Here is a 47448-nt window from a genome sequence, read left to right on the forward strand (position 1 = left end):
GCCAGGACCGATGCTCAGGAACCAGCTCCCAGAAAGCTCTCTCGACGCTCCGCCGTACCCGCGGCCGGCCTCCGACACCCATACACCCCTCCAGGGCTAGGTGTTGCGACCACCGCATGAACCCAAGGGCCGAAACAGGTGCATTTCGTCGCGCACTATCGGCCACGCCAGGTCAGGACGACGGCGGGGCGGTGGTCTCGCGGACGATCAGCTCCGTGGAGACGGTGACGTGCTCGGGCACGTGCTCGTCGTCCGGCTCCGAGGAGAGCAGGTGCAGAGCCTGGCGAGCGGCGATCTGGCCCTGCTGGACGACCGGCTGCCGCAGCGTCGTCAGCCCCATGAACCGCGACATCTCGTGGTCGTCGATGCCGATCACCGAGAGGTCCTCGGGCACGCGGACGCCGCGCTCCTTGGCGGCGTGCAGCACCCCGATGGCCATCTCGTCGGACGCCGCGAAGACCGCGGTCGGCCGGTCCGGCCGGCTGAGCAGGGCGTGCCCGGACTCGATGCCGCCGTCGCTGGTGAAGCCGCCGTCGACCTCGAGCGTCGGGTCGTGCGGGAGGCCCGCGGCGGCCAGCGCCTGCCTGTAGCCACGCAGCCGGAGCCGGGGCGTGGTGAAGTCCAGCCCCTCGTCCTTGAGCCCGCCGACGTAGGCGATGCGTCGGTGCCCGAGGGCGACGAGGTGCGCCACCGCCTTCTCGGCCACCTCGACGTCGTCGATGCTGACGCTGGGCCAGTGCGGCACCCGCAGGCCGACGGTCACGACGGTGCGGCCGGGGCGGGCGAGCCGACGCTGCTCGGTGGCGGTGGGCTCGATGCCGACGATCACGATCGCGTCGACCCGCTTGGTCAGCAGCTCGGTGCCGAGCACCCGGTCGCGCGCCTCGGGGTCGCCGCCGAGGTTGTAGAGCGCCAGGTCGTGGTCGCGGCGCCGCAGCTCGCGCTCGGCCCCGAGCAGGATGGTGGAGAAGTACCAGCGGGTGACGAACGGGACGACGACGGCCACGGTGCGCGTGCGACCGCCGCTGGCGAGGCCGACGGCGTGCGGCGAGGGCGTGTAGCCGAGGCGGACGGCCGCCTCGAGCACCCGGGCGCGGGTGTCCTCGGAGACCCGCGGGAGCCCGCGCAGGGCCCGGGAGACCGTGGCGGTGGAGACGCCGCACTCGCGGGCGACGTCGTCGATGCTCGTCACCGGGCACCCCCCTCGCGGTCGTGGTCACGGCCGCCGTGGTGGGCCTGGCGGCCGCGCCCCTCGGGGGTCCCCCCGGACCGCGGGCACCATGCTCCCGGCCCTGGCACGTGACAGGCATGTCGCACCCGCGCGGCGGGCCCTAGGTTGTGACCATGCGCACGTCTGCCTACACCGGTCCGCTCCCCGTCCGCCTGCCCGACGGCAGCCGCCTGGAGCTGGGCACCGCCACCGCCTCCTACCAGATCGAGGGCGCCGTCGCCGAGGACGGACGCGGCCCGTCGATCTGGGACACCTTCACCGAGCGCCCCGGCGCCGTCCGCGACGCATCCTCGGGCGAGACCGCCTGCGACAGCTACCACCGCTGGCGCGAGGACGCCGACCTCGTCGCCGGCCTCGGCGTGGAGTGGTACCGCTTCTCCATCGCCTGGCCGCGCGTCGTGCCGGCCGGCACCGGCGCCGTGGAGCCGCGCGGGCTGGACTACTACGACCGCCTCGTCGACGGCCTCCTGGAGAGGGGCGTGAAGCCCACGGCCACGCTGTACCACTGGGACCTCCCCCAGCCCCTCGAGGACGCCGGCGGCTGGCTGGTCCGCGAGACCGCCGAGGCGTTCGCCGACTACGCCGCGGTGGTGGCCGAGCGGCTCGGCGACCGCGTGGGCGCCTGGGCCACCCTGAACGAGCCGTGGTGCGCCGCGTACCTCGGCTACGCCGCCGGCGTCCACGCGCCCGGGCGTCGCGAGGGCGGTGCCGCCCACCGGGCCGCGCACCACCTGATGCTGGGCCACGCGCTGGCCGCCGAGCGCCTGCGGGCCGCGGGCCCGTGCGACGTCGGCGTCGTGCTCAACCTGGCCCCGATCTGGCCGGAGACCACCGGCGAGGCGGGCGCCGACGCGGTCACCGACGCCATCGACGCGCTGCGCAACCGCGTCTGGCTCGACCCGCTGGTCGACGGGGCCTACGACGAGGGCCTGCTCGCGGTCGCCCCGGAGCTGGGCGACACCGACCTCGTGCACCCCGGGGACCTGGAGGCCGTCCAGGGCTCGGCCGACTGGGTCGGCCTGAACTACTACACGCCCGTGCGCCCCACGCCGGCCGCCGGCGGTGCGGCGCACCCCGAGGGCGGCGCCTACCCCGGCGCCCCCGCCTTCGACCTCGTCGTGCGCGAGCCGATCACCGACATCGGCTGGGAGATCGACGCGAGCGGCCTCGAGGAGCTCGTGCGCACCACGGCGGAGCGCACCGGGCTGCCGGTGCTGGTGATGGAGAACGGCGCGGCCATGGCCGACGCCAAGGTCGCCGACAACGTGGTCGACGGCGTCGTCGACGACCAGGACCGGGTCGCCTACCTGAGCGACCACCTCGCTGCCACGCGAGCGGCGCGGGACGCCGGCGCGGACGTCCGCGCGTACGTGGTGTGGACCCTGCTCGACAACTTCGAGTGGGCCGAGGGGTACACCAAGACCTTCGGGCTCGTGCACATCGACTCCTCGGACCAGGCGCGGACCCCGAAGGCCTCGTACCACTGGGTGGCCGAGGTCGCGCGGGAGGCGCGTGGCTGATGGGGGGACGACCCCGTGGGAAGGGGTCGGTGAGGACGCCGGCGGCGCGGTCCGCACGCCGGCGTCCTGCACTCCTGGGCGTCAGCCCTTGACGCTGCCCGCGAGCAGACCGCGGACGAAGTAGCGCTGGAGGCTGAAGAAGACGACCAGCGGGATCACCAGGGAGATGAACGCGCCGGAGGCCAGGAGGTACCAGTCCTCGCCGCGCTGGCCGACCAGCAGCTGCAGGGCGACCGTGAGCGGTTGCACCTGTGGCGAGCTGAAGACCTTGGCGACGAGCAGGTCGTTCCAGACCCACAGGAACTGGAAGATGCCGAACGCGGCGATGGCCGGGGCCATCAGCGGCAGCATCATGCGGGTGAAGATCTGCACGTGACCGGCGCCGTCCACGCGGGCGGACTCGATCAGCTCACCGGGGATCTCCCGCATGAAGTTGTGCAGCAGGAAGATCGCCAGCGGCATCGCGAAGATCGTGTGCGAGAGCCACAGGGCGTAGAGGCCGCCGGCGGGCGCCCCGTTGCCGGAGAGCGGGACGAGGCCGAACGGCATGTCCCGGTAGAGCTGGAGCAGCGGCACCAGCGTGACCTGGATGGGCACGATCTGGAGCGCGAAGACCGCCACGAACAGGGTGTCGCGGCCCTTGAAGTCCATCCACGCGAACGCGTAGGCGGCCAGCGTGGCGAGGCTGATCGGGATCAGCACCGCCGGGACCGTGATGACGACCGAGTTGATCAGGTTGTCCATCAGGGTGCCGGCGCCCGCGCTGGAGTCCAGCGCCGTGCGGTAGTTGTCCAGCGTGAACTGGGGGTCCTGGAAGAAGTTCCACCAGCCGTTGGACTTCACCTCGGCCTCGGGGCGGAAGGACGAGACCAGCAGGCCGAACGTCGGCACCGTCCAGACGAGCGCGACGATGAGCGCGATCGCGGACCCGACGCGGCCGCCGGCGGACTCCTTGAAGGCCGACGCCGCGGACTTGGGCCGGCCACCCTTGGACCCGTTGCCGCCCTCGGGCGGGGTCGGCTCGGTGCCGACGGGGTTCTCCACTGCGGCGGTCATCGTGCCTCCAGCTTGCGCATCGAGCGGACGTTGTAGATGACGATCGGGACCACGAGCACGAAGATCACGACCGCGATCGCCGTGGCCAGGCCCTGGTTACCGGAGACGAAGTTCTGCGTGTAGAACTCGTAGGCCATCACCGACGTGCCGAAGTTGCCGCCGGTCGCGGTCTGCACGATGTCGAAGACCTTCAGCGTGGCGATGGTGATCGTCGTCAGCACCACGATGAGGCTCGGGCGGATGCTCGGGATCGTGATGTGTCGGAACATCTTCCAGCCGCCCACGCCGTCCAGCCGGGCGGCCTCGACGATGTCGTCGGGGATCGCCTTGATGGAGGCGGACAGGATCGTCATCGCGAAACCGGCCTGGATCCAGACCAGGATGACGATGAGGAAGAACGTGTTCCAGGGCTGGTCGAGGATGAAGTTGTACGGGTCGAGCCCGATCATCGTGAGCAGCTGGTTGGCGAGACCGATCTGGTCGACGCCCCCGGCCGCCTGGGCGGAGGAGAGACCCTCCGCGCTGCGGTAGGCGTAGACGAACTTCCAGATGATCGAGGCACCGACCATCGAGATCGCCATGGGCAGGAACAGCAGCGCCTTGGCTGCCTTCTCGAAGCGGGAGCGGTCCACGAGGATCGCGTAGACCAGGCCGATGCCGGTGGAGAGCAGCGGCGTGAGGATGACCCAGAAGAGCGTGTTGCGCAGCACCTGGAGCTGCGTGGGGTCGGTGAAGAGTCGCGTGTAGTTGTCCAGCCCGACGAACGGGGCCTCGAAGGGGCCGGCGCCGTAGAACGAGCGGATGAGGGTGCGGACCGCGGGGTAGAGCAGTCCGACGAGGATGAGCAGCAGGGCGGGCAGCACGAAGGCCGCCGCCTGGACGCGCTCGCCGTTGCGCGAGCGGAGTCGCTGCGTGAGCAGCAGGATCACGGCCATCACGCCGAAGAACAGCGCGACGGCGATGACCATCTGGATGAGCTTGTCTGACGTGGTCACGGTCCTACCCGTCTCTCGAGAGCGGTCCCCCGCCGGTGTCGCCCGGCAGGGCGTGCTTCAGCGGGCCCGGGCCGCGCGGGCCGGGGCGGGTGGGTGTGCCAACCCGCCCCGGCGACGCGACTCAGGCCGTGGCGCTCGTCAGGAGGCCGGCCAGCTGTTCTCGATGTTGTCCAGCGCGGTCTGGGTGTCCTCACCCGTGATCCACGCCGTCATCTGCTTCCAGAAGGAACCGGCACCCACGGCGCTCGGCATCTGGTCGGAGCCGTCGAAGCGGAAGACGGCCTCGGGGTCCTGCAGCGTCTCGGCGGAGAGCTGGTCGATCGGGCCGACCAGGTTCGCCACGTCGAGACCGGTGTTCGCGGAGACCCAGCCACCGGTGGTGGTGGCCTTCGCCTTCTCGTTGGCCCACACGTCGGTCGACAGGTAGGTCTGGAAGGCCTGGACCTCCGGGCGGTCGGAGAACGCCGCCACGAACTCGCCGCCGCCGAGGACGGGCTTGCCGTTGTCCTCGTTGGTGGTCGGCAGGTAGAAGGCGAACACGTCGCCGTCCTCGGCCACGGTCACGCCGTCGCCCCACTGGGTGCCGTAGAAGGACGCCTGGCGGTGCATGGCGCAGTTGTCGTCGAGGATGGGCAGGCCGCCCTCCTGGAAGGACGTGGTGGCGACGGAGTCGACGCCGCCGAAGCCGCCGTTGACGTAGTCGGAGTTCTTGAGGATGTCGCCGACCCGGTCGAGCGACTCGGCCACGCCGGCGTCGTTGAACGGCACCTCGTGGTTGACCCACTGGTCGTAGTAGTCGGCGCCCTGGTCGCGGAGGATCGCGTCCTCCAGCCAGTCGGTGGCCGGCCAGCCGGTGGCCTCGCCGGACTCGATGCCCGCGCACCACGGCTTCATGCCCGAGGCCGCGATCTCGTCGGAGAGAGCGAGCATGTCGTCCCAGGTCTCCGGGATCTCCCAGCCGTTCTTCTCGAACGTGCTCGGGGAGTACCAGACGAACGACTTCACGTTGGCGCCCAGCGGGGCGGCGTAGAAGGTGCCGTCGACGGTGCCGTAGCCCTTCCAGTCCTCGCCGAACCACTCGTCGACGTTGTCGGACACGGTCTGCGGGGCCGCCACGGCCAGGCCCGAGCCGACGACGGTCTGCAGGAGACCGGGCTGCGGGATGTAGGCGATGTCGGGGGCGTTGCCGGCCTGGAGGCGCACGACCAGCTGGGTCTCGAACTGGTCCGAGCCCTCGTAGCTGACCTCGGCGCCGGTGCACTCGGTGAAGAGCTCGTAGGAGGCCTCGTGCTGCTCCTGCTCCGGGGAGAGGATCGAGGTGTAGACACCGACCGTCGTGCCGGTCAGGTCACCGAAGTCCGCGAGCTGCTCGAGGCCCTCGCAGTTGCTGTTGCCGTCGCCGGGCCAGGTGCCGCCGGCCGACTGGGTCTCGCTGGTGTCACCGTCGTCGCTCGCGCAACCGGCCAGGACCAGGCCGGCCACGGCCAGCGCAGCGACAGAAGCCTGCCGCACCTTCTTCGAACGCATGCTGGGTCCCTCTCTCGTCAGCGGCGAGAGCGACCTTGCCCCCGCCTGATGGACTCTGCGTAAGAGGCATGACAGCGCTTGCACTCAGGTAACGTCAAGGTTTCTCAGCAACAATTGTGTAACGGGGCTCACAGAGAGCTGAACACTTCTCTCAGGACGGCCGGGTCGGCGGTCGGACGCTGGCAGACGAATCCCCTGCACAGGTAGGCCGCCTCTGTCGCACCGGGCACCGGGGTCCTCCCCTCCAGCAGGGCCAGGCCCCCGTCCAGCGCTGCGGACCAGACCGGTGAGGCCGGGTCGGCGACCGCCACCACGGCCCCCGGCAGGCGGCGGGCCTCCCGCTCCAGGGCGTCGCGCCGCTCCCCCGGCGCCCCGACGACGGCCACCTCGGGCACGCCCGGGGCCGCGACGGCGGCGGCCGCCAACGACCACCCGGCGAAGCGGGGCGAGCGGACGGCCAGCGCCGCCACCGTCCCGAGGGCCTCGTGCGCGGCGTCCAGGTAGCGCTGGGTCCCGGTCAGCGCGTGCGCTGCGAGCAGCGCGTGCACGGTGGCCGAGAGCCCCGAGGGGCTCGCGTTGTCGCCGGGGTCGCGGGGGCGGGTGAGCAGGTCGGACGCGTCGGCGGGAGTGTCGAGGAACCCGCCGTCCTCGGCACGGAACCGGGTGAGGGCGTCCTCGAGCAGGGCGAGCGCCCGGTGCAGCCACACCGGGTCGGCGGTGGCACCGGCCAGGGCGAGGAAGCCACCCGCCACGCAGCCGAGGTCCTCCAGCACGGCCGCGTGGCGGCCGGCGACTCCGTCACGGCTGACCCGCAGCAGCCGCATGCGGCCGCCCTCCTCCACGAGGTGGACCTCCGCGAGCAGCCGCCCCGCGTCCAGCGCCGCGTCGAGCAGGTCCGGGCGGCGCAGCAGGCTGCCGGCGTCCACGAGGGAGGAGATGGCCAGGCCGTTCCAGGCGGCCACCACCTTGTCGTCGCGCGCGGGGCGGGTGCGGGTCTCGCGGGCGGCACGGAGCACGGTGCGGACGTCGGCCAGCCGCTGCTCCCCCGGCCCCTCCGGGTCCGCCCGGCGCTGTAGCACCGAGGAGCCGTGCTCGAAGGTGCCGCGCTCGGTGACGCCGAAGACCTGCGCCGCCCAGGCCGCGTCGTCCGCCCCGAGGACCTCGGCCAGCTGCGCCGGCGTCCAGACGTAATAGCGGCCCTCCTCGCCCTCGGTGTCGGCGTCGAGCGCGGAGGCGAAGCCGCCCTCGGGGGTGCGGAGCTCGGCGAGCATCCAGTCGGCGGTCTCGGCCGCGACCCGGTCGCCGAGCGGCGTGCCGAGCCGGGCGTAGAGGCCGAGCAGCTGCGCGTTGTCGTAGAGCATCTTCTCGAAGTGCGGCACGACCCAGCGGTCGTCGACGGAGTAGCGGGCGAACCCGCCCGCGAGCTGGTCGTACATACCGCCGCGGGCCATCGCCTTGACCGTCGCGGTGAGCATCTGCCGCGCCCGCGGCGACTCGTCGGTGCCTTGGAGCGAGACTCGCCGCAGCAGCTCCGCCACCATCGACGGCGGGAACTTCGGGGCACCCCCGAACCCACCCCGGACGTCGTCGTGCTGCCCGTCCAGGGCGCGCACCGCCGCCGCGACCTCGGCCGCACCCAGCGGCGCGGGCGGCACCGAGCCGTCGCTGGCCAGGTGCTCGCGCAGGTTCGCCGCGACCCGGCCGACCTCGTCGCGCCGGTTCTCCCACGCGTCCGCCAGGCCCTCGAGCACCTGCCGGAAGGACGGCATGCCGTGCTTGGGCTCGTCGGGGAAGTAGGTGCCGGCGAAGAACGGGCTGCCCTCGTGGTCGAGGACGCAGGTCATCGGCCAGCCGCCCTGGCCGGTCATCGCCGTGGTCGCGTTCATGTAGACGGTGTCGACGTCCGGCCGCTCCTCGCGGTCGACCTTCACGCAGACGTAGTGGGCGTTGAGGTAGGCCGCCGTGGCGTCGTCCTCGAACGACTCGTGCGCCATGACGTGGCACCAGTGGCAGGCCGCGTACCCGACGCTGAGCAGCACCGGGACGTCGCGTCGGCGGGCCTCGGCGAAAGCCTCCGGCCCCCACTCCCACCAGTCGACGGGGTTGTGCTGGTGCTGCAGGAGGTACGGCGACGTGGCCGCCGACAATCGGTTGGGCATCTGCCCCTCACTCCATCACTGGTCGACGCGGTGCCAGGACGCCACCGCAGGTTTGGCGCCCTCGTTCCCCGCTCACGAAGGCGGTCCGGACAGCCTCACACGGTCCTCAGCCACGGACCATGCCGACCTGGTGAGGGCACCCTCCTGGGCCAAGGTCCGAGGGTCGTCGTCGACTAGTTGTCCCAGTAGAACTGGTAGGGGTACACCGCGACGAAGCGTCCCCCGTCGCTGGTGGCGTAGTGGACGTTGATGGCGTTGTTCTTGCTCTCCTCCTCCCCGTCGACCTCGTCGGCGGGGGTGGGCCCGATCCGGAACGCGAGGACGGCGCCGGCCGGGTCGGAGCTCGGAGCGTCGTCGGTGCCCGTGCCCCCGTCAGTTCCCGGCAGGCAGTAGTCGGCGGCGTCGGGCCACCTGTCGAACCGCGGCGTGGGGCGGGTCATCGACTTGCGGATGCCGGCCGGGGCCAGACGGATGCCGTCCACGGTCAGCGGTGAGGCCCCCTTCTCGGTGACGAACTCGACGGAGAGGATCGCGACCGGCTCTGCACCCCGGTTGGTCACCGGGATGATCGCGACCTGCTCCAGGGGAGCGCCCGGCTGGCGCCGCATACCGATGCCGAGGACGCGGGTGTGCGCGTCCTGGAGCGGCCCTCCCTGCTGCTCGTCACCGGCCGGCTCGGTGAACGGCGCGCAGCTGGTCGCGTCGAACCTCTGCTCCCACGCGGTCGGAGCCCGGCTCGTCCCGGTCGCGTCGGGGGCCGGACTCCCGGCGTCGCAGCCGGTGCCGGTGACGACGACGGCCACGGCGAGGAGAGCCGCAGCGCCCCGCGCTGCGACCCGGTGCATGTGGGTGCGCTGCATGTGGGTCCCTCCCGAGAAGTCCTCGTCACCCTTTCCGTCAGGCCCGGCTTGAAACCTGGACCTGTAAAGGCCGTCGGCCAAGCCGCCGCCATGCTCCCGAGGCACCCTGCTCGCCGTACGATCACGTCCGTGTCCGCCACCCTCGTCGCCAAGGACCTCGCCGGTGGCCACGACCACCGCACGCTCTTCGAGGGGCTCGACCTGACCCTCGCCCCGGGCGACGTGGTGGGCGTCGTGGGCGCGAACGGGGCGGGCAAGTCGACGCTGCTGCGGCTGCTGGCGGGCGTCGACCGGCCCCTGGCCGGCACGGTGAGCACGGCGCCGTCCGACGCCTTCGTCGGCTGGCTGCCGCAGGAGCACGAGCGGGTGCCCGGCGAGACCGTGGCCGGCTACGTCGTCCGCCGCACCGGCGCGGCCGCCGCCACGGTCGCGATGGAGGAGACCGCCAACGCGCTGGGCAGCGGGGACGACGGCGCGGAGGACGCCTACGCGGTCGCGTTCGACCACTGGATGGCCACGGGCGCGGCCGACCTCGACGACCGGATCGGCCCGGTGCTGGCCGACCTCGGGCTGGACGTCGGCGCCGATGCGCTGATGACGTCGCTCTCCGGCGGCCAGGCCGCCCGGGCTGCGCTCGCCGCCCTGCTGCTGAGCCGGTTCGACGTCGTCCTGCTCGACGAGCCGACCAACGACCTCGACCTCGGCGGGCTGGAGCGGCTGGAGTCCTTCGTGCAGGGCCTGCGCACCGGCATCGTCCTCGTCTCCCACGACCGCGAGTTCCTGGCCCGCGTCGTGACCCGGGTCGTGGAGCTGGACCTGCCGCAGCACGAGGTGCGGGTCTACGACGGCGGGTACGACTCGTTCCTCGAGGAGCGCGCCGTCATCAAGCGCCACGCGCGCGAGGCCTACGAGGAGTTCGCCGAGAAGAAGGCCGACCTCGTCTCCCGCTCGCGCACCATGCGCGAGTGGAGCAGCCAGGGCGTGCGCAACGCGATGAAGAAGTCGCCCGACAACGACAAGATCCGCCGCCGCGCGCAGGTGGACTCGAGCGAGAAGCAGGCCCAGAAGGTCCGGCAGATGGAGTCCCGCATCGCGCGCCTGGACGAGGTCGCCGAGCCGCGCAAGGAGTGGCAGCTGCAGTTCTCCATCGCCGCCGCGCCCCGCTCGTCCTCGGTCGTCGCCACGCTCAACGAGGCGGTCGTGCGGCACGGGGACTTCGCCCTCGGGCCGGTGTCGCTCCAGGTGGACGCCGGCGAGCGGGTCGGCATCACCGGGCCCAACGGTGCCGGCAAGACCACCCTCCTGCGGCTCCTGCTGGGCCGCGAGGAGCCGGCGTCCGGCACCGCCTCGCTCGGTGCCTCCGTGGCGATCGGCGAGGTCGACCAGGCCCGCACCGGCCTGCCCGACGACGAGACGCTCGGCCGCGCCGTCGAGCTCGCGCTGCCCGACCTCTCCCCCGCCGAGTGCCGGACGCTCCTGGCCAAGTTCGGCCTCAAGGCCGACCACGTCGCCAGCCTGGTGGGGCGGCTGTCCCCCGGCGAGCGCACCCGCGCCGCGCTCGCGCTGCTCCAGGCCCGCGGCGTGAACCTGCTGGTGCTCGACGAGCCGACCAACCACCTCGACCTCCCGGCGATCGAGCAGCTGGAGGAGGCGCTGGCCTCCTACGAGGGCGCTTTGCTCCTCGTCTCCCACGACCGCCGGCTCCTCGACGCCGTGCGTCTCGACCGACGTCTGCACGTCGAGGACGGGCGGGTCCGCGAGGTCTGAGGGGCCTCGCGGCAATACCCCGGATGGGGCTGTCGGGCCCGGCGGGGCGTCCGCGAGGGTCGGAGGGTGGCGGACTGTCCGCACCACCCGGCTGATCGGTCCGCGCCCACGTGGCTCTGGGCCCTCGGACTGCTGCTCGTGATCGGCCTGCTGTCGCTGGCGATCAACGGACCCGGCGACACCGCGGGCTCGGCCTCGGCCTCCAGCGGGGTCGGCTGTGGCACCTTCGCGCTCCCCGGGGACGGCGGCGTCGCGACCGTCAGCGAGCGCACCGGCGGCGTCAGCTGCGAGGCGGCGCTGCGGCGTGCGGCGGCCTACTACGCGGACGCGCCGACGCAGGGCCGCGGCAGCGGAGGCTACGTCCGGCACGGCGCGTGGGTGTGCGGCAGTGCCACCCGCGCCGTGACGGACGAGACCGGCCGGCTCGGCACCTGCCAGACGCTCTCGGGTCGGAGGGCGTTCCGGATGCGATTGGTGGACGTGCCCGAGGAGCCCACGGCTGCGGGGTGACGCCGGCTCCTGCAGGGCTCGCTCAGGACTTGTTGTCCCGGGACGCCAGGTCGTCCAGCGCCGCGCGGGCCCCACGCTCCCCGGCCCGCTCCTGGTCGTTCGTGCGCGAGCGGCGGCGTGCCCGCAGCACCAGGTAGGGCAGGAACAGGGTGGCCACCGCGGTCGCGGCCCACACGATCACCATCGCGGCCAGCCAGGTGCCGATGCCCCCGTCGATGGTCAGCCCGCTGGTGAGCAGGGACGTGACGATCAGGGCGAGCAGCGTCGAGATCAGCCCGGCCCCGCCGAGCAGCACCTCCGCGTTGCGCTCGGCCACCCGGCTCACGAACGGGCTGAGCAGGGCCTGCGCGACCGAGAACACGGCCACGGCCAGCAGGAAGCCCTGCACGTCCAGGGTCATGTCGTCGAGCACCATCGTCGCGACGACGAGGCCGATCGCGGAGGACCCCACGAACACGGCCAGGCGGATGAGCAGTCGGATCATGGTGCGGCCTCCTCGCGCCTCGTCCGCGGACCGACCGCGGCACCTCGACGCTAGGCCCGCGGCGCGCCCCGCGGCAGGGTCGCGGCCCGATCTCACCCGCCCCGGGTGAGCGGGCGCAGGATCATCGCGGAGCGCGGGACGTACCTGGTGCGTCCCGCGCTCCGCGATGACGAGCGGAGCTCAGGCGCGCGGGGCCTTGGTGGTCACGGGGTGCCAGGGGTCGGCCACCTTGGCGGCGGCGGCCGGGCCCCAGGTGCCGCGGCGGTAGAGCTCGGGCTCCTTGCCCGCGGCGAGCAGGCCGTCCACGATCCGCCACTCCTCGGCGATCGTGTCGGGGCGGGCGAAGCGGTGCTTGCGGCCGTCCATGGCGTCGTCGAGCAGACGCTCGTAGGCCTCCTGGCGGTGTCCCAGGGCCCGGTCGAAGTCGACGCCGAGAGCCACGGGCTGGCTGACGGCCTTCGCTCCGGGTGCCTTGGCCTGCAGGGTCACGGAGACGCCGTCGTCGTGGCCGAGGCGGAAGTGCAGGCGGTTGGCCTCGGGCCGCTCCGCGGACTTGGACGCGAACAGCAGCCGCGGCGGGCGGCGCAGCTCGACCACGGCCTCGGTGGCGGCCCCGGCCAGGGCCTTGCCGGCGCGCACGTGGAACGGCACCCCGGCCCAGCGGAAGGAGTCGATCCACAGCGTGGTGGCCATGAAGGTCTCGGTGATGGAGCCGGGAGCGACACCGTCCTCCTCGCCGTAGCCCTCGTACTGCCCCATCACCGTGTCGTCGGGGTCGATCGGGCGGACCTGCCGCAGCAGCCGCACCTCCTCGTCCCGGTAGGCGTCGGCGTCGTCCGCGATGGGCGGCTCCATGCCCAGCAGCGCCACGATCTGCAGCAGGTGGTTCTGCACGACGTCGCGCACGGCACCGACGCCGTCGTAGAAGCCGGCCCGGCCCTCGGTGTCGAGCGACTCGGCCAGCGTCACCTGCACCGACTTCACGTAGTGCCGGTTCCACAGCGGCTCGAAGAGGGTGTTGGCGAAGCGGAAGACCAGCAGCCCCTCGACCGACTCCTTGCCCAGGTAGTGGTCGATGCGGAAGATGTTCTGCTCGTCCACGTAGCGGGTCAGCGCGGTGTTCAGCTCCGCGGCCGAGGCGGCGTCGCGGCCGAACGGCTTCTCGACGACCACGCGGCCGCGGTCGGCCAGGCCGACGGCGTTCAGCCCGGCGACCACGCTCTCGAAGACCACGGGCGGGACGGCGAGGTGGAACAGCGGCCGCGCGGTGTCGGCGAGCATCGCGGCCAGCGCCTCGTACGTCGCGGTCTCGGTGTACTCGCCCGCCAGCATCCGCAGCCGGCCGAGCAGCCGCGCCAGCGCCGCCTCGTCCACCTGCGTGGCGGCGTCACGCACGGCGCCCTCGGCCCGTGCCCGCAGGCGCTCGTCGTCCCACGCCGAGCGCGCCAGCCCGATGACCGGGCCGTCGAGCCGCTCGGCCCGCTCGAGGTTGTAGAGCGCGGGGAGCAGCTTCTTGTAGGCGAGGTCGCCAGAGACGCCGAAGAGGACGACGGCGTCGGACCGGGAGTCGGGGGAGGTGCTGTCTGCGGTCAGGCTGGTCACGGCTCCATCCTCTCCGACGCGGGGAGGCGGCCCGTCCCGGGTCCGGCCGTCGGGCAGCTCAGGAGACCTGGACCACCGCCTTCATGCACTGCGGGTCGGAGTCGGCGTCGAGGGCCGCCTCGACCTCCTCCAGCGGGTACCGGTGGGTCACCAGCGCGTCCAGCTCGACCATCCCGGCCTGCGCGAGCGCGATGCCCCGCGGCCAGGTGTCGACGTAGCGGAAGACGCCGGTGAGGCTGATCTCCATGGCGGCCAGGTAGGCCGTGGGCAGGGTCGCCTCGTCCGCACCCATGCCCACCAGCACCACGGTGCCGCCGGGGCGCACCGCGCGCAGGCCCTGGAGCAGCGCGGGCGTCGCGCCCGAGCACTCGACGAACGAGTCGGCCTCCAGCGCGGCGACGGCGTCGGCGTCCTCGACGGGGTGCAGGGCCCGGGTCGCGCCCAGGGAGGTGATGCGCTCGCGACGGGACGCGACCAGGTCGGTGACCACCACGTCGGCCGCACCGGCGGCGCGGGCGGCCTGGGCGACCATCGCGCCGATCGGCCCGGCGCCGGCGACCAGCACCTGGTCACCGGGACCGATGGCGGCCTTGTGGATCGACCAGAGGCCGACCGAGAGCGGCTCGAGCAGCGCCGCGGCCTCGTCGGTCATCGTCCCCGGCACCGGGTGGGCGAAGTCGGCGGGCGCGGTGACGTAGTCGGCGAACGCGCCGTTCACCGGCGGGGTGGCGTAGAAGCGCATCTCGCGGCACAGGTTGAAGCGGCCGCTCAGGCAGTGGCGGCAGCGGCGGCACGGCACCTGGGGGTCGATGGCCACCCGCTCCCCCACCCGCGTCTCCGGCACGCCGGGACCCACGTCGACCACCGTGCCGCTGACCTCGTGGCCGAGCACCAGCGGTGCGTCCACGACGGCGTCACCGATGCGTCCGTGCCGGTAGTAGTGCACGTCGGAGCCGCACACCCCGACCGAGGCCACCCGCACCAGCACCTCGCCCGGGCCGGCGACGGGCACCGGCCGCTCCTGCATCTCGATCACGCCCTGCTCCAGCAGGACGCTGGCACGCATGGTGGCGGGCACGGAGGGGTCGGGCATGACGGACTCCTGGAGGGCAGGGCGTGGGTGGCGGACGCCCCTGATTCTGCACCGCAGGAGCGACAGGTGTCGCCGGACCTGCCCGGCCACGACGGGGACCAACGTCCCGACCGACGGTCTCCGCGCCTCCGGCTCCCCCGTCCTGCTCAGCCTGGGCCCCGCCGGGCCGAAGAAGACCTCGGCAGCCCGTCGGCAGCCACCTCCTGCTCACCGTCCCACCGTCCGCCCGCGCTGCCGCGCTCGTCACCCGAGGTGCTCATGGCCACCTGGTCCGTCTCCCCCACCACCCTCGACGCCCCCGCCACCGTCGCGGACCGTCCGCGCACGGGGCTCCGCCTCGCCGACCTGGGGCTGCGCACCAAGCTGCTCAGCGCCGTCGGCGCCCTGGCGGTCGTCGCCGTCGCCGTCGGCGTGCTCGGCATCGTGAACCTCGGCGCCGCCGCGGCCACCACCCAGGTGATGTACGAGGAGAACGTCCAGGCCGGCATCTACACCGCCAAGGCGATCACCGACGTCGAGGAGATCGCGATCGCGCTGCGCGACTCCGCCCTCCAGCCCGACCGTGAGCGCACCCAGGCGTCCCTGGACGAGATCGACACCCGCTACGCCGCCTTCGGCGAGGCCGCCGCCTCCCTGCAGGCCCTCGGGCTGGGCAGCCAGGTCGACGACCAGCTGAGCGCCGCCGCCGACTCCCTCGCCCTGGGCATGGAGTACAACGAGGAGGTGCTGGCCCCGCTGGCGCTGGACAACCAGTACGACGCCTGGGTCGCCGCGGCCGACACGTCCAAGAACCCGCACTTCGCCGAGGCCCGCAACCTGCTCCAGGAGCTGACCTCGATCGTCGCGGTCGACGCGGAGACCGCCGCGGACGAGGCCGCCGCCACCGCGGCCAGGATGCGCTGGGTCACCATCATCTCGCTGGTCGCCGGCGTCGCGATCGCGCTCGCCCTCACCGTCGTGGTGCTGCGGCGCGTGCTCGCCGACGTCGCCGCCGTCCGCACCGTGGCCGACGCGCTGGCCGCCGGCGACCTCACCACCACCTCGGACCTGAGCAGCCGCGACGAGATCGGCTCCATGTCCGCCGCGCTGGACGACGCCAGCCGCCGCCTGCGGGGCCTCATGCAGACCGTCTCGGAGTCGTCGGGGGCCCTGGCCGTCTCCTCCGAGGAGCTCTCCGCCTCGTCCACCCAGATCGCGGCGGGCGCCGAGGAGACCTCGGTGCAGGCCAACGTGGTGAGCCAGGCCGCCGACGACATCTCCCGCAACGTCTCCACCGTCTCGGCCGGCGCCGAGGAGATGGGCGCCTCCATCAAGGAGATCGCCTCCTCGGCCACCGACGCCGCCCGGGTCGCCGCCCGGGCCGTCGAGATGGTCGAGAGCACCAACGCCACCATCGCCAAGCTCGGCGTCTCCAGCCAGGAGATCGGCGAGGTCATCAAGACCATCTCCTCCATCGCCGAGCAGACCAACCTGCTCGCGCTCAACGCCACCATCGAGGCCGCGCGCGCCGGCGCCGCCGGCAAGGGCTTCGCCGTGGTCGCCAGCGAGGTCAAGGAGCTGGCCCAGGAGACCGCACGGGCCACCGAGGACATCGTCGGCCGCGTCCAGGCCATCCAGGGCGACACCGACGGCGCCGTCTCCGCGATCGGCGAGATCTCCCAGATCATCGGCTCGATCAACGAGTACCAGATGACGATCGCCTCGGCCGTCGAGCAGCAGTCGGCCACCACCAACGAGATGATGCGCAACGTCTCCGAGGCCTCGGTCGGCTCGAGCCAGATCGCCGACAACATCCAGGGCGTCTCGGCCGCCGCCGGCTCCACCACGGAGGCGCTGAGCCAGAGCCAGGCCGCCGTCAACGAGGTCGCGCGGATGGCCACCGACCTGCGCAGCGCCGTCAGCAGCTTCCGCGTCTGACGCTCGCTCCCGCACGCACACGACCGCCGGGTCGGCCCGAGGTTCGGGTCGACCCGGCGGTCGTGGTGGGTGCGGCCCTGCCGCGGCCCCGGCCCGGGGTAGGGATCGGGTCAGGGCCGGCGGATGCCCTCCAGCTCGTGCGCGAGCGTGTCGAGCTCGGCACCGCCGGCCATGGCCGCGACCAGCTCGTCGAGGGTGACCTGCTCCCGCGTCCAGTCCTGGGTCATCCGCCCGCGGTTGAGCAGGAAGAAGTGGTCCCCGACCAGGAACGCGTGGTGCGGGTTGTGGGTGATCAGCACGACCGCGATGCCCCGCTCGCGGGCCTGCGCGACGTACTTCAGCACCACGCCGGACTGCTTCACGCCGAGCGCCGAGGTCGGCTCGTCGAGGATGAGCACCTTGGCGCCGAAGTAGACCGCGCGCGCGATGGCGACGGCCTGCCGCTCGCCGCCCGAGAGGGTGCCCACGGGCTGGTCGACGTCGCGCACGTCGATGCCCATCGCGGCCAGCTCGGTGCGGGCGACCTCCTTGGCCCGGGCCACGTCGATGCGGCGCCACGGGCCCCAGCCCTTGCGCGGCTCGGAGCCGAGGAAGAAGTTGCGCCACACCGACATCAGCGGCACGGTCGCCAGGTCCTGGTAGACCGTCGCGATGCCGGCGGCCAGCGCGTCGCGCGGCGAGGAGAAGTCGACCGCCTCCCCCGCCACCCGGTACGTGCCGGAGGTGGGCTGGTGGACGCCGGCCAGCGTCTTGATCAGCGTCGACTTGCCGGCCCCGTTGTCGCCGAGGACGCAGGTGACCTCGCCGGCGCGCACGCGCAGCGAGACGTCGCGCAGGGCGATCACGTTGCCGAACGTGCGGCCGACCCCGTCCAGCTCGACGGCGGCGGGCTCGGGCGTGGTGGGCTCGGGCGCGCCGGACTCGGTGGCGCTCACTTCGTCCCCCCTGCCACCCGGCGGGAGATGAGGGTGTTGACCATGACGGCGAGGAACAGGATGAGGCCGAGGAACAGGAAGCTCCAGTCGGTGTTCCAGCCGGCGTAGGCGATGCCGATGAAGGCCATCCCGATGATCGAGGCGCCGATCGAGGCGCCGACCGCCGACCCGAAGCCGCCGGTCAGCAGGCAGCCGCCGACCACCGCGGCGATGATGAAGGTGAACTCCTCGCCGACGCCCTGGCCGGCCTGCACGGACTCCAGCCGCAGCGCCGTGGTGACGCCCACGAAGGCCGCGGCCATCGAGGTGCCCATGAAGAGGGTGATCTTGGTGGAGGTGACGGGCACGCCGACGTTGCGGGCGGCCACCTGGTCACCGCCCACGGCCTGCACCCACGACCCGAACCGGACCCGGGTGAGGACCCACGTGGCGAGCACCGTGAACAGCAGCCACCAGACCAGCGACATGCGGAACTGGTAGCCGCCGCCGAACGTGCCGGCGAAGACGGCCGAGGCCGAGTCGAACCCGGTCGCCTGTCCCAGGCCGGAGACGCGCACGGTGCCGGTCACGAGCTTGGTGAGGCCCAGGTTGATGCCCTGGAGGGAGAAGAACATCGCCAGCGTGACGATGAACGAGGGCAGCCGCGTGGTGACCACGAGCCACCCGTTGAGCGCCCCGACGCCCGCCGCGAACACGAACGTCAGGACGATGGCCGGCCAGATCGAGAGGTTGACCTGGGTGACGAGCATGCCCATCACCAGGCCGGTGGAGCCGACCATGACGCCCGCGGAGAGGTCGAACTCGCCGCCGATCATGAGCAGCGCGACGAACACCGCGACGATGCCGATGCTGGCGGCCGAGTCAGTCCAGCGGGCCACGCCGGACAGCGACAGGAACGACCCGGTCGTGTCGACCGCCGTGAACAGCACGAGGACGGCCAGGGCGCCCAGCAGCGCCCCGAGCTCGGGGCGACGGGCGAGGCGGTCGAGCACGCCGCGCGAGGCGACGCGTTCGTCGACGGCGGGCTCCGGTGCCGTCGGCGCGCCAGGGGCGGCGCTCATCAGCGCGTGCCCTCGTCGGCCAGGTCGGCGACCTCGGCGGCGTTGTCCTGCGTCACGAAGCCGGGGCCGGTGAGGATCGGCTGGCCGCCGCCGATGGTGTTGAGGTTGCGGTCGTAGAGGGCCAGCGCGACGACCGGCAGGTAGCCCTGCAGGTACTGCTGCTGGTCGACGGCGAACAGGATGTCGCCGTCCTCGATCGCGGTGACCACGTCGGAGGAGAGGTCGAAGGTGGCCAGCAGCGCGTCCGAGCCGGCGGTGTCACGGGCCTCGAGGGCGGCGACCGCGATGTCGGGGTCGAGCGCGAGGACGGCGTCCACGTCACCGTCCGCCTGGAGCTTGGCGGCGATCTGCGCGGAGGTCTGCGTGGGGTCGGACTTGCCGGCGACCTGGAAGTCCTCGACCTCGCCGGTGAAGCCCTCGGCGGCGCCGTCGCAGCGGTCCTGCAGGCCGGTGTTGCTCTGCTCGTGGATCACGCACAGCACCTTGGTGGCGCCGGCCTCGGCGAGCTGCTCGCCGGCGCCCTCGCCGGCGATCTTCTCGTCCTGGCCGACGTGGGTGATCGCGCCCAGCTCGTCGAAGGCGCCCGAGCCGGAGTTGAGGGTGATGACCGGGATGCCGGCGTCCACCGCGTCGGCGACCGCCGAGCGGATCGCGTCCGGGTTCGGGGCGGAGACGGCGATGCCGTCGACCCCGGCCGTCACGGCCGCCTCGATGAGCTGCGCCTGCTGCTCCGGGTCGTCGTCGGACTCCTGGTAGTTCAGGGTCACGCCCTCGGCCGAGGCCGCGGCCTCCGCGCCGGTCTTCACGACCGACCAGAACGACCCGCCGTCCCCGTGGGTGATGACGGCGATCGTCAGGTCGTCGTCGGCGGTGGCCGAGCCGACGGGCTGGCTGTTGCAGGCTGCGAGCGCGGGGACCAGGGCCAGGGTGGCCAGGGCCGCGGCTGCCCTCGTGCGAACGTTCATCGGTGCTGCTCCTCGTCCGGTGCCCGCGCGCGTCGGCACGGGCCGTGTGCCTGTCGCGACCACGCGCCGGAGGCCTGGCCCGCGTGGTCGCGGACGTCGGCAGAGGGGGGTCGCCGGGCCTCATCTTCCACGGCCGGACGCCGGCGGGCGACTCGGGTCGCCCCGCCGGCGTCCTCGCAGGTGAGACGTGTCGCACGGAAGCACGTGCCACGCGTGCGGGCGCCCATGACACGTGTCGCTCGGACGTGCCCGTCCTGAAAGGTGCTGCCGACTCACCGCCGAGTCGGCAGCAGGTTGCTGCCGACTCGGCGGTGAGGGGTCAGCGCGAGGCCGGGGCCGGCAGCGCGGCGAGGATGTCGGAGACCCGCTCCTTGGCGTCGCCGAAGAGCATGTCGGCGTTCTCCCGGAAGAACAGCGGGTTCTGGACGCCGGCGTAGCCGACGGCCATCGACCGCTTGAAGACGATCACCCGGCCGGCCTCCCAGACCCGCAGGACGGGCATGCCGGCGATGGGCGAGCCCGGGTCCTCCGCGGCGGCGGGGTTGACGGTGTCGTTCGCGCCGATGACCAGCACCACGTCGGTGGAGGCGAGGTCGTCGTTGACCTCGTCCATCTCGAGCACGACGTCGTAGGGCACCTTGGCCTCGGCGAGCAGCACGTTCATGTGCCCCGGCAGCCGCCCCGCGACCGGGTGGATGCCGAAGCGGACGTCGACGCCGCGCTCGCGCAGCGCCCGGGTCAGCTCGGCCACCGGGTACTGGGCCTGTGCCACGGCCATGCCGTAGCCCGGCGTGATGACCACGCTGGAGGCCTCGCTGAGCATCTCGGCCACGTCCGAGGCCGAGACCTCGGTGTGCTCCCCCTCGACCGCGGCGCTGGTGGAGGCCACGGCCCCGAAGCCACCGAGGATGACCGAGACGAACGAGCGGTTCATCGCGGTGCACATCAGGTAGGACAGGTAGGCACCCGAGGAGCCGACCAGCGCGCCGGTGACGATGAGCAGGTCGTTCTCCAGCAGGAAGCCGGAGGCGGCCGCGGCCCAGCCGGAGTAGCTGTTCAGCATCGAGACGACCACCGGCATGTCGCCGCCGCCGATGGAGGCGACCAGGTGCCAGCCGAGCGCGAGCGCCACGACGGTGGCGATCACCAGCGGCGCCAGCGCGGGCGCGACGGTGAACCAGACCGTGCAGGCGACGAGCACGGCCAGCGCGGTCGCGTTGAGCACGTGCTTGCCGGGCAGCACCAGCGGGGAGGACTTGATCCGCGCCGAGAGCTTGAGGAACGCCACGATCGAGCCGGTGAAGGTGACCGCGCCGATGAAGACGCCGATCACCACCTCGGCGTGGTGGATGCCGAGCAGGCCCTCGGCCTCGAGCAGGCGCGCCTCGGCGCCCTCGGGGTCGGCCTCGACCAGCAGGTAGCCGTTCCAGCCGACGGCGACGGCGGCCAGACCCACGAAGGAGTGCAGCAGCGCGATGAGCTCCGGCATGCCGGTCATCTCCACGACGCGGGCGCGCCAGACGCCGATGGCGCCGCCGACGGCCACGGCCACGAGGACGCCGACCAGCCAGCCGGGTCGCGTGGCCAGGCCGTCGCTCTCGGGGTTGATCGCGAGGGCGAGGGTGGCCACGAGCGCCAGCGCCATGCCGGCCATGCCGAAGCCGTTGCCGCGACGCGCGGTCTCGTGCTTGGACAGGCCCGAGAGCGCCAGCACGAAGAGCAGGGCGGCCACCACGTAGGCGGCCAGGGCGAGCGAGGTGAGCGTCATCGGTGGCTCCCCTTCTGCGAGGCGAGAGCGTCCGAGCGGGTGAACATGGCGAGCATGCGCCGGGTCACCGCGAAGCCGCCGAACACGTTGATCGAGGCGAGCAGGACGGCGACGAGAGCGACCGCGCCCACCAGGCCCGGGGTGCTGTCGCCGGGGTGCCCCACCTGGAGCAGCGCGCCCACGACGATGATCCCGCTGATCGCGTTGGTGACGCTCATGAGCGGGGTGTGCAGCGCGTGGTGCACGTGCCCGATCACGTAGAAGCCCACGACCACCGCCAGCGCGAAGACCGTGAGGTGCGGCAGCAGGGCCGCCGGCGCGGCGGCCAGCACGAGCAGCAGCGCGAGCCCGGCGAGGCCGATGCCGGCGACCCGACGTCGCGGGTCTGCCGGCTTCTTCTCCGGGGCGGGCTCGACCGGTGCCGGGGCGGCCGGCGCGGCCGCGGGTGCCGCCGAGACCTGCACGGGCGGCGGCGGCCAGGTGACCGCACCGTCCTGGGTGACGGTGACCGCGCGCTGCACCACGTCCTCGTGGTCGAGCGCCAGCACCCCGTCCTTGCCGGGCGTGAGCAGCGTCAGCAGGTTCACCAGGTTGGTGGCGTAGAGCCGGCTGGCCTGCTGCGGCAGTCGCGCCGGCAGGTCGGTGTAGCCGAGCAGCACGACGCCGTTCTCGGTCACGACCCGCTCGCCGGGGCGCGAGCCCTCGACGTTGCCGCCGCCGTCGGTCGCGGTGCCGGCGGCCATGTCGACGACGACCGACCCAGGGGCCATCGTCGCGAGCATCTCGGCCGTGATCAGCCGGGGCGCGGGGCGCCCGGGGATCAGCGCGGTGGTGACGACGACGTCGACGCCGGGCAACGTGTCGGCGTACAGCGCGGCGGCGCGGGCGTTGTAGTCGTCCGACATCTCCTTGGCGTAGCCGTCGGAGGAGACCTGCGCCGCCTCGTCGGGCACGGCCAGGTACTCCCCACCCAGGGAGGCGACCTGGTCGGCCACCTCGGGGCGGGGATCGGTGGCACGGACGACGGCGCCGAGCGAGCCGGCGGCGCCGATCGCGGCGAGGCCGGCGACACCGGCGCCCGCGACGAGCACCTGGGCCGGCGGCACCTTGCCCGCGGCGGTGACCTGGCCGGTGAAGAACCGGCCGAACTCGTGCGCGGCCTCGATCACGGCCCGGTAGCCGGCGATGTTGGCCATCGAGGAGAGGACGTCCATCGACTGCGCGCGCGAGATGCGCGGCACCGCGTCCATCGACAGGGCCGTGACCCCGCGGCCCGCGAGGTCCGTCAGCAGGTCGGGCGAGAGGGCGGGGGCGAGCAGCCCGATCCAGGTCTGCCCCCCACGCAGCCCGTCGGCACGGACGGCCTCCGGGGCACCGAGGGAGAGCACCACGTCGGCGGCCAGGGGGTCACCGACCTCGGCGCCGGCCTCGCGGTACGCGGCGTCGGCGAACCCGGCACGCGTGCCGGCGGCCGCCTCGACCACGACGCGGTAGCCGAGCCTGACCAGCGCCCGCACCGAGTCGGGGGTGGCTGCCACGCGCGGCTCGCCCTCCCGCTCGCGCACCACACCGATGAGCCGGCCCACGGCCACCTCCTCGGTGCTCCCACCGGCCTGCGGCGTTCCTGGCTCCAGCACGTCCTGCTCCGTCACGGCTCGACCTCCCCTGCTCGTGCCTGCCTCGGGGAGTCCTCCCCGTGGAGGCGCATCCTGACAGGGTTGTGACTCGCGTCGCTCGCGGACGCCCGCCTTTCGGACAACGAGGTCCGCCTGGAGCGGTCGAGAATCGTGCCCGAGCGGGCAACGGTGCCCGCTCGGTCGACCGTCAGGACCGGACCGGCTCGACCCACGCGCCCTTGTCGGCCGAGGTGACCATGGCGTCGAGCACCTCCGCGGCGGCCAGCGCGTCGTCCAGCCCGGGGCCCTGCTGCTCCCCACCCTCGAGGATCATCTGCGCCAGCCCCGCGCACTCCAGCACCTTGGTGTCGTCGTAGCCGGTCGCCATGCCCGAGACCGGCTGGATGCGGGCGAAGCCACCCGCGAACGGCCCGGCGACGAGCTGGGCGGAGGGCTGGTCGACGAACGCGTCGCCGGTCGAGAGCCGCAGCTCGCCGGGGCGGCGGAAGTCCCACGCCACCAGCCCCTGGGTGCCGTGCACCTCGATGGCGTACCGGTTCTGCTCCCCCACCGCGACGCGGCTGGCCTCGAGCGTCACGCGCACGTCGCCGACCCTCATCAGGGCGGTGAGCACGTCCTCGTTCTCGACCGGGCCCTTGGCGGCGTCCGGGGAGCCCAGGCCGTGGCCGTAGGTGGCGGCACCCGGGTCGAGCACCGGCCGCTGGTCGATCACGATCGAGGTCTCGGCCACGACGCGGTCGACGTCGCCGAGCGCGAAGCGGACGAGGTCGACGCCGTGCGAGGCCAGGTCTCCGAGCACGCCGTGGCCGCCGGCGTCCAGCGCGTAGCGCCAGGTGAGGGTGCCGAGCGGATGGGCGGCGTAGTCGCTGAGCATCTGCACGTGCGCGTGCGTGGGCCGCCCGATGGCGCCCGAGCGGACGAGGTCGGCCAGGTGCGCCATCGCCGGCACCGCCCGGTAGTTGAACCCGACGGTGGCGCGGACGCCGGCGGCGACGACCGCGTCGCGCACCGCCCGGGCGTCGTCGGCGCCGAGCCCGACCGGCTTCTCGATCCACAGGTGCTTGCCGGCCTCGGCGACCGCCACCCCGAGCTCGCGGTGCAGCATGTTCGGCGCGGTCACCGAGACGACGTCGACGGCCGGGTCGGCGACCAGGTCGCGCCAGTCGGCGTAGGAGTGCGCGAAGCCGTGCTTGCGCACCGCGGTCGCGCGGGCCGCGTCGTTGCTGTCGGCCACGGCGACGAACCGCGGCTCGACGGGCACCTCGGGGAAGTGGTGCCGCAGCCTCGCCCAGGCGCGGGCGTGCACGTCGCCCAGCCAGCCGGCGCCGATGACGCCGATCCCGAGCACGCGGTCGTCGGTCTCGCTCATGAGGTCCCTCCCCGTCACTGGTGTTACTGGCAGGCACCAGCCCGGGGTCCCACCGATGGAGCGGGGCGCGACCGACGCTGGCACGTGCCACGTGACGCTAGCCCGCGGCGTCCACCCTCACCAGACCTGCGCCCGTCAGCGATCCCTTCAAATACCCCTCAGCCCACCGACCCCTGGGCTCCCCGCCACTAGTGCGCGACGAAACGGCTGCCCCGAGGCCTCGAGGCGGTGCTTTTCGTCGCGCACTATCGGCTTGGCACCGCTAGACGAGGACGCCGACGGCGCGGCCGGCCGGGGAGGTCGACCAGGTCTGCCAGCCACCGTCGAGGTTGCGCACGCGGCGGCCGTGCTGGCGCAGCAGGCGGGCGGCGACGTGGGCGCGCTGCCCGACCCCGCAGTAGACGACGAGGTCGCCGGCCGGCAGGGCGGCCAGACGCGAGCGCAGGTCGTCCAGCGGCACGTGCAGCGCGCCGGGCAGGTGACCGGCCTCGTGCTCCTCGCTCGTGCGGACGTCGAGCACGCTGGCACCGCCCCCCACGGCAGCGGCGACCTCGTGCCACTGCAGGGCGTCGTCCAGGCCGCTCCGTCGGTTCTCCGCGACGTAGCCGACCACGTTGACCGGGTCCTTGGCGGAGCCGAACGGCGGGGCGTAGGCGAGCTCGAGGTCGGCGAGGGCCTCGACCGCCATGCCCGCGCGCATCGCGGTCGCGATGACGTCGACCCGCTTGTCGACGCCCTCGTGGCCGATCGCCTGGACGCCGAGGAGGCGGCCGTCGGACTCGCGGTAGACGACCTTGAGGGCCATCGCCTGCGCACCCGGGTAGTAGCCGGCGTGCGAGGCCGCGTGGGTGTGGACCACGCCGACCGGCACCCCCGCCGCTCGCGCCCGCTTCTCGCTCCAGCCGCTCATCGCCGCGGTCAGGCCGAAGACCTTCACGATGGCGGTGGACTGGGTGACCCCCGACCGGGCCGGCCGGCCGGCGATGACGTCCGCGACCCGACGCCCGTGCCGGTTGGCGAGGTTGGCCAGCGGGACCAGCGCGGCGCCGCCGTCGACGGCGTCGGTCTTCTCCGCGACGTCCCCGAGGGCGAAGATCCGGGGGTCGGACGTGCGCTGCTGCTCGTCGACGGCGATGCCGCCACGCGGACCGATCGCGAGACCGGTGCCCCGCGCGAGCGTGGTGTCGGGGCGGACGCCGACGGCGAACAGCACGAGGTCGGCGTCCACCTGGCGACCGTCGGCGAGGGTGACGGCGTGCTCGCCCACCGCGCTCAGGCTGGTGCCGAGCTCCAGGGCGACCCCGTGCGCGGTCAGCTCGTCGGCGACCCGCAGCGCCATCTCGGCGTCCAGGGGCGCCATGACCTGGTCGGCGAGCTCGACGACGGTGACGTCGAGGCCGCGCTCGCGCAGGTTCTCGGCCGCCTCGAGGCCGATGAAGCCGGCGCCGACGACGACCGCCGACCGCACCGGGCCGCCCGGAGTCCCGTCCAGGGCGGCGACCAGGCCGTCGAGGTCCTCGATGTTGCGCAGGGTGTGGCCGCGCTCCTTGCCCGGCACGTCCGGGACGAACGGCGCGGCGCCGGGCGAGAGGACGAGGTGGTCCCAGGTCTCGACCGACTCCCGGCCGGTCGCCAGGTCGACGATCGTCACTGTGCGGGCCTCGCGGTCGATCGCGGTGACCTCGTGCCGGACGCGGACGTCGAGGTCGAACCGGGCCCGGAGGCCCTCCGGGGTCTGCAGGAGCAGGTCGTCACGGTCGGCGATGGTGCCGGAGAGGTGGTAGGGCAGGCCGCAGTTGGCGAAGGAGACGTGGCCGCTGCGCTCGAGGACGACGATCTCCGCCGCCTCGTCCAGCCGACGCAACCGGGCCGCGGTGGACATGCCTCCGGCGACTCCCCCGACGATGACGATCTTCACGAGTGCTCTCCTTCGACGAGCCCGACTTCGACGAGCCCGACTTCGACAGGCGTGGTGCGAGCCCTCGGCTCGCTCGCTGCTGCGGGTCGTGCGGCCCGCCACCAGCATGGAGACATCCCCCACCCCGGTTCTTCCCGCGCCGGCACAGTCAGGCCTTCCGTCGCGCGAGTGGCACCCTTCGCCCGCCACGTGCGGGACGTTGGGCCCGCCCGGCCGCGCCGCTCGACCGAAGAAATGGGAGCAACACCCATATTTCCGGCACACTCGTGCTCAGACGACGCCTCGTCCGGCCGATCCGTGACCACAGGGGGCGAGACGTCCCCTCCTGCTCGGCACCGGCGCCGGTCGGCCCGAGCGCACCCCGACGACCGCTCACCCCCGACCCGACAGACCCCGCGAGCACGCGACCCGCAGCAGCCAGCCCGGCCACGAGCAAGGTTCCACGAACCTGTGGCGAGAACCGGGGGCAGCGCGGCGTCCGTCGTGATTGACTGGGCGTCCGCCGGGGGGGCGACGAGGAAGGACCGCCGTGACCCGCAGCGACCAGCCCACGAGACACCTGGTCTCGTTCCTGGGCATGGCCGCCTTCTACGCGGTCATGGTGCTCGCCGGCATCTACAGCGTCCCCGCGAACGGCACGCTCGCGGCCACCTCGCCGGCAGCCGGCGCCGCCCTGCTGTGGGTGCTCACCTGTCGCAACCGCACCTGCGCCCGTGTCGCGGTGGTGGCCAGCGGCCTCCTGACCGTGGCCGTCGTGACCCTCGCGGGGCTCGGGCTCGCTGCCGCCCTGCTCATCGCGGTCGCCGGCATCGTGCAGGTCGCCGTCGTCGCCGTGGTCGTCCTGCGCCCCGACTTCGAGCTCCCCTACCGCCGGACGAACCTCCCACGCGTCGTGGTGGCCATCGTGGCGGGCTCCCTGGCCGGCACGGCCGTCGCCGCGGCCGGACTGCCGCTGTCGGGCATCGACCTCTCCCCGCTGGAGCTGCTCGCGTGGTGGGGCCGCCAGGCCGTCGGCCTGGGCACCGTGGGCTTCGTGGGCGTCTTCCTGTGGTCCGAGCACCGGGCGGGACGCTCGGTCGCGCGCGAGGTGCTGGCTCTGCACCGCTCCCCCGTGACCGGGCGCCTGCAGCTGATCGGCGCCGCGTTCGTCAGCTACGGAGCGCTGGCGATCAACGAGGACGCCTTCGTCTTCCTCGCCCTGCCGCCGGCGATCTGGATCGCCTCGCGCTACTCGCCCGTGATCAGCGCGCTCCACGTGCTCGGCGTCTCCGGCCTGGCGATCGGGCTCACCGCCACCGGCCACTCGGCCCTGGCGGAGAAGACGAACACGCCGGCCGCCACGGTGCTGAGCCTCCAGGTCTTCCTCCTGACGCTCCTGCTCACCGTGCTCACCACCGCCGTGCTCAGCGCCCAGCGCGCCCGGCTGCTCCACGAGCTGCGCGAGCGCGACCAGGAGCGCGCCGAGCGACTGGAGCTGTTCGGGCGCACCACGGCCGCGATGAGCGACGGCCTGGCCGTCTACGACGAGGACGGCACCCTCGTCCTCGCCAACGAGGTCGCCACGCTCACCCTCGCCACCACCGACCTGGGCACCTGCCCGGCCGAGGCGGGCGAGGTCCCGTGGCCCACCGACGGCCGCCGCTGCCTGCCCACGCGGATGCCGCTGGCCGAGGCCCTCGAGCTCGGCCGGGTCTCCGCCGACGTCACGGCCCACACCCGGGGTGAGCACCGCCAGGACGTCGTCTTCGCGGTGACCGCCGCCAGCCTGCGCGCCTCGGAGTCGTGGAGCGGACGACGCCGCGTGCTGGTCGTGTTCCGCGACGTCACCGACGAGCGTGCCCACCGCGAGGCGCTCACCGACTTCGCCGCCCGCGCCGCCCACGACCTCCGCAGCCCGGTGGCCGCGGCGCGCAGCTGGATCGGCTTCACCCAGCACCAGGTGCTCGCCGGCGACGAGCTGGACCGCGACGACATCGCCGAGTCCCTCCAGGGCACCGGCCAGGCGCTCGACCGCATGCTCGAGCTGGTCAGCGGGCTCCTCGACCAGGCGACCGCCACCGAGGGCCGCCTGCGCCGCACCGACACCGACCTCGCCGAGCCCGACGGGCCCCTGCACCGCGCCCGCGCCCTGCAGGCTCCCGACGCCGTCCTCACCCTCGGCGACCTGCCGCACGTGGAGGCCGACCCCGAGCTGCTGGTCCAGCTCTTCGGCAACCTCCTCGGCAACGCGGTGAAGTACGCGCAGCCCGGTCACGTGCCGCGAGTGCACGTGGAGGGCGGGCACGACGGCGAGCGGGCGCAGCTGCGGGTCACCGACAACGGCCTCGGGGTGCCCGAGGACCAGCGGGACGTGGTGTTCGACCGCCTCTCGCGCGCCCACCGCGACCTCGGGGTGGCCGGCTCGGGGCTCGGCCTGTCCATCTGCCGCACCATCGTGGAACGGCACGGCGGCACGATCCGCTGCGAGGCGGCCGACCCCACCGCCGGCCTCACGGGCACCGGAGGCCCGGGCACCACGTTCGTGCTCGACCTGCCGGCGTCCGCCGACCGGGCGGTCTCCCCCGCCCCCGCGCCGCGCCGCGAGCCCGCCGCGGACACCACCCGGGTACGAGGGACCCTGGGATCAGGCCCGAGCACGACCTAGCGTCGACGTCATGACGATGATCTTCGTCCCGCTCATGGCGGGCCTGGGGGCGTGGGGCGCGCTGCTCCTCGTCGGGGTCGTCTTCGCGGAGACGGGGATCGCGCCGGCGTTCTTCCTGCCCGGCGGGGCGATGCTGTTCGCCGGCGGTCTCTACGTGGCCAGCGGGGTCGTGCCGGTGCCGTTCGTGCCGCTGCTCGTGGTCACCGTGCTGGCCGCGGTCGCGGGAGACCAGGTCGGCTTCGCCCTCGGCCGCCGGGCCGGGCCCCACGTCTTCCGGCCTCGCGGGCGCATCTGGACGACGGCGCACGTCGAGCGAGCCCGCCTGCTGCTGGAGCGGCACGGCCACCACGCCGTGCTGCTCGCCCGCTTCGTGCCGGTCGCCCGGACCTTCGTGCCCATCGTGGCCGGGTCCCTGGGCATGCGACCGCGGCGGTTCGTGGCCTGGAACGTGGCCGGTGCCGTCGTCTGGGCCGGCGGCATCATGCTCGTCGGCTACTTCCTCGGCGGGGTGCCGTGGATCGCGGAGAACACCGCTCTGCTCACGGTGGCGCTCGTGGCGGTCTCGTTCGTCGTCGTGGCCGCGCACCTGCTCATCCGTCGGCTGCGCACGGGCCACTGGCGCGCGCCGGTCACCCTCGAGCCGGTGCCGGCCCGGAGCCACGGCCACGCGACCCTCGGGTGACCCGGCGCCCGCCGTCGCACATGACGATGGGCACGTGAGCAACCCCGCGACACCCCTGCCCGCCGAGACCGACGTCGTGGTGGTGGGCGCCGGCCTCTCCGGCCTGCGTGCCGCCCTCGAGCTGGAGGCCGCCGGCCGCGACGTCGTCGTGCTCGAGGGGGCGGACGCGGTGGGCGGCCGCGTCCGCACCACGCGGGTGGACGCGTTCCTCCTCGACCGCGGCTTCCAGCTGCTCAACCCCGCCTACCCCGCGGTGCGCCGCTGGGTCGACCTCGGGGCCCTGGCGCTCCAGCCGTTCGGCGCCGGCGTGGTCGCCGCGACCCCCGCCGGCCGGCAGCGGCTCGGCCACCCCTGGCACGCCCCCGGCCTGCTGCCCACCACGGCACGAGCCGCGCTCGCTGGCCTCGTGCCCGGCCGCGCGGGCGCGCTGGGCGCACCTCCCCTCGCCGCGCTCGCACGCTGGTGGGCGCCGGCCCTGCCCCGCACCCTCACCGAGGCTCGCGAGCCGCTGCGCGCACGGCTCGACGAGCGACCGGACGCCGCGCTGGCCGCGAGCCTGGACGCCGCCGGCGTCACCGGGCCGTGGCGGCGCGTGCTGGAGCAGTTCCTCGCCGGCGTCCTGCTCGACCCGGACGGGGAGACCTCCGCCCACCTGGTGCGCCTGCTGGTCTCCTCCTTCCTGGCCGGCACGCCCGGCCTGCCCCGCGACGGCATGCAGGCCCTGCCCGAGCAGCTGGCCGCCGGGCTGCGCCGGCCCGTCGCGCTCGGCACCCCGGCCGAGCGGGTGGAGGAGCAGGCCGCGGACGGCACCCGCACGGTGCGGACGCCGGCGGGGCCGGTGCGCGCGCGGCACGTGGTCGTCGCCGGGGGACCCACTGCCGCCGCCGCTCTGGTCGGCCGGCCTGCGCCACCGGTGCGGGGCGTGGTCACGGCCTGGTGGGCCCTGCCCGAGCCCGACGTCCCCGCCACCCGCGCCGACCTGCTGCACGTCGACGCCCGGGAGCGACCGGAGGGTCCGCTGGTCAACGCGGCCCTCGTCTCGGGCGCGGCGCCCTCCTACGCCCCGGCGGGCAGCGGCCTGGTGGCCGGCTCCTCGCTGGACCTGGACGCCCCGGAGGCCGACCTGCGCCGCCACGCCGGCCGCCTGCTCGACGTCGACCCCGCCCGCCTGGTGCTGGTCGGGCGGGACCGGGTGCCCGAGGCCCTGCCGGCGCACCGCCCGCCCCTGGCGGCGGCCCGGGCGGTCGACGTCGCCCCCGGGCTGTGGTGGTGCGGCGACCACCGTGACACCCCCTCGCTCCAGGGCGCGCTGGTCAGCGGGCACCGGGCCGCGAGCGCGGTGCTGGCAGCCGAGGTCTAGGGATTTCCTCAGGTGCTTCTCAACCGGGACGGGAAGCATCGTTGACATGAGCAACCACCCTTCTCGCCCCACCACGACGGGCACCGTCCGCAACCTCCTCGAGACCGACGACGAGACTGCCGCCCGCCCCTCCGGCGCCGCCCTCGCCCTGGCGCTCGGCGCACTGTCCCGCGGGGGCCGCTGACCGGCTCTTCGCACCTCTCCAGCCGGCTCACACGCGGTTGCCAGGCAACGGCGGGAACGTCGGTCCATGAGCATCGGAACCGCCGCCCGCCCCGCCCGTCCCGCCGCCTTCCAGCCGCACGAGGCCCCCGCCGGGCTCGTCGACCTCGACCTCCTGGCCGCCGTCGCCGAGGACCTGGACGACGCCCACCCGGAGCGTCACGCCGGGGCGAGCCTGTGGGTGGTCCCCGACCTCGGGGCCGGCCTCGACCCGGCATCCGTGGCGCCCGCGCCCGCGCTCGCTGCCTGAGCCCGGCCACACGGCGCGCCGGGGACCGGGGATAGTGGACCCGTGAGCAGCACGCAGGAGACCCGCACGCCCTGGGACGCGGCCTCGGTGGCCGAGGAGCTGCTGGCGCGTGAGCGCGAGCGGCGCGAGGGAGGCCGCCTCACCGACGAGCGGCCCGGCCTCGACCTGGACCTCGCCTACGCGGCCCAGGACGTCTACCTGGCCCGCCGGGTCGGCGCCGGCGAGCGGCTGGTCGGGGTGAAGCTGGGGCTGACCTCGGTGGCCAAGCAGCAGCGGATGGGCATCACGGCGCCACTGACCGCGTGGCTGACCGACGCCATGGAGCTGGAGCCGGAGCAGCCCGTCGAGGTGTCCTCGCTGCTGCACCCGCGCGTCGAGCCCGAGATCGTCTTCGTCATGGGCGAGCGCCTCGCCGGCCCCGGCGTGACCACCCGGCAGGCCCTGGCCGCGGTGGAGCGCGTGCACGCCGGGCTGGAGGTCATCGACAGCCGGTACCGGGACTTCTCCTTCGCCCTGCCCGACGTCGTGGCCGACAACGCCTCCAGCTCCCGCTTCGTCGTCTCCCCGTTCTCCGTGGCCCCCGACGAGCTCGACCTCGTCCTCGAGGGCTGCACCCTGTCGGTCGACGGCGCCGTGGCCGCGACCGCCACCGGGGCCGCCGTCCAGGGCCACCCCGCCGCCGCCCTCGCGCTGGCCGCCAACGCGCTGGCCGAGCGCGGCCTCGCGATCGAGGCCGGGCAGGTCGTGCTCACCGGCGGCCTCACCGACGCGGAGCACCTGCGCCCCGGGTCGGTGGTCACGGCCGAGTTCGCGACCCTGGGCCGGGTCGACCTGGCCGGGGCCTGAGCATCCCTCCCCCGCTCGTCAGTCGACGAACCGGGCCGTCACCGAGCCCAGCGGCCCGCCGAACTCGGCGGTGACCGTGTCCCCGGCGCGGACGGGGATCGCGGCCGTCACCGAGCCGGGCAGGATCACGTGGCCGGCCTCGAGCACCGTGCCCCACCGGCCGACCGTGTTGGCCAGCCAGACCAGGGAGGACAGGGACGAGCCGAGCACGGCCGCCCCCGTGCCGGTCTGCTGCACCTGCCCCTGCCGGCGCAGCACGCACCCGACGAGGCGCAGGTCGACGTCCGTCAGCCGGGTCGGACGGGAGCCGAGCACCACGCCGGCGGAGGAGGCGTTGTCGGCGACGGTGTCGAGCAGCCCGATCCGCCAGTCCTCCACGCGGCTGTCCACGACCTCCAGGGCCGGGAGGACGACGTCCACCGCCGCGACGGCGTCGGCGACGGTCACCCCGGGGCCGGCCAGGGGCCGCGCCAGCACGAACGCGATCTCGGGCTCCACGCGGGGCGCGATCCACGAGGACGCCGGCACCGGCGCGTGCTCGAGGTGGAACATGCCGTCCCACAGGTGGCCGAAGTCGGGCTCGTCCACCCCCAGCATCCGCTGCATCGGCAGCGAGGTCAGGCCCACCTTGTGCCCACGCACCCGCTCGCCGCGCTCACGCCGCAGGCGCACCTGGGCCAGCTGGATCGCGTAGGCGTCGTCGAGGTCGAGACCGGGGTGGGTCTCGGTCAGCGGCGGCACCGGACGCCGCGAGGCCTCGGCCTCGAGCAGGGCGCGGGCCACCTCGTCGGTCTGCCGGTCTTCCATCACGTCCTGGAGCCTGCCAGACCGCGGGAGCAGCCCCGGCAGCGCAGGGCGCCCTTTACTTTCCCTGGGTGCAGGTCGATCATGGTCGGCCTGCACACACCCTCGACACCCGGAAGCCCCCCCCACCGTGAGTCGTGCCGCCCAGCCTGCCCCCGCCGACCGAGCACCCGCCCTCGGAGCACCCGCCGACCTGCCACCCTCGGCGCCCGCCCCCGCACGCGTCCTGGTCGTCGAGGACGACCACGACCTGCGAGCGCTGGTCTGCCTGTTCCTCCAGCACGGCGGCCTCGCGCCGCTGGAGGCCGCCGACTGCCTCCAGGCCCAGGCCGTCCTCGAGACCACCGACGTCGAGGTGGTGCTGCTCGACCACCTGCTGCCGGGGCACACCGGGGGCGAGCTGCTCGCCTCGTGCGCGCGGCTGCACGGACCACGGCGACCGGGGGTCGCGGTGCTCACGGGCAACCCCGACCGCGACCTGGCCGCCACCCTGCTGAGCGCCGGCGCGGACGCGGTGCTGCTCAAGCCGTTCGACCCTCCGCACCTGCTCAGGGTGGTGGGCCGGCTCGCCGGGGAGGCGACGCAGCGGCGGCTCGCGGGTCAGTCGCGCCGGTAGCGGCGCGCGGTCACGACCTGGCCGAGGGCGTCCTTGCGCACGTCCAGCTCGTGCTCGTGCGCGCGGTGCAGCTCGCGGGCGTGGAGCCAGGCGTCGTGGTCCTCGCTCGCGCGCAGCGCCTGGCTCGACGAGCGGACGACGCCGAACATGAGCAGGCCGGCGATGACGGCGGCGCTGAGCACCAGCCAGCTGTCCCAGAGAGCGACGTGCACGGTGATCTCCTGATCTCCTCGAGGGTCTTTTTCGCTACGCTACGCGTTGCGTTTCGACTTCCGGAGGCCACGTGACGGACCCCACCGACGACCTGACCCCGTTGCAGCGCGCCCGCCGCGCGCGCGTGGACGAGGCGGCGCTGGCGCTCCTGCGCGGCGGTGGCCCGTCCGCGGTGACGATGGAGGCGGTGGCCGCGACCTCCGGCGTCGCCAAGACCACGCTCTACCGCCGCTACCGCGACCGCGGCGACCTCCTGGCCGCCACCCTCGGGCGGGCCGTCCGGGTCTGGGAGCCCACCCCCACCGGCGACGTCCGCGCCGGCCTGCTCGCCGTCCTGGCCGAGACCCGCCGGCAGATGCACGACGTGCTCGGCCCCGGTGGGCTGGCGGCGCTCGTCGCCGACGAGGACCCGGCCTTCACCGCCGCCGTCCGCGCCGTGCTGGTGCCGTGGGCGCAGGCGCTGAGCGACCTCGTGGCGGCCCACGCCCGTGCCGGCACGGTGCGGCCGGACGTCGACCCCGACGCGGTGGTGACGCTGCTCCTGGGCGCCTACGTCGGGCACCTGCTGTGGCACCGGGACGTGCCGGAGGGAGCGCTGGACCCGGCGGCCGACCTCATGTGGGCGGCCCTGACCGGTCGCCCGGCGACGCAGCCGCTCGGCTGATCCAGCGGGCCGCCGTCGTCCGCACCGAGGCGAGCGCGACCCGCGCGCCGTGGTGGGCCCGCTCGGCCGCGAGCAGCACCGGCACCGGCAGCTCCAGCGCGGTGGCCAGCGCCGCCACGGCGACGGCGTGCTCGACCCGCAGCACCGTCCGGTGGACTGCCGTCCGCACCCCCTCGGCCAGGGAACCCCGGCCGCGACGGGAGCGGAGGGCGCGCGCCCGCGTCCCGGCCTGCCGCGGCTCCGCGACGGTGCGCACCGAGGTCGGCGCGACCACCAGGGACTCGGCGACCGCCACGTGCGGCGCCGGCACGGGTGCCCGCTCCCGGGCAGCGACCACGGCCCGCGGGCCGTCCCCGGGCGTCGCCGGCGCCGCCCGGGCGGACGTCGAGCCCGAGACCAGCAGGGCCGAGGCGAGCACGGCGGAGCAGCAGGCCCGGGCCGCCCGGCCGCGCGAGCCGGAGGAGTGTCGTTCGCTCATGGGCTCCACCGTGGGGAGGAGTCCGGCACGCGCGCTGAGAGGACGGCACGCGGAGGCTGTGGATCGGCGCCCGCCACGGCGCCCGCCACGGCACCCGCCACGGCACGCGCCAGGTCGGGTCAGCCCTCGGCGAGGACCTGCCGGGCGATGCGGAGAGCGTCGTCCGCGTCCGCGATGCCGCCCGAGGTCGCCGCCCGGTGCAGGCACTCCTCGATCTCCTCGCCGCCGAGCCCGTGCGTGCGGGCGGCCCGCACCTGCTCGGCGAGGCCCTCGACCCGGCCGCTGCCCACGAGCGCGGCGAGGGCGACGAGGGACAGCGAGCGCCCGTCCAGGCACGACCCGACGTCCGCCACCGGCTCCCCCAGGGCGTGGGTCCGGACCAGCCGCGCCACCACCTCGGGCGCCTCGACCGGCGCCAGGTGCCCGACCCCGTCCAGCACCTCGAGCCGGCCGCCGGGCACGCCGTCGGCGATCTCGGCCAACGTCGCGGGGGTGGTCACCGGGTCCTCCGCGCCGGCCACGGCCAGCACCGGGGCGACGACCTCACCGAGGCGGTCACGGACGTCGAAGGTCGCCAGGGCCTCGCACACGGCCACGTAGCCGCCGTCCACCGCGGCCGCGAGGGACTCCAGCAGCGCGCCCGAGGCCTCGGGCTCCCGAGCGGAGAAGCCGGGGGCGAACCACCGCTGCGCCGAGCCCGCGACCATCGCCGGGGTGCCCGACTCCCGCACCGTCGCCATCCGGTCGCGCCAGGCCTCCTCGGTGCCGATCCTCGCCCCGGTGCACAGCAGGGTCGCGGAGAGCACCCGTGCGGGCGCGTCCAGCAGCAGCTGGAGCCCGACGGCGCCGCCGACCGAGTCACCGGCGTAGTGGAAGGGCACCGGCGTCAGGCTGTCGGTGAGCCGGTCGACGGCCTCCAGGACGGCGGCGGCCAGCTCGGCCATCGTCAGCGACGCGGGCGCGGAGCGGTCGTGGCCGTGGCCCGGGAGGTCGAAGCCGACCACCTGGAAGTCCTCGGCGAGCAGCGCGGCGGCGCGCGACCACAGGGCGGTCGCCGACGTGCCCAGCGAGGGCCCCAGCACCAGCAGAGGCAGGTCGGGGCGGCCCCCGAGACGGACAGCGGTGACGGACACGCGGTGACTCCTTCGAGGGCGAGGGTGCCGACGGGGCGCCGGCCGGCGCCTCGGGACGACCAGGCGCCGTGCCGCGAGTCTGCCAGCGGCACCGCCGATGCGCTCAGCCCGGTGCTGCGACTGCCGAGAGGTACCTCGTGGCCCGCATCCTGATCTCCGAGTCGGACGACGACCTGCGTCTCGTCCTGCGGGTCCTGCTGCACCGCGAGGGTCACCAGGTGCTCGAGGCCCGCGACGGCCGCGAGGCCCTGCGCCTGCTGCTGACCGAGACCGTGGACCTGGCCGTCGTCGAGATCGGGCTGACCCAGCTCGATGGCCACGACGTGCTGCGCACGGTCCGCGACCAGCAGCCGACCGGGCGCCCCACGCTGGTCGCCCTCTACGGCCTCGGCGACCTGCTGCGCGACCGCGGCGTCCGGCAGGCCTACGTCAGCGGCGCCGACGACGTGCTGACCAAGCCGTTCGTCGTCGAGGACCTCGTGGACCGGCTGCGGATGCACCTCGACGAGCGTCAGGTGGCGGGCCCGCCGCCCTGGTGAGCAGGCCCTTCACACGATCTTCAGGGCCCCGGCACCGCGCGGCCGCCGCCACGCTCACCTGGGCCGTCGACGGGCCGATGAGCAGGACATGGGAAAGCTGCTCATCGCCGAGGACGACCAGGACCTGCGACTGCTCCTGCGGCACGTGCTGACCCGGGCCAGCCACGACGTCAGCTCGGTCGCCGACGGCGACACCGCCCTGCACGCCTCCTCGGTCGAGCGCTTCGACCTGCTGCTCCTCGACGTGCGGATGCCCCGCTGCGACGGCGCGGCCGTGCTCGCCGCCCTGGCCGCACGGCCCGAGCACCAGCGCCCGCGCGTCCTGGTGCTCTCCGGGGTCACCGAGGAGGACGAGGTCGAGGCGCTGCGCGCGCTCGGCGCCCACGACGTCGTCCTCAAGCCCGTCGACCAGCGCGCGCTGCGGGAGGCCGTCGCCGCCGCCCTGGCCACGCCGCGCCCGGGCTGGCACGGGGACGACCTGCTGGCCGAGACGGCCTGACCGCACCACGACGCCCGCTCCTCGCACACCGAGCACGAACAGCGCTATCATCGCCGCATGGCGATGAATCAGGGGCTGGACGCGACCGCCCTCGCGGCCCCGGACGGCGCGGCCGACGACGCAGCCGCCTTCCTCTTCCACGGCTTCGCCGACGCGTCCCGGCTGCGCCTGCTGCGCCACCTGCTCACCGGCCCGCACCGAGTGCGGGACCTCACCGAGCACGTCGGCCTCGCCCAGTCGACCGTGTCGCGACACCTCGCCTGCCTGCGCGACTGCGGCCTGGTCGACTCCCGCGCGCAGGGACGCGCCTCGGTCTTCTCGCTGACCCACCCCGACCTGGTGCTCGCGCTGCTCGGTGCCGCCGACGAGGTCCTCGACGCCACGGGCGCCCCGTGCCGGGGCCACGCCCACCCCGACGCCCGCCCCACCGACCACCTCGACGGGGAGCCCTCGTGAGCGCCGGGCACACCCACGGTCACTCCCACGGCCACGCGCTGCCCGTGGACCACCGCGGCCGCCTCGCCGTCGTCCTCGCCATCACCTCCGCGGTGCTGGTGGCCGAGGTCGTCGGCGCCGTCCTCTCCGGCAGCCTCGCGCTGCTCACCGACGCGGCCCACATGCTCACGGACGTGGCGGGGCTGGTGCTCGGCCTCGTGGCCGCGTCCCTGGCGCGCCGCCCCAGCACCGACACCCACTCGTGGGGCTGGCGTCGGGCCGAGGTGCTCGGCGCGGCCGCGCAGGCGGCCGTGCTGCTCGGCGTCGGGCTCTACGTGCTCGTCGAGGCCGTCTCCCGACTGCTGGACCCGGGCGAGGTCGACGCCGGGCCGATGCTGGTCTTCGGCGTGGTGGGCCTGGTCGGCAACATCGTCGGTCTCGCGATCCTGGCCGGCGCCCGCGGCGCCGACCTCAACCTGCGCGCCGCCTTCCTGGAGGTCCTCAACGACACGCTCGGCTCCGTGGCCGTGCTCGTCGCCGCCGGCGTCGTCCTGGCCACCGGGTGGCAGCGCGCCGACCCGGTCGCCTCGCTGCTGATCGTCGCGCTCATCGTGCCGCGCACGCTCGTGCTCCTGGGCAGCGCCGGCCGCGTCCTGCTGGAGGCGACCCCGCCCGGCCTCGACGTCACGACGCTGCGTGCACGACTGGGCACCCACCCGCACGTCGAGGCGGTGCACGACCTGCACGTGACCCAGGTGGCCACCGGCCTGCCGACCCTCACCGCGCACGTCGTCGTGGCGGACGAGTGCTTCCTCGACGGACACCTCGGCCCGCTGCTCGACGACCTCCAGTCCCTGCTGGCCACGGACTTCGACGTCGCCCACTCCACCCTGCAGTTCGAGTCCCGGCAGCACGCCGAGCACGAGCACGCGGCCCACCCCTGACGCCCCCGCGACCGCCGGGAGCACGTGCGTACCGCAGCGTGAGCGAACCCACCTGCATGAAGACCGCGTGAAGGCGGTGTGGACGCAGGCCGGGGTGGGTAGGACTGCGGTGGCAACGGAGGGAGCCACTCATGCAGCACCAGCAGCACCTGACCAGGACGACGGCCAGCGTCGGCGTCGCGCGGCACCACCTGCGCGCGGCCCTCGCGGACGCAGGCGTCGGTGACCCGGTCGCCTACGACGCACAGCTCGTCCTCACCGAGCTGGTGTCGAACGCCGTCGAGCACGGACACCCGGACGCCTCGGGCGAGATCGAGGTCGGCTGGACGATCGACCCCGACCGCATCGTCATCGACGTGCGGGACGCCGGCCCGGCACCGCGCATCCACCCCGGCCGTCCGACCCCCGACTCCACCCGCGGGCGAGGCCTGCTGATCGTCGAGGACATCTGCTCCTCGTGGCACGTCGAGACCGACCACGGCACCCGGATCGTCGCCGAGCTGGCGCTCCAGGCAGCCTGAGCCTGCACCCCCGGGGCCGGCCGGGGCCGCTCACAACCGGCTGAACAGCACCCGCCGACCGTCGTCGTCGGTGACGGCCACCGCGACCGCGTCCTCGCGCAGCAGCGCGGACTGCAGGTTGCAGGTCATCTCGGCCTCCCCCACCCCGACGAACTCCCCGGCCGGCGACCACGAGCCGTCGGCGGCGCGGAAGACGGCACGGTACGTCTCGCCGGCGGTGAAGCCCTCGCCGGTGATCCTCAGCTCGGTGCCCCACGTGTGCGGCACCAGGCCGGCGTCCGAGACCTGCACGCCGGGCACGGTCCGCACGCTCAGCGGCTCCCACGGAGAGGTCGCCTCCTCCGGTCCGACGGTGCGGCCCACGCCGAAGCCCAGACCGGCGACGGCGACGACCACGGCGGCGGCGAGGCCCGCCCGCAGCACCCCGCGCCGGCGATTCCGGGCCCGGGCGCGCGCCAGCTCGTCCGCCTCGTCCGCCTCCCGGGCCGCGCGCTCCTCGGCCACCTGGGCGCGGATCGCGCGGCCGAGGTCGGGCGGCGGCGCGGGCGGCGTCTCGAGCGCCTCGAGGTCGAGCGCGGCCAGTCGCGCCGAGAGCGGGGCGATCTCGGCCAGGTCGGCCCGGCAGTCGGCGCAGCCGTCCAGGTGCGCGCGGACGCGGTCGGCCTCCGCCCCGTCCAGGTGGCCCAGCGCCAGGGGCCCCAGCGCCTCGCGCAGGCGCGCGTGCTCCTCGACCGGCTCCTCGCCCTCGTTCACGGCGCCACCCCCATCTCGTCCATCGCCGCCCGCAACGCCTTCAGACCGTAGAAGACGCGGCTGCGCAGCGTGCCCACCGGCACGCCCAGCTCGCCGGCGACCTCCTCGTAGGGGCGCTCACGCAGGTGCGTCTCCACGATGGCGGTGCGGTGGTGCTCCGCGACCCGGCGCAGCGCCTCCTCCAGCAACCACCCCTCCAGCATCCGCTCCGTGGGGTCGGCGACCTCCTCGGCGCGCTCGGCGACGCTGGGCGGGTCGAGCAGCGTCGACTGCCACGGGCGCGCGCCGCTGGCCCGTGCGTGGTCGATCATCGCGTTCCGGGCGATGCCGAAGAGCCACACCCGCAGCGAGGAGAGCGTCGGGTCGAAGCGGTCCGCGTTGCGCCACGCCTTGAGGAACGTCTCCTGCGTGACGTCCTGGGCCGCGCCCGGGTCCCCGAGGCCACGCAGCAGGAAGCGGTAGATCTCCGGCCCGTGCCGCAGGTAGGCGGCGTGCACCTCGTCCTCGTCGGCGAGGCCTGGCAGCACCTCGGACCTGCTCTCCTCGGGTGGCGCGCCCTCGGCGGGGCGTCGGGTGCGGGTGCTCGTGGCGGCGTCGTCCACGGCGGCTCCTCGGTCGCTGGGGGGGGACGGCGGGGGCGTCCGTCACCCCTCGTTCGGTGTGCTCCGCGTCACGGATGGGTCCCCCGTCCGGGCGACAGCCGTGGACCAGACCGCGTCACGGATTTCTCGGGCCCGTCGTGAACGCGCCCGGGTCGGGCCCCGTACCCACCCCACGAGCGGCCTCCCCCGCCGGCCCCCGGCGGCGTCGCTCCCGCACGGCACCTCCGCGGCACCCCCGCGGACTCGAACCGACGAAGGGCCTGACGATGACCACACCTCCCACGACCGCACGCCCGGCTCGCGCCGGACGTCGCGGCCGCCTGCTCGGCCTCGCGGCCGGCTCCCTCACCCTCGCGGTGACGGGCCTGCTCCCGCTGGCACCCGCCCAGGCGGCGCCCGCCGAGACCAGCGAGCGGGTCCGCGTCGACGCCGAGACCGACCTGCGCAAGGCCGTCCGCGCCGCCAACCTCGCGGGCGAGCGGACCGTCGTCCGGCTCACCGAGGACATCGTCCTCACCCGGGACGGCGCGGGCGGCGCCTTCCGCGGCGACCTCGACGTCACCGGGCACCTCGTGGTGCGTGGCGGCGGGCACACGATCGACGCCGACGGCCTCGACCGGGTCTTCGACGTGGCCCCCGAGGCCACCCTCGTGCTCGACGACGTCCGGCTCGTGGGCGGCGCCGCGACCGAGACCGAGTCCGGCGGCGCCCTGCGCAGCGCCGGCACCCTCGTCGTGCGTCGCTCGGTGATCGCGGACAGCACCGTCAGCGGCGCCGGTGCCTCCGGCGGGGCGATCATGAACGAGGGCGGCTCGCTGGCCGTGGTCGGCTCGCGGCTGGTGCGCAACACCGCGGTCCGCGCCGGCGGTGCCATCGAGGCGCTGGAGGGCAGCACCGTGGTGCGGGGCAGCGTGCTGCGCGCCAACAGCGCCGGCGCCGAGCCGGGCAACGGCGGCGCCCTGCACCTGACGGGAGGCGGCTCCGTCGAGGTCGTCGGCAGCCGCGTCCTGCGCAACACCGCCACCGCCGAGGGCGGCGGCCTGTGGAACTCCTCCACCGGCACCATGCTCGTGCGCCGCACCGTGGTGCGTGGCAACACCGCCGCCGGCGACGACGCCACCCAGGGTGGCGGCGGCCTCTTCAACGACGGCGGCGACCTGACCGTGCAGCGCTCGCTGGTGCTCGCCAACGACGCCACCGGGGCCTCGGGCTCCGGCGGTGGCGTGCTCAACGACAACGGCGGCGACCTCGTGGTCGTGGGCACCACCCTGCGCGGCAACACCGCCCCGCGCGCCGGCGGCGGCATCGAGGGCACCACCGGCACCATCACCGTCACCGACTCCCAGCTCACCGACAACAGCACCGGCGCGGCCCCCGGCAACGGCGGCGCCCTGCACGTCACCGGCGCGACCACCACGATCATCAGCACCACCCAGGTGCTCGACAACACCGCCGCCCTCGAGGGTGGCGGCCTGTGGAACTCCGCCACCGGCACCATGGAGGTCTGGGGCTCGACCGTCTCCGGCAACACCGCCTCCGGCGCCGCGTCCGACGAGGGCGGCGGCGGCCTCTTCAACCAGGCGGGCTCCCTGCTGGTGGTCGGCACCCTGGTCGACGGCAACACCGCGGACGGCACCCTGGGCTCCGGCGGCGGCGTGCTCAACAACGGCGGCACGCTCGAGATCGACCGGTCGGTCGTCTCCGGCAACACCGCCCAGCGCGCCGGCGGCGGCGTGGAGGCCAACGTCGGCACCACCGTCGTGCGACGCAGCGAGCTGTCCGGCAACGACGCCGGCACCGGTCCCGGCAACGGCGGTGGCCTGCACCTCACCGGCGCCGGCACCGTGACGGTGCGTACCACCGACGTGCTCGGCAACACCGCCGTCGAGGGCGGCGGCCTGTGGAACTCGGCCACCGGCACCATGACCGTCGCCGCGTCCACAATCACCGGCAACACCGCCACCGGCGGCGCCGAGCCCACCCAGGGCGGCGGCGGCCTCTACAACGACGGCACCCTGACGGTGCGCGACAGCGTGGTCAGCGACAACGACGCCACCGGCTCGCTCGGCTCCGGCGGCGGCCTGCTCAACGTCCTGGGCACCGTGACGATGAGCGACACCGTGCTGGACGACAACACCGCCGTCCGCGCCGGCGGCGCCCTCGAGACCAACGGCGGCACGCTCGACCTCACCGCGGTGGACACCGCCGGCAACGTCACCGGCGCCAACCCCGGCAACGGCGGCGGCCTGCACGTGACCGCCGACGGCGTCGTCACCTGGGCCGGCGGCACCGTCACCGGCAACTCCGCGGCCAACGAGGGCGGCGGCCTGTGGAACTCCGGCACCGGCTCCATCACGGCCACCGACCTGGTGGTGACCGGCAACACCGCGCCCACCGGCCCGGACGTGTTCAACGTGGGCGGCCCGTTCAGCCTCAACGGCGCGAACGTCCCCGCCAGCTGATCCCCGCCCGTCCCGGCTCCCCTGCGGGACGGACCCGCTGCCCGGCACCGGTCTCAGGTGCCGGGCAGCGGTGCCTGAGACCGGTGTCCGTGGAGCAGCGGGTGGTGTGAGGTGCCGGCGTTCCGGGGAGGCTGCCCAGGATGTCCGAGACACCGCAGCCCCCGACACTGGCCGGCCGGTACCGCCTCGAGCGCCTCATCGGCAGCGGCGGCGCCGCCGACGTCCATCGCGCCACCGACCTGGTTCTCGACCGCGCCGTGGCGGTCAAGGTCCTGCGCGCCGGCACCACCGCGCTCGAGGACGACACCACCGCCCGGGCCCGCTTCGACAGCGAGGCCCGACTGCTGGCACGCCTCTCCGACCCCGGCCTGGTCGCCGTGCTCGACGCCGGCACCGACGAGACCGGCGGCGACCGCCGTCCCTTCCTGGTCCTGGAGCTCGTCGAGGGCGGCTCGCTCTCCGACCTCGTGGCCCGCGGCCCGCTCGACCCCGAGGCCGTCGCCCGGATCGGGTCCTCCGTCGCCGGCGGCCTGGCCGCCTGCCACACCGCCGACGTCGTGCACCGCGACGTCAAGCCCGCCAACGTCCTGATCGACCGGGCCGGGCACGCCAAGCTCACCGACCTCGGCATCGCCCGGCTCCTCGACGACACCGACGGGCACACCCGCACCGGCACGACCATCGGCACAGCCGCCTACCTCGCCCCCGAGCAGGCCCGCGGCGACCAGGTCACCCCCGCGGCCGACGTCTACTCCCTCGGGCTCGTGCTGCTCGAGGCACTCACCGCCACCCGGGCCTTCCCGGGGACGCCGGCGGAGTCGGCGATCGCCAGGCTCAGCCGCGACCCCGTGGTGCCGGACGACCTGCCCGACGGCTGGGCACCACTCCTGCGCGAGGCCACCTCGGCCGACCCGGCGGCCCGGCCCACCGCGGCCGACCTCGCCCGCCGACTGGCGGCCCTCGCCGCCGACCCCACCGGCCCCGCACCGACCGCGGTGCTGGCGGCGGAGGACGCCACCGCCGTCCTCGACGACCAGGGCACGCACGGTCGAGCCGCCGTCGGCGGTGCTGCGGCGGCAGGTGCTGCGCTGGGTGGTGCTGCTGCGGCGACCGCGCCCACCTACGGAGCCCCGACCAGCGCGGCCCCTGCGGCCGCCGGGGATGCTGGGGACGCCGCGACCACGCAGGTTGCGCCGACCCCCGCCGCCACCGGCACCACCGCCGGCGAGCGTCAGGACCGACGTCGCCGCCCGGGGGCCGTGCCGCTCGCGCTGGGCGGGGTGGCACTGGCGGTGCTGCTCGCCGTCGGCGCCGCGGCGGTGTTGGGGGGCGGCTCGGACGAGAGCCCGGCCGGGGCGACCACGTCGGAGTCGACGTCGGGGTCCTCCGACTCCTCGGACCCGGCGTCCGAGGCCGCGAGCACCACCTCGACGCCCGAGCCGTCGGAGACGCTGGACGACAAGGAGGCCGAGAAGGCCTCCCGCGAGGCGGAGAAGGAGGCCGAGAAGGCCTCCCGCGAGGCCGAGAAGGAAGCCGAGAAGGCCGCCAAGGAGGCCGAGAAGGAGGCGCGGGAGGCGGCCAAGGACTGACCGCCCGGCCCGCGGCGACCCCTCAGTCGGTCTTCGGGCCGGTCGGCTCGGCGGAGGCGCCGGCGCTGCCGTCGTCCTGCTGGTGCTCGTCGGCGGGGGTGGGCTGGTCGCCGTAGACGCCGGCCTCGCGGGCGACGCGGGTCTTGCGCAGCTGGCGGGCCATCGACCAGCCGAGCAGGCCGACGGCCACGAACATCAGCACGATGACCAGCACGCCGACCCAGCCGGCGGTCACGTCGTCGACCTCCGGGGCGGGGTCCAGCGGGTTGCTCAGCGGGAGCAGGGTCATCAGGGTCAGGGCGTTCACGCGTCCTCCTCGACGAGGTCCGTGGTGTCGGCGGTGGCGGCCTGGTCCGCGGCCTCGGTGGTGCTCTCGGGCACGAGGCCCTCGAACAGGTCGCTCTCGGGGCCGATCGCACCCGCCCGGTTGACCACGAGCTCGTAGTCCTCGGTCGGCCACACGGCGGCCTGGAGCTCGCGCGGGATCGCGAACCAGTGTCCGTCGGGGTCGATCTGGGTGGCGTGCGCGAGCAGCGCCTGGTCCCGCACGCCGAAGAAGGCCGAGCACTCGACCTTGGTGGTGACGCGGGCGTCCCACTCCGGCTCGGGCTTCCACTGCGCCAGCCGCTCGGTCCACGGCGACTCCAGGCCGTGCTCGAGCATCGCGGCGTGCAGGGACTCCATGCGCTGCCGGTTGAAAGAGTGGTGGTAGTAGAGCTTGGTGACGCTCCACGGCTCGCCCAGCTCGGGGTAGCGCTCGGGGTCGGCGGCAGCCTCGAACGCCTCGACGGCGACCTTGTGGCACATGATGTGGTCGGGGTGGGGGTAGCCGCCACGCTCGTCGTAGGTGGTGAGGACGTGGGGCTTGACCTCGCGGATCAGCTTCACCAGCGGGGCCGCGGCCTCCTCCAGCGGCACGAGGCCGAAGCAGCCCTCGGGAAGCGGCGGCTTGGGGTCGCCCTCGGGCCACCCGGAGTCCACGAAGCCCAGCCACTCCTGGGTGATGCCGAGGATGTCGCGGGCCCGCTCCATCTCCTGGCGCCGCACCTCGGTGATGTTCTCGAGGATGTCGGGGCGCTCCATCTTCGGGTTGAGGATCGAGCCCCGCTCACCACCGGTGCAGGTCGCGACGTGCACCTGCGCGCCCTGGGCCACGTACCGGGCCGTGGACGCCGCCCCCTTGCTCGACTCGTCGTCGGGGTGGGCGTGGACGTGCATGAGGCGCAGACCCGCGTAGGGCAGGGCCTCGGACTGCTGCGGCATGTCCTCCATCGTAGGAGCGCCCGTCCCCGGCACCGAACCGCGGGCGGCACGCGGCCGCGACGGGCCCTGTGGAAGGGCTGCGGCCAGTTGGACCCTCCCGTGCCGTCTGGGACGATCGCAGGCGTGAGCACCACCCCCGGCCCTGGTACCGGCCCCGCGCAGCAGCCCGCCCGGCACGACGACGAGCTGGCGCACCGGTACGGCCGCCCCGCCCGTTGGCCGTGGGTCGTGGGCCTGCTGGTGACGCTCGTCCTCGTCGGCGTCGCCGGCTCGATGGTCGCCTGGACGGCGCTGCGCTCCTCCGACCCGGCCGTGCAGTCCGCCGTCCTCGCCTTCGACGTGGTCGACGAGCACCAGGTGGACGCCTCGGTGCGCATCGAGATGTCCGACAACGCCGAGGACGTGCAGTGCACGCTGCGGGCCTACGCCGAGGACAAGTCGACCGTCGGCGAGACCACGTTCTCCCCGTCCGGCTCGGGGCGGTTCGAGGTCGACATCCGGACCGAGCGGCGTGCCACGTCCGTCGAGGGGCTGGGCTGCACCGCCACCGGCCAGGAGCGCGCCCGCTGACCCGTCCCCGGCCCCACACCTGCCACCCGCCTCGCTCGACCGGGTGGTCCGCAGGACCTGCAGGTGGGGCGCGAGGTTGTTAAACTGGTCGTTCTGACTTCACTCGCCGGGCCACCGCGAGGTGGCCCGCCCGGTCTCCCCGGGTCGTGGTCACGTTCGTGGCACACCGGAGGACGAGGTCAGAGCCTCCCCGGCCTCCCGCCGGGAGGGCCGCACCCGCACCCGAGAATCCCTCGGGAGCCGACCGCCGGAGCCGGCACAGGCACCGCGGCAGCACCCGGACGTCTTCACGGTAGGAGTAGGAATGACCCAGTCCACGGAGCAGGGCACCATCTGGCTGACCCAGGAGGGCTTCGACAAGCTCAAGTCCGAGCTCGCCGACCTCGAGGGACCCGTGCGCCAGGAGGTCGTCGAGAGGATCTCCGCCGCCCGCGACGAGGGCGACCTCAAGGAGAACGGCGGCTACCACGCCGCCCGCGAGGAGCAGGGCCGGCTCGAGGGCCGCATCCGCCAGCTCAAGGACATGCTCGAGCGTGCCCAGGTCGGCGAGACCCCCGAGGACGACGGCACCGTCGCCCCCGGTTCCAAGGTCACCTACAAGTTCGTCGGCGACGACGACGACGAGGCCGAGACCTTCCTCCTGGCCGCCCGCGAGATGGAGGACACCGTCTCGGAGGACATCAAGGTGTACTCCCCGCAGTCCCCGCTCGGCAGCGCCATCATCGGCGCCAAGGTCGGCGACACCGTCGGCTACGAGGCCCCCAACGGCCGCACGCTCGAGGTGGTCATCCTCGACGCGAAGCCGTACTCCAGCTGAGCGCACCCGCCTCCGCGACGCCACGGCGCCGGTCCCCGCACCCGGGGGTCGGCGCCGTCGTCCGTCCGGACCCACCCCTCACCAGCCCCCACCGCCGAGGCGGCCGCCACATGCGGCCGCCGCCGCGGGGGGTGGGGGGGGGTGGCGGGGGCGGAGGCGCCGCGGGAG

Annotated in this window: 45 protein-coding genes; 21 read left to right on the forward strand and 24 right to left on the reverse strand. The window is 74.4% G+C overall.

The features are described from left to right. Window positions 1–172: 172 nt before the first annotated feature. A complete protein-coding gene (locus tag M8316_RS17195; RefSeq protein WP_250056623.1) occupies window positions 173–1192 on the reverse strand; it encodes a LacI family DNA-binding transcriptional regulator in 1020 nt (339 codons plus the stop codon). A 152-nt stretch (window positions 1193–1344) separates the two neighbouring features. On the opposite strand from M8316_RS17195, the gene M8316_RS17200 reads away from it, so the two are divergent. Continuing rightward, complete coding sequence (locus M8316_RS17200; RefSeq protein WP_250056625.1) at window positions 1345–2751, forward strand: GH1 family beta-glucosidase; 1407 nt, start codon at window positions 1345–1347, stop codon at window positions 2749–2751. Window positions 2752–2832: 81 nt separating this feature from the next. Here M8316_RS17200 and M8316_RS17205 read toward each other — a convergent pair whose 3' ends face one another. From M8316_RS17205 to M8316_RS17225, 5 genes are all read right to left on the reverse strand, one after another. Further along, window positions 2833–3807, reverse strand: coding sequence for a carbohydrate ABC transporter permease (locus M8316_RS17205; protein ID WP_250056627.1), 975 nt, complete (start codon window positions 3805–3807; stop codon window positions 2833–2835). Continuing rightward, on the reverse strand, window positions 3804–4802 hold the full coding sequence (locus M8316_RS17210; RefSeq protein WP_250056629.1) for a carbohydrate ABC transporter permease: 999 nt from the start codon (window positions 4800–4802) through the stop codon (window positions 3804–3806). Before M8316_RS17210 ends, M8316_RS17205 begins: the two co-directional genes overlap by 4 nt. 138 nt (window positions 4803–4940) lie before the next feature. Then, a complete protein-coding gene (locus tag M8316_RS17215) occupies window positions 4941–6329 on the reverse strand; it encodes an ABC transporter substrate-binding protein (RefSeq protein ID WP_250056631.1) in 1389 nt (462 codons plus the stop codon). A 128-nt stretch (window positions 6330–6457) separates the two neighbouring features. After that, window positions 6458–8488 (reverse strand): thioredoxin domain-containing protein, encoded by a 2031-nt coding sequence (locus M8316_RS17220; protein ID WP_250056633.1) that lies wholly within the window; start codon window positions 8486–8488, stop codon window positions 6458–6460. 173 nt (window positions 8489–8661) lie between these two features. After that, a complete protein-coding gene (locus M8316_RS17225; RefSeq protein WP_250056635.1) occupies window positions 8662–9348 on the reverse strand; it encodes a hypothetical protein in 687 nt (228 codons plus the stop codon). Between the two features lie 129 nt (window positions 9349–9477). Between M8316_RS17225 and M8316_RS17230 the strand changes: the two genes are divergently transcribed. Both M8316_RS17230 and M8316_RS17235 read left to right on the forward strand, forming a co-directional pair. Further along, the gene (locus M8316_RS17230) at window positions 9478–11115 is read left to right on the forward strand and encodes an ABC-F family ATP-binding cassette domain-containing protein (RefSeq protein ID WP_250056637.1); all 1638 of its coding nucleotides are present in this window, start codon (window positions 9478–9480) and stop codon (window positions 11113–11115) included. A gap of 66 nt (window positions 11116–11181) precedes the next feature. Continuing rightward, window positions 11182–11625: a hypothetical protein gene (locus tag M8316_RS17235; protein WP_250056639.1), complete on the forward strand. Its 444-nt coding sequence runs from the start codon at window positions 11182–11184 to the stop codon at window positions 11623–11625. A 22-nt stretch (window positions 11626–11647) separates the two neighbouring features. Here M8316_RS17235 and M8316_RS17240 read toward each other — a convergent pair whose 3' ends face one another. From M8316_RS17240 to M8316_RS17250, 3 genes are all read right to left on the reverse strand, one after another. Further along, entirely contained in the window at window positions 11648–12109 is a 462-nt protein-coding gene (locus M8316_RS17240; RefSeq protein ID WP_250056641.1) for a phage holin family protein, read from the reverse strand. A gap of 180 nt (window positions 12110–12289) precedes the next feature. After that, entirely contained in the window at window positions 12290–13711 is a 1422-nt protein-coding gene (gene zwf / locus M8316_RS17245) for a glucose-6-phosphate dehydrogenase (RefSeq protein WP_250056644.1), read from the reverse strand. A 58-nt stretch (window positions 13712–13769) separates the two neighbouring features. Then, window positions 13770–14804: an NAD(P)-dependent alcohol dehydrogenase gene (locus M8316_RS17250; protein ID WP_250056646.1), complete on the reverse strand. Its 1035-nt coding sequence runs from the start codon at window positions 14802–14804 to the stop codon at window positions 13770–13772. A 258-nt stretch (window positions 14805–15062) separates the two neighbouring features. On the opposite strand from M8316_RS17250, the gene M8316_RS17255 reads away from it, so the two are divergent. Further along, window positions 15063–16721: a methyl-accepting chemotaxis protein gene (locus M8316_RS17255; RefSeq protein ID WP_250056647.1), complete on the forward strand. Its 1659-nt coding sequence runs from the start codon at window positions 15063–15065 to the stop codon at window positions 16719–16721. A gap of 110 nt (window positions 16722–16831) precedes the next feature. Here M8316_RS17255 and M8316_RS17260 read toward each other — a convergent pair whose 3' ends face one another. From M8316_RS17260 to M8316_RS17290, 7 genes are all read right to left on the reverse strand, one after another. Then, complete coding sequence (locus M8316_RS17260; RefSeq protein ID WP_250056648.1) at window positions 16832–17656, reverse strand: ATP-binding cassette domain-containing protein; 825 nt, start codon at window positions 17654–17656, stop codon at window positions 16832–16834. Further along, window positions 17653–18717 carry an ABC transporter permease gene (locus tag M8316_RS17265; RefSeq protein WP_250056649.1) on the reverse strand — a complete coding sequence of 355 codons (1065 nt, stop codon included), beginning with the start codon at window positions 18715–18717 and terminating at the stop codon, window positions 17653–17655. The genes M8316_RS17260 and M8316_RS17265 overlap by 4 nt, the downstream gene beginning before the upstream one ends. Beyond that, complete coding sequence (locus M8316_RS17270; protein WP_250056650.1) at window positions 18717–19682, reverse strand: sugar ABC transporter substrate-binding protein; 966 nt, start codon at window positions 19680–19682, stop codon at window positions 18717–18719. The genes M8316_RS17265 and M8316_RS17270 overlap by 1 nt, the downstream gene beginning before the upstream one ends. Before the next feature lie 319 nt (window positions 19683–20001). After that, a complete protein-coding gene (gene pntB, locus M8316_RS17275; protein ID WP_250056651.1) occupies window positions 20002–21450 on the reverse strand; it encodes a Re/Si-specific NAD(P)(+) transhydrogenase subunit beta in 1449 nt (482 codons plus the stop codon). Next, complete coding sequence (locus tag M8316_RS17280) at window positions 21447–23036, reverse strand: Re/Si-specific NAD(P)(+) transhydrogenase subunit alpha (protein ID WP_250056689.1); 1590 nt, start codon at window positions 23034–23036, stop codon at window positions 21447–21449. Before M8316_RS17280 ends, pntB begins: the two co-directional genes overlap by 4 nt. A gap of 238 nt (window positions 23037–23274) precedes the next feature. Beyond that, window positions 23275–24456, reverse strand: a complete 1182-nt coding sequence (locus M8316_RS17285; RefSeq protein WP_250056652.1) for a Gfo/Idh/MocA family protein — start codon at window positions 24454–24456, stop codon at window positions 23275–23277. Window positions 24457–24718: 262 nt separating this feature from the next. Next, window positions 24719–26374, reverse strand: coding sequence for an FAD-dependent oxidoreductase (locus M8316_RS17290; protein ID WP_250056653.1), 1656 nt, complete (start codon window positions 26372–26374; stop codon window positions 24719–24721). A gap of 529 nt (window positions 26375–26903) precedes the next feature. On the opposite strand from M8316_RS17290, the gene M8316_RS21215 reads away from it, so the two are divergent. The 6 genes from M8316_RS21215 (at window position 26904) to M8316_RS17320 (ending at window position 32378) form a co-directional block, all read left to right on the forward strand. After that, entirely contained in the window at window positions 26904–29018 is a 2115-nt protein-coding gene (locus M8316_RS21215; RefSeq protein ID WP_250056655.1) for a sensor histidine kinase, read from the forward strand. A 10-nt stretch (window positions 29019–29028) separates the two neighbouring features. After that, the gene (locus tag M8316_RS17300; RefSeq protein ID WP_250056657.1) at window positions 29029–29700 is read left to right on the forward strand and encodes a DedA family protein; all 672 of its coding nucleotides are present in this window, start codon (window positions 29029–29031) and stop codon (window positions 29698–29700) included. Window positions 29701–29734: 34 nt separating this feature from the next. Beyond that, on the forward strand, window positions 29735–31060 hold the full coding sequence (locus tag M8316_RS20835) for a flavin monoamine oxidase family protein (RefSeq protein WP_308196049.1): 1326 nt from the start codon (window positions 29735–29737) through the stop codon (window positions 31058–31060). Between the two features lie 46 nt (window positions 31061–31106). Further along, complete coding sequence (locus tag M8316_RS17310) at window positions 31107–31244, forward strand: hypothetical protein (RefSeq protein ID WP_250056693.1); 138 nt, start codon at window positions 31107–31109, stop codon at window positions 31242–31244. Between the two features lie 66 nt (window positions 31245–31310). Then, window positions 31311–31532, forward strand: a complete 222-nt coding sequence (locus tag M8316_RS17315) for a hypothetical protein (protein ID WP_250056659.1) — start codon at window positions 31311–31313, stop codon at window positions 31530–31532. 42 nt (window positions 31533–31574) lie between these two features. Then, window positions 31575–32378, forward strand: a complete 804-nt coding sequence (locus tag M8316_RS17320) for a 2-keto-4-pentenoate hydratase (protein ID WP_250056661.1) — start codon at window positions 31575–31577, stop codon at window positions 32376–32378. A gap of 18 nt (window positions 32379–32396) precedes the next feature. Here the strand turns inward: M8316_RS17320 and M8316_RS17325 are convergent, their stop codons facing one another. After that, the gene (locus M8316_RS17325; RefSeq protein WP_250056663.1) at window positions 32397–33188 is read right to left on the reverse strand and encodes a 2-keto-4-pentenoate hydratase; all 792 of its coding nucleotides are present in this window, start codon (window positions 33186–33188) and stop codon (window positions 32397–32399) included. 124 nt (window positions 33189–33312) lie between these two features. Here M8316_RS17325 and M8316_RS17330 point away from each other — a divergent pair, with 124 nt between their 5' ends. After that, window positions 33313–33798 (forward strand): response regulator, encoded by a 486-nt coding sequence (locus tag M8316_RS17330; RefSeq protein WP_308196050.1) that lies wholly within the window; start codon window positions 33313–33315, stop codon window positions 33796–33798. Here the strand turns inward: M8316_RS17330 and M8316_RS17335 are convergent. After that, complete coding sequence (locus M8316_RS17335; protein WP_250056665.1) at window positions 33783–34010, reverse strand: hypothetical protein; 228 nt, start codon at window positions 34008–34010, stop codon at window positions 33783–33785. The two genes, M8316_RS17330 and M8316_RS17335, sit on opposite strands and share 16 nt — an antisense overlap. Window positions 34011–34081: 71 nt before the next feature. On the opposite strand from M8316_RS17335, the gene M8316_RS17340 reads away from it, so the two are divergent. Beyond that, window positions 34082–34675, forward strand: coding sequence for a TetR/AcrR family transcriptional regulator (locus M8316_RS17340; protein WP_250056667.1), 594 nt, complete (start codon window positions 34082–34084; stop codon window positions 34673–34675). Here the strand turns inward: M8316_RS17340 and M8316_RS20840 are convergent. Together M8316_RS20840 and M8316_RS17350 are read right to left on the reverse strand one after the other, a co-directional pair. After that, window positions 34626–35153, reverse strand: a complete 528-nt coding sequence (locus M8316_RS20840) for a hypothetical protein (RefSeq protein WP_272495459.1) — start codon at window positions 35151–35153, stop codon at window positions 34626–34628. The genes M8316_RS17340 and M8316_RS20840 overlap by 50 nt on opposite strands. 119 nt (window positions 35154–35272) lie before the next feature. Further along, the gene (locus M8316_RS17350) at window positions 35273–36286 is read right to left on the reverse strand and encodes an alpha/beta fold hydrolase (RefSeq protein ID WP_250056669.1); all 1014 of its coding nucleotides are present in this window, start codon (window positions 36284–36286) and stop codon (window positions 35273–35275) included. 137 nt (window positions 36287–36423) lie between these two features. Here M8316_RS17350 and M8316_RS17355 point away from each other — a divergent pair, with 137 nt between their 5' ends. The 5 genes from M8316_RS17355 (at window position 36424) to M8316_RS17375 (ending at window position 39224) form a co-directional block, all read left to right on the forward strand. Continuing rightward, window positions 36424–36825, forward strand: coding sequence for a response regulator (locus M8316_RS17355; RefSeq protein ID WP_250056671.1), 402 nt, complete (start codon window positions 36424–36426; stop codon window positions 36823–36825). An 88-nt stretch (window positions 36826–36913) separates the two neighbouring features. Continuing rightward, window positions 36914–37324, forward strand: coding sequence for a response regulator (locus M8316_RS17360; RefSeq protein WP_250056672.1), 411 nt, complete (start codon window positions 36914–36916; stop codon window positions 37322–37324). A gap of 57 nt (window positions 37325–37381) precedes the next feature. After that, on the forward strand, window positions 37382–37780 hold the full coding sequence (locus tag M8316_RS17365) for an ArsR/SmtB family transcription factor (protein WP_250056673.1): 399 nt from the start codon (window positions 37382–37384) through the stop codon (window positions 37778–37780). Continuing rightward, window positions 37777–38703: a cation diffusion facilitator family transporter gene (locus tag M8316_RS17370; RefSeq protein ID WP_250056674.1), complete on the forward strand. Its 927-nt coding sequence runs from the start codon at window positions 37777–37779 to the stop codon at window positions 38701–38703. Before M8316_RS17365 ends, M8316_RS17370 begins: the two co-directional genes overlap by 4 nt. Before the next feature lie 131 nt (window positions 38704–38834). Further along, window positions 38835–39224, forward strand: a complete 390-nt coding sequence (locus tag M8316_RS17375) for an ATP-binding protein (protein WP_250056675.1) — start codon at window positions 38835–38837, stop codon at window positions 39222–39224. 30 nt (window positions 39225–39254) lie between these two features. Here M8316_RS17375 and M8316_RS17380 read toward each other — a convergent pair whose 3' ends face one another. Both M8316_RS17380 and M8316_RS17385 read right to left on the reverse strand, forming a co-directional pair. Then, the gene (locus M8316_RS17380; RefSeq protein WP_250056676.1) at window positions 39255–39977 is read right to left on the reverse strand and encodes a zf-HC2 domain-containing protein; all 723 of its coding nucleotides are present in this window, start codon (window positions 39975–39977) and stop codon (window positions 39255–39257) included. Then, window positions 39974–40579: a sigma-70 family RNA polymerase sigma factor gene (locus M8316_RS17385; RefSeq protein ID WP_250056677.1), complete on the reverse strand. Its 606-nt coding sequence runs from the start codon at window positions 40577–40579 to the stop codon at window positions 39974–39976. The genes M8316_RS17380 and M8316_RS17385 overlap by 4 nt, the downstream gene beginning before the upstream one ends. Before the next feature lie 266 nt (window positions 40580–40845). On the opposite strand from M8316_RS17385, the gene M8316_RS17390 reads away from it, so the two are divergent. Further along, window positions 40846–43041, forward strand: coding sequence for a beta strand repeat-containing protein (locus M8316_RS17390; protein WP_250056678.1), 2196 nt, complete (start codon window positions 40846–40848; stop codon window positions 43039–43041). 140 nt (window positions 43042–43181) lie between these two features. Next, window positions 43182–44630, forward strand: coding sequence for a serine/threonine-protein kinase (locus M8316_RS17395; protein WP_250056680.1), 1449 nt, complete (start codon window positions 43182–43184; stop codon window positions 44628–44630). A gap of 22 nt (window positions 44631–44652) precedes the next feature. Here M8316_RS17395 and M8316_RS17400 read toward each other — a convergent pair whose 3' ends face one another. Next, complete coding sequence (locus M8316_RS17400; protein ID WP_250056682.1) at window positions 44653–44937, reverse strand: hypothetical protein; 285 nt, start codon at window positions 44935–44937, stop codon at window positions 44653–44655. Then, the gene (mca, locus tag M8316_RS17405) at window positions 44934–45893 is read right to left on the reverse strand and encodes a mycothiol conjugate amidase Mca (protein WP_250056683.1); all 960 of its coding nucleotides are present in this window, start codon (window positions 45891–45893) and stop codon (window positions 44934–44936) included. Before mca ends, M8316_RS17400 begins: the two co-directional genes overlap by 4 nt. A 123-nt stretch (window positions 45894–46016) precedes the next feature. Between mca and M8316_RS17410 the strand changes: the two genes are divergently transcribed. Both M8316_RS17410 and greA read left to right on the forward strand, forming a co-directional pair. Further along, a complete protein-coding gene (locus M8316_RS17410) occupies window positions 46017–46463 on the forward strand; it encodes a DUF4307 domain-containing protein (protein ID WP_250056685.1) in 447 nt (148 codons plus the stop codon). 304 nt (window positions 46464–46767) lie between these two features. Continuing rightward, a complete protein-coding gene (gene greA, locus M8316_RS17415) occupies window positions 46768–47280 on the forward strand; it encodes a transcription elongation factor GreA (RefSeq protein ID WP_250056687.1) in 513 nt (170 codons plus the stop codon). The last annotated feature ends 168 nt before the right edge of the window (window positions 47281–47448 follow it).

It is taken from the genome of Nocardioides bruguierae (genome assembly GCF_023554635.1).
Classification (GTDB): domain Bacteria; phylum Actinomycetota; class Actinomycetes; order Propionibacteriales; family Nocardioidaceae; genus Nocardioides; species Nocardioides bruguierae.

Excerpts from the sequence above, each read along its gene's own strand:
- M8316_RS17200 (WP_250056625.1), top strand. The coding sequence starts at position 1,345 with ATGCGCACGTCTGCCTACACCGGTCCGCTCCCCGTCCGCCTGCCCGAC.
- M8316_RS17205 (WP_250056627.1), bottom strand. The coding sequence starts at position 3,807 with ATGACCGCCGCAGTGGAGAACCCCGTCGGCACCGAGCCGACCCCGCCC.
- M8316_RS17215 (WP_250056631.1), bottom strand. The coding sequence starts at position 6,329 with ATGCGTTCGAAGAAGGTGCGGCAGGCTTCTGTCGCTGCGCTGGCCGTG.
- M8316_RS17220 (WP_250056633.1), bottom strand. The coding sequence starts at position 8,488 with ATGCCCAACCGATTGTCGGCGGCCACGTCGCCGTACCTCCTGCAGCAC.
- M8316_RS17225 (WP_250056635.1), bottom strand. The coding sequence starts at position 9,348 with ATGCAGCGCACCCACATGCACCGGGTCGCAGCGCGGGGCGCTGCGGCT.
- M8316_RS17240 (WP_250056641.1), bottom strand. The coding sequence starts at position 12,109 with ATGATCCGACTGCTCATCCGCCTGGCCGTGTTCGTGGGGTCCTCCGCG.
- M8316_RS17250 (WP_250056646.1), bottom strand. The coding sequence starts at position 14,804 with ATGCCCGACCCCTCCGTGCCCGCCACCATGCGTGCCAGCGTCCTGCTG.
- M8316_RS17255 (WP_250056647.1), top strand. The coding sequence starts at position 15,063 with ATGGCCACCTGGTCCGTCTCCCCCACCACCCTCGACGCCCCCGCCACC.
- M8316_RS17265 (WP_250056649.1), bottom strand. The coding sequence starts at position 18,717 with ATGAGCGCCGCCCCTGGCGCGCCGACGGCACCGGAGCCCGCCGTCGAC.
- M8316_RS17270 (WP_250056650.1), bottom strand. The coding sequence starts at position 19,682 with ATGAACGTTCGCACGAGGGCAGCCGCGGCCCTGGCCACCCTGGCCCTG.
- pntB (WP_250056651.1), bottom strand. The coding sequence starts at position 21,450 with ATGACGCTCACCTCGCTCGCCCTGGCCGCCTACGTGGTGGCCGCCCTG.
- M8316_RS17285 (WP_250056652.1), bottom strand. The coding sequence starts at position 24,456 with ATGAGCGAGACCGACGACCGCGTGCTCGGGATCGGCGTCATCGGCGCC.
- M8316_RS17300 (WP_250056657.1), top strand. The coding sequence starts at position 29,029 with ATGACGATGATCTTCGTCCCGCTCATGGCGGGCCTGGGGGCGTGGGGC.
- M8316_RS17310 (WP_250056693.1), top strand. The coding sequence starts at position 31,107 with ATGAGCAACCACCCTTCTCGCCCCACCACGACGGGCACCGTCCGCAAC.
- M8316_RS17315 (WP_250056659.1), top strand. The coding sequence starts at position 31,311 with ATGAGCATCGGAACCGCCGCCCGCCCCGCCCGTCCCGCCGCCTTCCAG.
- M8316_RS20840 (WP_272495459.1), bottom strand. The coding sequence starts at position 35,153 with ATGAGCGAACGACACTCCTCCGGCTCGCGCGGCCGGGCGGCCCGGGCC.
- M8316_RS17360 (WP_250056672.1), top strand. The coding sequence starts at position 36,914 with ATGGGAAAGCTGCTCATCGCCGAGGACGACCAGGACCTGCGACTGCTC.
- M8316_RS17365 (WP_250056673.1), top strand. The coding sequence starts at position 37,382 with ATGGCGATGAATCAGGGGCTGGACGCGACCGCCCTCGCGGCCCCGGAC.
- M8316_RS17375 (WP_250056675.1), top strand. The coding sequence starts at position 38,835 with ATGCAGCACCAGCAGCACCTGACCAGGACGACGGCCAGCGTCGGCGTC.
- M8316_RS17390 (WP_250056678.1), top strand. The coding sequence starts at position 40,846 with ATGACCACACCTCCCACGACCGCACGCCCGGCTCGCGCCGGACGTCGC.
- M8316_RS17395 (WP_250056680.1), top strand. The coding sequence starts at position 43,182 with ATGTCCGAGACACCGCAGCCCCCGACACTGGCCGGCCGGTACCGCCTC.
- mca (WP_250056683.1), bottom strand. The coding sequence starts at position 45,893 with ATGCCGCAGCAGTCCGAGGCCCTGCCCTACGCGGGTCTGCGCCTCATG.
- greA (WP_250056687.1), top strand. The coding sequence starts at position 46,768 with ATGACCCAGTCCACGGAGCAGGGCACCATCTGGCTGACCCAGGAGGGC.